The organism is Alloalcanivorax mobilis, from assembly GCF_002864685.1.
Classification (GTDB): domain Bacteria; phylum Pseudomonadota; class Gammaproteobacteria; order Pseudomonadales; family Alcanivoracaceae; genus Alloalcanivorax; species Alloalcanivorax mobilis.
The window spans coordinates 1-57,418 of sequence record NZ_NMQZ01000018.1 but is presented as its reverse complement, the minus strand read 5'-3'; the positions used below and the strand labels follow the sequence as shown (position 1 = coordinate 57,418).

Genomic DNA, 57,418 nt, shown 5'->3' with positions numbered 1-57,418 from the left:
CAGGCTCATGCCCAGCACGGTGTCGCCGGGCTTGAGCACCGCCATGTAGACCGCCGCGTTGGCTTGCGAGCCAGCGTGCGGCTGCACGTTGGCCCAGTCGGCGCCGAACAGTTTGCAGGCGCGGTCAATGGCCAGTTGTTCGACCACATCGACGTTTTCGCAACCGCCGTAGTAGCGCTTGCCCGGGTAGCCCTCGGCGTATTTGTTGGTGAGCACGGAGCCCTGCGCTTCCATCGCCCGGGGCGAGGCGTAGTTCTCGGAGGCGATCAGCTCGATGTGCTGTTCCTGGCGCTCGCGCTCGGCGTCGATGGCGGCCTGGATTTCCGGGTCGAACTCGGCGATGGACATGCTTTTCGGGAACATGGGCTACCTGTGCGTTGGGGATTGAATAAGGCCCGGCCGCCGGCGGCCCGAAGCGGGCGCCACCGGCGGCGTCTGAGGCCGCGTATTCTACCCAAAAGCAGGCGCTTTGGCACATGAAGCCGGTTCATCAATCCGGTGAACGCGGCTCATCGGATGGGCGCGCGGGCCGGGCGTCGTTCAGGCGCTGATCCGGTGATCGGCGAACACCGGCTCTTCCCGGGACGCCACCAGCCGCAACCCTTCGGCCGGCTCGCCGGCCTGTTCGCCGCTGAGCCGGAAGCCGGCCACCAGGGCGCTGAGGCGCTCGGCCTGCAGGCGCATGTCTTCGGCGGCGCGGTTGGTTTGCTCCACCACGGTGGCGTTGTCCTGGGTCATTTGATCGAGCTCCGCGACCGCCGTATTGACCTGGCCGATGCCAGTGCTCTGCTCGCGGGCACCGGCACTGATTTCACCAATCACCTTGGTAACCCGCTCAATGCCGCTGACGATTTCCTCCATGGTGCGGCCGGTGCTGGTGACCAGGGTGGCGCCGGATTCGCTGCTCGCCACCGAGTTGTCGACCAGCTCGCGGATGTCCCGGGAGGCGTCCGCGGAGCGCCCGGCCAGGGTGCGCACTTCCTGGGCCACCACCGCGAAACCCCGGCCATGCTCGCCGGCACGGGCCGCTTCCACCGAGGCGTTCAGCGCCAGAATATTGGTCTGGAAAGCGATGCCATCGATCAGCGTGATGATCTCCTTGATCTGCGCCGAGGAGGCGCTGATGCGCGCCATGGTGCTTTCCACGTCGCGCATGGCGGCGTGGCCACGGCGCGCCACCTCCACGGTGGAAAGCGCCAGCTCGTTGGCTTCGCGGGTGGCGTCGGAGGTGTGGCCCACGGTGGTGGTGATCTGCTCCATGGACGCGGAGGTCTCTTGCAGATTAGCGGCGGTCTGCTCGGTGCGCGAGGCCAGATCCTGGCTGCTGCGGGCAATCTCGCCGGAGGCGGTGCTGACCGTCACGGTGCTGCTCTTGACCTGCTGCAGGGTGTCGTCGATGCGGCTGATAAAGCCGTTGAACTGCCGGGCGAGATCGCCGATTTCGTCGTTGCGCGGGCTGTCGATGCGGGCGGTCAGGTCGCCGTCGCCGTCGGTGATTTCGCGGATACGCCGGGTGATCTGGCGGATCGCCTTGGACATCAGGTGCGGGCCGATCAAGGCAATGGCCACGGCGATCAGGCCAACAATGGCGGCGAACGCGGTCACCGCGATGCGCTGGGCGCGCACCTGGGCGGCGGTGCTGGCCTGCAGCTCATCGGCGGCCACTTCCAGGGCATTGCCGGCCTCCTCGTAGACCTGGCGCAGGGCCAGAAAGGTGTCGTTGGATTCACCACCGATCTGATCCATCGCCTCGGTGACCTGCACCGCGTCGTAGAGGCTGAAGGTGCGCTGCGAGGCTTCCTGCCAGGCGGCGAACAGGGCCGGGAATTCCGCCAGCGGCGCCAGCACGTCGGGGTAGCCTTTCATCAGGTCGGCGAAGCGCTCCAGGCGCTCACGGGCCTGTCCGGCGTTCTCTTTATAGTCCGCCAGGGACGCTTCCGCCTCGGGCATGCCGGGCACGCCTCGCAGGTAGTCGGTTTCCGCCAGGCGCGCCTGATAGAGGTCACGGTCGCCGTTAAGGATCACCCGGGTGGCCTGATTAAAGGTGTCACTGAAGTCGTCCATGCGTTGCTGCACGGTATTGACCAACACCACGTTGGCCACCACCACCAGCCCCAGAGACAACGCCACGCCGATAAAGGCAATCGCGTACTTCACATTGATTCGATTCAGTTTCCGCAACACATTCCGCACTCTCAGCCACTCCCGGTCGACGCATAGGAAGGGGCAAAGACGCCCCTAAAAGGATTCGGCGAGGTTATCGGCCAGGGCCAGGGGATCTTGAGCCTGGCGGGCCCCGTTCAATGGCCCTGGACTTTCATCGCGCCCCGGCTTCGGTTAGTTTAGGAAACCTCGCCCGCCCCGGTTCCCGGGGCCTCCATTGCATTCAGGCAAACGCTTTTTATGTCTCAATACATCTTCACCATGGATAAGGTGGGCAAGGTTGTCCCGCCCAAGAAACAGATTCTCAAGGACATCTCGTTGTCCTTCTTCCCGGGCGCCAAAATCGGCGTGCTGGGCCTCAACGGTTCCGGTAAATCCACCCTGCTGCGCATCATGGCCGGGGTCGATAAGGATTACCTGGGCGAGGCGCGGCCTCAGCCGGGCATCAATATCGGCTACCTGCCCCAGGAACCGGAACTGGACCCGGACAAAAACGTGCGCGAGATCGTCGAAGAGGCACTCGCCGAGATCCGCAACGCCCAGACCCGCCTGGAAGAGGTGTACGCCGCCTACGCCGAGGAAGGCGCCGATTTCGACAAGCTGGCCGAGGAACAGGGCCGGCTGGAAGCGATCATCGAGACCGCCGACGCCCACAACATGGAGCGTAAGCTGGACATCGCCGCCGATGCCCTGCGGCTGCCGCCCTGGGACGCCGCGGTGAAAACCCTGTCCGGCGGTGAACGGCGCCGGGTGGCGCTGTGCCGGCTGGTGATGAGCGCCCCGGACATGCTGCTGCTGGATGAGCCCACCAACCACCTGGACGCGGAATCGGTGGCCTGGCTTGAGCGCTTCCTGCACGAATTCCCCGGCACCGTGGTGGCGGTGACCCACGACCGCTACTTCCTGGACAACTCCTGCGAGTGGATTCTGGAACTGGACCGGGGCGAGGGCATTCCCTGGAAGGGCAATTACTCCTCCTGGCTGGAACAGAAAGAGCAACGCCTGGAGCAGGAAGCCAAATCCGAGAGCGCCCACCGCAAAACCGTGGAAAAAGAACTGGAATGGGTCCGCCAGAACCCCAAGGGCCGGCGCGCCAAGAACAAGGCCCGGGTCAGCGCCTTCGAGGAACTGGCCAGCCAGGAATTCCAGAAGCGCAACGAGACCCAGGAGCTGTACATTCCGCCGGGCGAGCGCCTCGGCGAGAAGGTGTTCGAGATCAACGGCGTCGCCAAGCATTTCGACGACAAGCTGCTCTATGAAGACCTGAGCTTCACGGTGCCACGCGGCGCCATCGTCGGCATCATCGGCCCCAACGGCGCCGGTAAGACTACTCTGTTCCGCATGCTGGCCGGCGAAGAGACCCCGGATTCCGGCAACATCGACACCGGCGACACCGTACAACTCGCCTACGTGGACCAGAGCCGCGAAGACCTGGACGGCAAAAAGACCGTTTGGGAAGAAGTGTCCGACGGCAACGACATTCTCAAGATCGGCAACTACGAAGTGCCCAGCCGCGCTTATTTGGGCCGCTTCAACTTCAAGGGCGGCGACCAGCAGAAGCGGGTCGGCGATCTTTCCGGCGGCGAGCGCAACCGGCTGCACCTGGCCAAGCTGCTCAAGCAGGGCGCCAACGTACTGCTGCTCGATGAGCCCACCAACGACCTGGACGTGGAAACCCTGCGGGCCCTGGAAGAAGCGCTGCTGGCCTTCCCCGGCTGCGCCATCGTGATCTCCCACGACCGCTGGTTCCTGGACCGCGTCGCCACCCACATTCTGGCGTTCGAAGGCGACGCCCAGGTGGAATGGTTCGAGGGCTCCTACACCGAGTTCGAGGAGTACCGTCGCAAACAGCTTGGTGATGACGCCCTGCAGCCCAAGCGCATGAAGTACAAGCGCATCGAGGTCTGAAACCTTCAGCCCGGCCCCCCCCTCTCCCCAACCCCTCTCCCGCGAGGGGAGAGGGGCTTTAAAGCAGGCGTTTCAGACAGGTCCCCTCTCCCCTGGCGGGAGAGGGACAGGGAGAGGGGGCCGCCAACCCGCGAGGGATCATGACCGAGCCGGATCTGGAGAGCAGCGACTTCATCGAGCGCCTGCGCGCGGGCGATCGGGGTGCGTTCGCGCGGCTGGTGCGGGCCCATCACAACCGCCTGCTGGCCGTCGCCCGTACTCTGGTGAATCCGGCGGACGCGGAAGAGGCGGTGCAGGAGGCCTGGATTGCCGCGCACCGTGCCCTGCCCCGATTCGAGGGCCGCAGCGCTCTGCTCACCTGGCTCACCCGCATCGTCATCAACCAGGCTCGCATGCAGTTGCGCCGGTCCGGCCGGGAAGTGCTGTTCGACCCTCAGGAGAGCGAGGGCGACGACGCCCTGGCGCACCGTTTCAACCGCTTCGGCCATTGGCGGCAGCCGCCGCTGAACTGGGAGATGGCCGGCCCGGACGCCCTGCTCACCCGCGACGAACTGCAGCACTGCCTGGAGAAGAACCTGGCGGCGATGCCCGACAACCAGCGCCTGGTGCTGCAGCTGCGCGACATTCAAGGCATGGATTTCGACGCCATCTGTAACAGTCTGGACGTCAGTGCATCCAATGTGCGCGTACTGCTGCACCGGGCCCGTGCGCGCATTTTTCAACTGGTGGACCACTTTCAGGAGACCGGCGAATGCTGAGCTGCAAGCACCTGGTCGACAACGCCGACCGGCTGATCGACGGCGCCGAGCTGCGCCCCGGGCAGCGCTTTGCCTTGCGCGCCCACCTGATGATCTGCCGCCACTGCCGCCGCTACCTGCGCCAGTTGCGCGCACTCACCGCCCACCTGAACCGCCGCGCCCCACCCCCAGCGGACGACGCCCAAACCCACAGCGTTCTACAGCGCCTCGACCCTGACCAGTCGCCCCCCTGAAAACTGAACACTGAAAACTCAATCCTCCCCCAAGACTTTGGTCGCCCCCACCAACCTTGGACCTGATACCACAATCGTCCTATTCTGAAGGCCTGATTGCCCTTTCGCGCCCACCCCTTCGCGAGGTATCGATGATGGCGTCCCCGTCCCGGTTTACCGCCGGGCAGCACGACAGCCAGCAGCCGCAGGCGGACCCGACGCCGTGCTACGACTATCTGGAATACGGCTCCGACCCGGCCCGCGACCCGGTGATCGGCGAACACGCCATGGCCGCCGAGACGGCGGTGGCGATCAGCTATAACGGCCTCAACCACGCGGTGATGATGGCCACCCCCGAGCACCTGGAAGACTTCATTACCGGCTTCACGCTGACCAGCGGGCTGATCGACAATGCCGGCGCGATCCACGACATTGAGCTGGAAATCGGCGAAGAAGCGGTGCGCGCGGAGGTGACCCTGAGCAGCCGTGCGTTCGCCGCGTTCAAACAGCAGCGCCGGGGGCAGGCCGGCAGCGGCGGCTGCGGCCTGTGCGGGGTGGAAGCCCTGGACCAGGCGCTGCCAGCGCTGCCACGGCGCGCGCCGGCGCGGTTGCCGCCCGGCGCCGATCTGGGCGGGCTGCGCGAGCGCTTCGCGGCCACTCAGACCCTGGCCCGCCACAGCGGCGCCATGCACGCCGCCCTCTATGTGGATGGCCGTGGCGAGACCCGCCTGTGCCGCGAGGACATCGGCCGCCATAATGCCCTGGATAAACTGATCGGCGCCTGCCTGCGCGCCGGCCTGGACCCGGCCGACGGCTTTCTGGCGATCACCAGCCGCTGCGGCCTGGAGCTGATCCACAAAACCGTGAGAGCGGGCGCCGGCACCCTGGTCAGCCTGTCGTCGCCGTCGTCGCTGAGCGTGCGCCACGCGCGCCGCTGCGGCCTGAACCTGATTCACCAACCCCGTCATGGCGGGCCGCGGCTGTACAGCCCGGCGCCGTGCCGCGATCACGGAGCATCCTGATGAGCGATCCTCATTCCCCCGCCGACCGTCTGCGCTTCAAGCCTTATAAGGGCCCGGCCGCCGGTTGGGGCGCCCTGCGCGCGGTCACCGACCATTGGTTCGAGAGCAAGCAGCCGTTCAAGAACCTCTACGCGATGGTGAAAACCAACAAGAGCAACGGCTTTGATTGCCCGGGCTGCGCCTGGGGCGAGTCGCCCGAGGGCGGCATCATCAAGTTCTGCGAAAACGGCGCCAAGGCGGTCAACTGGGAAGCCACCAGCCGCCGGGTGGACGCCGCCTTCTTCGACCAATACAGCGTCGCGGACCTGCTCAAGCAGGACGACTACTGGCTGGAATTCCAGGGCCGGCTCACCGAGCCTATGGTCTACGACCGCGCCAGCGACCATTACAAACCGATTGCCTGGGACGACGCCTTCGCGCTGATCGCCCGCCACCTGAACACTCTGGACAGCCCCCACCAGGCCAGCTTCTATACCTCCGGGCGGGCCAGCAATGAAGTAGCCTATCTGTACCAATTGTTCGTGCGCGCCTTCGGCACCAACAATTTTCCGGATTGCTCGAACATGTGCCACGAAGCCTCCGGCGTGGCGCTGGGCGAAAGCATCGGCACCGGCAAGGGCACCGTCACTTTCGCCGATTTCGCCAAGGCCGACGCCCTGTTTCTGTTCGGCCAGAACCCGGGGACCAACCACCCGCGCATGCTGGAGCCGATCCGCGACGCGGTGAAACGCGGCGCCCAGGTGGCGGTGTTCAACCCGCTCAAGGAACGCGGGCTGGAACGCTTTCAAGCGCCGCAGGACCCGCTGGAAATGCTCACCCAAAGCGCCTCGCCGCTGAACACCGCCTACTTCCGGCCGAGTCTGGGCGGCGACATGGCGGCGGTGCGCGGCATGGTGAAATGGCTGCTGCACTGGGACCGCGAAGCGCTGGCCGGCAACGGCGCGCCGGTGTTCGATCACGCCTTTATCGCCGAGCACACCGACGGCATGGACGACTACCTGGCGGAGGTGGACGCCACCGGCTGGGAACAGATCGAGGCGCAATCGGGCATGACCCGCCAGGTGCTGGAACAGGCGGCGCGCATTCACCGCGACAGCAAGCGGGTGATCATCTGCTGGGCCATGGGCATCACCCAGCACAAGCATTCGGTGGCCACCATTCAGGAAATCGCCAATTTACAGTTATTGCGCGGCCAATTCGGCGAGGGCGCCGGCCTGTGCCCGGTGCGCGGCCATTCCAACGTTCAGGGCGACCGCACCGTGGGCATCGCCGACGAGCCGCCAGCGGCGTTGCTCGATGCCCTGGAAAAACGCTTCGGCTTCGCGCCGCCGCGCGCGCCCGGCTACAACGTCATTACCACCCTGCAGGCGATGGTGGCGAAGAAAATCAACGTGTTCATCGCCCTGGGCGGCAACTTCGCCCAGGCCACCCCGGACACGCCGCGCACCCATGAGGCGCTGCGCAGTTGCGAACTGACCGTGCAGATCAGCACCAAGCTCAACCGCAGCCATTTGATAGGCGGTACCGAGGCGCTGATCCTGCCGTGCCTGGGCCGCACCGACATCGACGAGCAGGCCGGCGGCCCGCAAGGGGTAACGGTGGAGGATTCGTTCTCCATGGTGCATTTGTCCCACGGCCAGCTTCGGCCGTTGTCCGCCGAGATGCGTTCGGAGCCGGCGATCATCGCCGGCATCGCCGAGGCCACCCTGGGCAAGACCCCGGTGGACTGGAGCGCTTTGGTGGAAAACTATGACCGCATTCGTGAGCTGATCCAGGACACCATCCCCGGCTTCGAGAATTTCAACGAGCGGCTCAAACACCCGGGCGGTTTTTATCTCGGCAACCCGGCGCGGGAACGGCAATGGCGCACCGCCTCCGGGCGCGCGCGGCTGGCCGCCAACCCGTTGCCGGAAAGTCTGGTGGACGCGCAAACCCTGGCCGGCGGCGCGCAACCGGAGCTGGTGCTGCAAACGCTGCGCTCCCACGACCAGTACAACACCACCATCTATGGCCTGAACGACCGCTACCGGGGCGTGCACAATGGCCGCAAGGTGCTGTTCGCCAACCGCGCCGACATCGACCGGCTGGGCTTCCAGCCCGGCGACAAGATCGACCTGATCTCGCTGTGGCGCGACGGCGTGGAGCGGCGAGTGCGCGACTTCACCCTGCTCGACTACGACGTGCCCGCCGGCCAGGCCGCCGCCTACTATCCAGAGACCAATCCACTGGTGCCGATGGACAGCTACGGCGACGGCAGCTTCACGCCGACCTCCAAATTCATCGCCATCCGTCTGGAGAAAAGCAGCGCGCCGGCACGCATCGCCTGAACCGGCCGCGCGCCATTGACGCGCCGATGTAACAAAGCACGCTACCCTGCATCCATGCACTGGTATCTTGCCACGGGTGGTGTCAGCGCTGGCGCTGTCTCCTACGGAACCTCTGAATAAGGATGGGCGGAATGCAGGCCAGGAAGTTTTTGCTGTTGGCGGTCATCGTTGCACTGATCGCCGCGTTCTTTGTGTTCGATCTGGGCCACTATCTCAGCCTGGATTACCTCAAGGCACAGCGTGGCGCCTTCCAGGCGCTCACCGCCGATCATCCGGCCGCGGTGCTGGGCGGCTTCTTCGCGCTGTACGTGCTGGTGACCGCCTTGAGCCTGCCCGGTGCCGCGATCATGACCCTGGCCGGCGGCGCCTTGTTCGGCTTCTGGGTCGCTCTGCTGCTGATTTCCTTTGCCTCCAGCATTGGCGCCACCCTCGCCTTCCTGGCCTCGCGCTTTGTGTTTCGCGACGCGGTGCAACAGCGCTTCGCCGAGCGGCTGAAGAAAATCAACGCGGGCGTGGAAAAAGACGGCGCTTTTTATCTGTTCAGCCTGCGCCTGATTCCAGTGGTACCGTTTTTTGTCATCAATCTGGTGATGGGGCTCACGCCCCTGAAAACACGCACCTTTTATTGGGTGAGCCAACTCGGCATGCTCGCCGGCACCGCCGTGTACGTGAACGCGGGCACCCAGATCGGGCAGCTGGACAGCCTCTCCGGATTGCTCTCGCCGGGGTTGATCGGCGCCTTCGTGTTGCTGGGCATTTTCCCCTGGGTCGCCAAACTGGTGATGGGCGTGCTGCAGCGGCGCAAGGTCTACAAGGGCCATCAAAAGCCCAAACACTTTGACCGCAATCTGGTGGTGATCGGCGCCGGCTCCGCCGGCTTGGTAAGCGCCTACATCGCCGCCACCGTGAAAGCAAAAGTAACGCTGATCGAAAAGGAAAAGATGGGCGGCGATTGCCTGAACACCGGCTGCGTGCCCTCCAAGGCACTGATCAAAAGCGCCAAGATCGCGCACCTGGAGCACAGCGCCGGCCGCTACGGCTTTGATTCGGTCACACCGACCTTTCGCTTCGCCGAGATCATGGCACGCATTCATAAGGTGATCGAAAAGATCGAGCCCCATGATTCGGTGCAACGTTACACCGAGCTGGGCGTGGATTGCGTCCAGGGCAGCGCGCGCATCACCTCGCCGTGGCAGGTGACGGTGGACACCGCCGAGGGCGAGAAAACCCTCACCACCCGCAATATCGTGATCGCCTCGGGAGCGCGCCCACTGGTTCCGCCGATTCCGGGCATCGAGCAGATCGACATCCTCACCTCGGAGAACCTCTGGCAACTGCAAAGCCAGCCACGGCGGCTGATCGTGCTGGGCGGCGGCCCGATTGGCTGCGAGCTGGCGCAAAGCTTCGCCCGGCTTGGCAGTCAGGTCACCCAGGTTGAAATGCTGCCCCGGCTGATGCCCCGCGAAGATCCGGAGGCGGCGGCGCTGGTGACCGAGGCGCTGGAAAGGGACGGCGTGCGCGTGCTGACCGACCACGAAGCCGCCCGATTCGCCGTGGAAGAAGGCGAAAAGGTGCTGTACGCGCAACACCACGACGAGACCCTGCGGCTGCCCTTCGACGCCGTTCTGGTGGCGGTGGGGCGGCGCGCCAATACCGATGGGCTGGGGTTGGAAGCACTGGGCATCGAGGTGCGGAAAAACGGTACCGTGGCGGTCAATGATCTGCTGCAGACGCGCTTTCCCAACATCTATGCCTGCGGCGATGTGGCCGGCCCCTACCAGTTCACCCATGTGGCGGCGCACCAGGCCTGGTACGCCGCGGTGAACGCCCTGTTCGGGCGCTTAAAGAGCTTCAAGGTGGATTACCGGGTGATTCCCTGGGCCACCTTTACCGATCCTGAAGTGGCGCGGGTCGGCCTCAACGAGGAACAGGCCCGCGAGCAGGGCATTGAGGTCGAAATCACCCGCTACGGCATCGACGACCTGGATCGGGCCATCGCCGACGGCAGCGACCGGGGCTTCGTTAAGGTGCTGACCGCCAAGGGCAAGGATAAGATACTGGGCGTCACTATTGTCGGCGAATCCGCCTCGGATCTGATCGCCGAATTCGTGTTGGCGATGAAGCATGGTCTGGGGTTGAACAAAATTCTCGGCACCATTCATATCTACCCGACCCTGGCGGAGGCCAACAAATACGCCGCCGGGGAATGGAAGAAGGCGCACAAACCGGAAGCGCTGCTGCGCTGGGTGGAGCGTTTCCACGCCTGGCAGCGCTGAAACGGCCAGCATCACCACAAAGGACGGCTATGTTAAAAACACTGACATTCGCGCTATTACTGCTCAGTTCGGTGGCCCAGGCGTTCGACCACGGCGCCTGGAACCAATTGCTTAAAGCCCACGTGCAATGGCAGCGCGGCGGCGTGGCTTCGACGGTGGATTATCCCGGCCTGCGCGCCGACCGCGAAAAACTCGACGGCTACCTGGGGCGCCTCTCGGCGGTGGACCAGGCCCACTTCAATGCCTTCGACGAGGCCGAACAACTGGCGTTCCTGATCAACGCCTACAACGCTTTTACCGTGAAGCTGATTCTCGATCAGGACACCCTGCCCGACTCGATCCGCGACATCGGCTCGGTGTTTTCCGGCCCCTGGAGCCAGCGCTTTTTCACCCTGCTGGGCAAGGAGCGCACGCTGGACGAAGTGGAGCACGACCTGATCCGCGGCAACCCGGCGCTGATGGACCCGCGCATTCACTTCGCGGTCAACTGCGCGTCGCTGGGCTGCCCGGCGCTGCGCCCGGAGGCCTACCAGGGCGAACGGCTGGACAGTCAGCTCACCGACAGCACGCGGCGTTTTCTTTCTGATCGCAGCCGCAATTATTTCGATGCGGAGCAACAGGCCCTGCGGGTGTCACGGATTTTTGAGTGGTACAACGAGGATTTCGTCGACGCCGCCGGCAGCCTGTCGGCGTTTCTGGCCCGCTACGCTGACGCCCTGGCGCTGCCCGAGGCGGCTCGCCGCGCTCTTGACCAGGGCGATCTTAAAATCCGCTTCGAATTGTACGACTGGTCTTTGAATCGCCTTGAGGAGTCTTGATGAACACCGAACAGCGGCTGCGCCAAATCACCCTGTCGATTCGCTCGTTGCCTTTGTGGGCACGGCTGTGGATCGTGCTGGTGGTGGTGCCGGTCAACGCCGCCGGCTTTTTCATGCTGCACACCGTCAGTGGCTGGGTGATCGCCATCGCCGCCCTGTTCGTGCTCACCAGCAACGCCGCCCTGCTCTGGCACCGTGCCGGCATGAGTCGGCTGCTGTCGATCCCGCAGCTGATCGCCTGGGTGCCCCTGCTGATGTTGCTGGTCAGCCGGCTGGTGGGCGGCTGGGGGCCCGACGAAATCGAACCCGGCGAATGGGCGCTGGCGGTACTGGCGGTGATGGTCACCGCCGTGACGTTGTTTTTTGATGTGGTCGAATCCTGGCGCTGGTGGCAGGGCGAGCGGTTCGCCAACCGCTGATCGGTTACCGCCTTCACCGAGCCGACCGTGATCCCGGAGACGCCCCGGGCGCGGGCACGGCCAGCCGGCAATCCCTCGACCTCGCCCGCGCTGAATCCTGAATCCTGTATCCCGAACCGCGCTACCCGATCTGCACCTGATCCTCGCTGTAGCGGACCTTGCCGCGATGCGGGCGGGCCAGAGAAAACGCCAGCGCCAGCGGCCCGATGCGGCCGGCGAACATCAGCACCATCAGCACCGCCTGGCCGGGCATGGACAAGTCGGCGGTGATACCGCGGCTCAACCCCACCGTGCCAAACGCGGAAAACCCCTCGAACAGCAAGTCCATGGGGCGCATCTGCGGCTGCAGGATCACCAGCAGAAAGCAGGCGAGCATCACCAGCAACAGGCTCAACACCACCACCGTGTAGGCCCGGAATACCGCGCCCATGGCCACCGCCCGGCGAAACGCCACCGGCTGCGCGGCGCCTTTGAGAAACGTCCGGGTGGCCAGAATCACCACCATGAAGGTGCTCACCTTGATCCCCGAGGCGGTGGAGTTGCTGCCGCCGCCGATAAACATCAGGAACATCGTCAATAAGGTGGAGGGCGCGCTGAGGCCAGCCACATCAATGGTGTTGAAGCCGGCGGTGCGCGGCGTCACCGCGGCGAACCAGGCCGCCCAGGGGCGGTCGGCCGGCGCCAGCGCCGCCAGGGTGTCGGCGTTATGCCACTCAAACAGCATGATCAGCCCCCAGGCGCCCAACGCCAGGATCACCGTGCCGGACAGAGTCAATTTGCTGTGCAGGCTGAGCCGGGCAAAGCCGCGCCGGCGCCACAGATCCATCAACACGGTGAAGCCCAGCCCGCCAATGATCAGCAACGCGGTGATCACCAGGTTGACCACCGGGCTGCCCGCCCAGCGCGTCAGGCTGTCCGGCAACAGCCCGAAGCCGGCGTTATTGAACGCCGACACCGAGTGAAACAGGCTGAACCACAGCCCTCGCCCCCAGCCCAGTTGCGGCACCCAGACCGTGGCCAGCGCGCACGCGCCCAGTGCTTCCAACACGAACGCCAGCATCGCCACGTGGCGTACCATCACCAGAATGTCTCCCGGGGCGGTTTGGTCGAGCGCTTCGCGCACCAGCTTTTGCCCGCGCAAGCCGAGCTGGCCGCCCAGGGCGATCACTGACAGCCCGGCGAAGGTCATTAGCCCCAACCCGCCGAGCTGGATCAGCCCCATCACCACAGCTTGCCCGAACAGCGTCATGTGGCTGCCCAGATCGACCACCGACAGGCCGGTCACGGTGACCGCCGAGCAGGCCGTGAACAGCGCTTGCCAATAGCTCAAGCCGCGGTGGCTGGCGACCGGCAGCCACAACAGCAGCGAGCCGAGCAGAATCAGCAGCAGAAAGCTCACCGCCAGCACCAGCGGTGGGCTGGCCTGGCGGACCTGGGTGAGGCTCAGGGTATCATCGAGCCGCCGTTTGAGATGGGGGAGCCAGACTCTCATTGGCCTTCACATGACCGGCTCAACCGATCTGTACCTGGTCTTCGGTGTAGCGCACCCGGGCCCGGCGTGGCCGTGCCATCGAGAACGCCAGCGCTAGAGGGCCGATGCGGCCGGCGAACATGGTCGCCATCAGCACCGCCTGACTGGGCATCGACAAATCCATGGTGATGCCGCGGCTAAGGCCGACCGTGCCGAACGCCGAAAAGCCCTCGAAAATCAGGTCCATGGTCTTCATGTCCGGCTCCAGAATCACCAGCAGGAAGTTGGCCAGCATCACCAGCAGCAAACTCAGCACCACCACCGTATAGGCGCGGAACACCGAACTCAGCGCCACCGTGCGGCCGAAGGCGGTGGGCTGCTGCTCGCCTTTCAGGAAGGCGCGGGTGGCCAGGATCACCACCATGAAAGTGCTCACCTTGATGCCCGAGGCGGTGGAGTTGCTGCCGCCACCGACGAACATCAGAAACATGATCAGCAGGGTGCTGGAGGCGTTCAGCGCGTTCACCTCGACAATACCGAAGCCCGAGCTGCGTGGCGTCACCGCCATGAACCAGGCCAGCAACGGCCGCTGGGTCTCTGGCAGCACCGCCAGGGTGTTGGCGTTTTGCCATTCGAACATCATGATCAGCAGCCACGCCGACAACGCCAGCAGCGCGGTGCCCGACAGCGTCAGCTTGCTGTGCAGGCTCAGCCGCGAGAAACGCCGTTTTCGCCACAGGTCGGTGAGCACGGTGAAGCCCAGCCCACCGACGATGAACAGGCCGGTGACCACCAGGTTGACCAGCGGGTGGGCCGCCCACGGCGTAAGCCCCTCGGGCAACAGGCTGACGCCGGCGTTGTTGAACGCCGAGGCGGCATGAAAGAAACTGAACCAGAGCCCTTGCCACCAACCCAGCTCCGGCACCCACACGGTGGCCAGCGCCAGCGTGCCCAGCGCTTCCAGGCTCAGGGCCAGAATCGCCACGTAGCGCACCAGCACCAGCACATCACCGGGGGCGGTCTGGTCCATCGCTTCGCGCACCAGCCTCTGCCCGCCCAGGCCCAGCCGGCCGCCCAGCACCATCACCGTGAGCGCGGCGAAGGTCATCAGCCCCAGCCCACCGAGGTGGAACAGCACCAGAATCACCAGCTGCCCGTAGAGGGTAAGATCGTTCAGGTCGACCACCGCCAGGCCGGTCACGGTCACCGAGGAGCAGGCGGTGAACAGCGCCTGCCAGAGCGTCATGCCCGGCTCACTGGCCGGCCCCAGCCACAACAGCAGCGCGCCGATCAGAATCAGCAAAAAGAAGCTCACCGCCAGCACCAGTGGCGGGCTGTAGCGGCGCACCCGCGACAGCCGCAGGGTCACGTCCAGGCGACCGCGCAGATCGGGCGTCCAGATTCTCACAGGTTATCGGAAAAATGCCGCAGGGCGTCTTCCTCGCCCAGCAACACCAAGTGGTCGTTGCGGCGCAGACGCTGATCCGGCTGCGGATGAAGGGACACGCTCTGGCCATGTTTGATCGCCAGCAGGCGCACGTCCTTGTCGATCTTCAGCTCGGAAAGCGGGCGGTCCTCAAGGACTTCGCCGGGGCGGATTTCGATCACGAAGTAGTTGTCGCCCAGGCTGATGTAATCGAGCATGTTCGGGTGCGCCATGTTCTGCGCCACGCGCAGGCCCATCTCGTACTCGGGGTGGAAAATACGGTGCGCGCCCAGCTTGGCGACAATCTGATGGTCCGCCGGCGTGATCGCCTTGACCCACACTTCCTTCGCTTCCAGCGAGATCACCACCATGGTGCACAGAATGCTGGCCTCGATGTTCTCGCCAATCGCCACCAGCACCGCGTCGAAACGATGCAGATCCAGCTCCTTCAACGCCTCCTCGTCGGTGGCGTCGGTGATCACCGTCTGGGTCAGCTTATCCGCCAGCCGATTGGCCCGGTCTTCGCTGTTGTCCACGCCCAGCACCTCATGGCCCAGCCGCATCAACTCCACCGCCACCGCCTCGCCAAAACCACCCAAGCCGATTACCGCGAACTGTTTTTTCATGAGCACTCCTTTTGGTCGTGGCGCTAGACGCCGGACGCTTGACGCTTGACGCTTTTTAAACATCTTAGCCGAGCCTGTTTGCGGCTCCGCAATCGGTCAGTGCAAATCCGCAACGCTGGCAAACCCGGGTTTTGATTTTAGCGTCCGGCGTCCGGCGTCCAGCGTCCAGCGCTACAACTGCTCCAACGCTTCCGCGAGCGTGCTCACCGCCACCACCTCCACCCCGTCGGGCATTTGCCGGGGCAAATTGGCTTTGGGGATGATGGCGCGGCGGAAGCCGTGTTTGACGGCTTCGTGGAGGCGTTCCTGGCCCTGGGGCACGGGGCGGATTTCGCCGGACAGGCCGATTTCGCCGAACACCACCAGGTCGCGGGCCAGCGGCCGGTCGCGGAAGCTGGAGACAATCGCCTGCACCAGCGCCAGGTCGGCGGCGGTTTCGCTGACCTTGACGCCGCCCACCACGTTGGCGAACACGTCCTGATCACCGACCTGAATGCCGCCGTGGCGGTGCAACACCGCCAGCAGCATGGCCAGGCGGTTGGCTTCCAGCCCCACGCACACCCGGCGCGGGTTGCCGAAGTGGCTGGCGTCGACCAGCGCCTGCAATTCCACCAGCAGCGGCCGGGTGCCCTCCCAGACCACCGTCACCAGCGAGCCGGCGGCGATGTCATCGGCGCGATTGAGGAAGATCGCCGAGGGGTTCTTGACCTCCTTGAGCCCCTCGCCGGTCATCGCGAACACGCCCAGCTCGTTGACCGCGCCGAAGCGGTTCTTGAGCCCGCGCAGGGTACGGAACCGGGCGTCCGAGGAACCCTCCAGCATCAGCGAGCAATCGATCATGTGCTCCAGCACCTTAGGCCCAGCCAGGGTGCCGTCCTTGGTGACGTGCCCGACCAGCAACAACACGGTACCGGTTTGTTTGGCGAAACGCGTCAAGGCGGCGGCGCACTCGCGCACCTGGGCCACCGAGCCGGGCGCCGATTGCAGCCCGGCCAGATACATCACCTGAATGGAATCCACCACCAGCAACCGCGGCCGTTCCTTGTGGGCCAGCTCCAGGATGCGTTCCACGTCGGTTTCCGCCGCCAGGCGCAGTGCCTCCTTGGGCAGTTTGAGGCGGTCCGCGCGCATCGCCACCTGGGACAACGACTCCTCGCCGGTGACGTACAGGCAGCGTTGTTTGTCGGCCAGCCGGCACAGCACCTGCAACAGCAAGGTGGACTTGCCAGCGCCCGGATGACCGCCGATCAGGATCGCCGAGCCGGGCACCAGGCCACCACCAAGCACCCGGTCCAGCTCGCCCATGCCGGCGCTGATGCGCGGCGTTTCCTCCAGCACGATCTCATTGAGGTTGCGCACTTCCGCCCGCTCGCCGCTGAACCCGGTGCGCTCCGCGCCCCGAGTCTTGGGCGTGGCCGGGTCCACCACGAATTCCTGCAGGGTATTCCAAGCGCCACAGGCCGGGCACTGCCCCTGCCATTTGGGAAAGTCCGCACCGCACTCGGTGCAGACGAACGCCGTTTTCTTTTTCGCCACGGAGAGCTCCTCAAGGGCGGGTGCGTTGTGAGTGGTAAGCTACAAGTCGCAAGCTTCAAGCCGCAAGCCCGACCTGCTTGTCGCTTGAAGCTTGCGGCTTGCAGCTATTCCGCGATGACTCTCACCGGCCGCGCGGTGACCTGACAAAACAACTCATAACTGATCGTGCCGCACGCCGCCGCCACTTCGTCCACCGGTATCACGTCGCCCCACAATTCCACTTCGTCGCCAACGCGGGCGTCGATGCCGTTCAGGTCAACGGTGAGCATGTCCATGGAGACCCGCCCCACCAGCCGGGTGCGCTGGCCATTGACCGCCAGCGGTGTGCCACTGGGCGCGTGGCGCGGGTAGCCGTCGCCGTAGCCCACCGCCACCACGCCGATGCGGCCCGGGCCGTCGGCGCGCCAGGTGGCGCCGTAGCCGACGCTGTCGCCGGCCTGGATCGGGTTGATGGCGATCAGGCGGGCGCGGAAGCGTTCCGTGACGCGCAGGTCCAGCTCGGCGGCGCTGCGCCAGGCGAACGGCGAACTGCCATAGAGCATGATGCCCGGGCGCACCCGGTCGGCGCGGGCCTCGGGGTAGCGGATCAGGGCGGCGGAGTTGGCGGCGGTGAGCGCCACCCCCAGCTCCCGGGCCAGGGCGCCAGCCATGGCCAGCTGCGCGTCGCTGTGCGGGTCGTCGTGCAGATCGGCGCAGGAAAAGTGGTTCATCACCCCCAGCAACTTAACGCCGGGCACGCCGCGCAGGCGCGCCGCCTGGGCGCGGGCCAGATCCGGCGCCATGCCGAGCCGGTTCATGCCGGTGTTGACCTTCAGCCAGACGTTCAAGGGCGCCGGGTTGGCCGCCAGCAGGTCCACCTGCCAGGGCGAGTGCACCACCACTTCGGCGTGCAGGCGCGCCGCCAGGCGCAGCTCGTCGGCGTCGAAGAAGCCCTCCGCCACCAGCAACGGGTGGGCCAACCCCAGGTGACGCAGAGCCTGGGCTTCCTCCAGCAGCGCCACGCCCAGGCCATCGACCTGATTGGCCATGGCCCGCGCCGCCAGCCCCAGGCCGTGGCCGTAACCGTTCGCCTTGACCATCGCCAGCACCCGGGCGCCATCGGCCAGGGCGCGGGCGCGGCGGGCGTTGTGGGCGAGCGCGGCGGGGCGCAATTCCAGCACGGTACCGCGCATCAGACGGCACTCCGGGCGGGCGATGAACACAGGGGGAGGGACAAGCGGGTCTCCTTGCCGCGAGTCCGGCGGCTACTCGTCGCCGCCGGAATATTGCTGATAGTACTCCGGCGCCAGGTCGTCGAAGCGGGTGAATTCGCCCCGGAACGCCAGGCGCACGGTGCCGATCGGGCCGTTCCGCTGTTTGCCGATGATGATCTCGGCAATGCCCTTCTCGGTGGATTCCTTGTTGTAGACCTCATCGCGGTACAGAAACACGATCAGGTCGGCGTCCTGCTCGATGGCGCCGGATTCCCGCAGGTCGGACATCACCGGGCGCTTGTTGGGGCGTTGTTCCAGCGACCGGTTAAGCTGTGACAGCGCGATCACCGGGCAATTCAGTTCCTTCGCCAGGCCCTTCAGGGAACGGGAAATCTCCGAGATTTCGTTGACCCGGTTGTCGGAGCCCGGCACCTGCATCAATTGCAGATAATCGACCATGATCGCGCCTAACTCGCCGCCGCATTCGCGCGCCACCCGGCGCGCCCGAGCGCGCATTTCCAACGGGCTGAGCGCCGGCGTGTCGTCGATAAAGAACTTCTGCTCGCTGAGCATCTGAATCGCCGAGGTGATGCGTGGCCAGTCGTCCTGTTCCAGGCGCCCGGAGCGAATCGCGCTTTGATTGATGCGCCCCAGGGAAGAGAGCATCCGCATCACCAGCGAGTCGGCGGGCATTTCCATGGAAAACACCAGCACCGGTTTGTTCGCTTTCAGCGCCACGTTTTCGCACAGGTTCATGGCGAAGGTGGTTTTCCCCATCGACGGCCGCCCGGCCACCACCACCATGTCGGCGGGCTGCAGGCCGGCGGTCATTTTGTCGAATTCCTCGAAGCCGGTGGTCAGGCCGGTCAGGGAATTCTTGTTTTTGTACAGCTCGTCGATGCGGTCCACGGTGCGCTTGAGCACGTCCTTGATGCCCTGGGGCCCGGAGCCCTTGTTCTGCTGCTCGGCGATTTCAAAGATGGCCGCTTCGGCGCTGTCGAGAATCTCCAGGGACGGCTTGCCCTTGGGGTTGAATGACATCGCCGCGACGTCGTGGGACACCTGGATCAACTGCCGCAGAATGCTGCGCTCGCGGACAATGTCCGAGTAGGCGTTGATGTTGGCGGCGCTGGGGGTGTTGCGGGCCAGTTCCGAGAGGTAGCTCATGCCGCCGATCTGGTCGAGCTGGCCAAGGTGGGTGAGCGCCTGGGAGACGGTCACCAGATCGCAGGGCTTCTCTTCTTCCACCAGCTGCCCGATCACGGCGAAGATCTGGCGGTGCTCCTTGCGGTAGAAATCCTTTTCGCCGACTCGCTCGGCGACTTCGTCCCAGGCCTCGTTATTGAGCAGCAGGCCGCCCAGCACCGCCTGCTCCGCTTCCAGCGAATGCGGCGGCACGCGCAGGTTCTCTGGCAGGTGATCGTCCAGTGGCAGGCTCAGGGGTTCGTTCATGATGGGTCCGATGGCTAGGGGGCAGGCCCGGGCGGGCCCGCGAACAAACAAAAAAGGCACCGTCCGCTGCCGGACAGTGCCCTGATTGTGTCACCGCGCCCCCCGGGGGGCAAACGATGACCAGAGCCGTTCGGCTCTGTTTACTCAGCCGGTACCACGGCCAGCTTGATGGTCACGGTCACGTCCGCGTGCAGAGCCAGGTCGAGGTCGTACTCGCCGGTCTGGCGCAGGGCGCCGTGAGGCAGCTTCACTTCCGCCTTGGTCACTTCCACGCCGGTTTGCTCGGAGATCGCTTCGGCGATATCACGGGTGCCGACGGAGCCGAACAGCTTGCCTTCGTCACCGGCCTTGGCGGGCACGGTCACGGTGGCTTCAGCCAGTTTCTCGGCCCGCGCCTCGGCGCCGGAGCGCTGCTCGGAGGCGTGCTTTTCAAGCTCGGCGCGACGGGTTTCCACTTCGGCCAAGTTGCCCTTGGTGGCGGGCAGGGCCTTGCCTTGCGGAATCAGAAAGTTGCGGCCGTAACCGGGGCGAACGTCCACCACGGAGCCCAGGTCACCCAGGTTCTTGATGGTTTCCAGCAGGATCACTTGCATGACGGTCCCCTCGGCTTAGTTGTCGTGGCTGTCGGAGTACGGCAGCAGCGCCAGGAAGCGGGCCTGCTTGACAGCACTGGCCAGCTGACGCTGATAGCGCGCCCGGGTGCCGGTAATACGGCTGGGCACGATCTTGCCAGTTTCGGTGATATAGGCTTTCAGGGTGTCGAGATCCTTGAAATCGATGTACTCAACACCTTCCGCGGTGAAGCGGCAGAATTTGCGGCGGCGATAAAAACGGGCCATGTCATTTCCTCTCGATGTCAGTCCAGGAGAACCAGTGTTTCCGCGATCATCTGCAAACGGTCCCGGGCGTCGCCTTTGTAGCCGGCGCGGCTGAGAAATCCCGTCACCCTGACCCGCTGTCCTTCGCGTGCCGTGTTCAGCGTTCCGGTTTTGCTGCCCACCAGAACCACGGCGATCCGCAGTTGAACATCGCGGGGGTGACCGTCTTCCTCTTGCCGGGAGCGGTGCTCGAGCCAGATTCGCTGGCGGGGCACCCCGGCCGGAGAGCGCGCCACCTTTTCAAGGGTGACGATAACGCCGGTCAGTTCGCAGAGATTGTGCTCGGAAATCAGCTGGCGACCTCCTCCTTCTCGGTGGATTTCGCCAGATGCGACGGCTCGGTGATGGCCTTATCACGGCGAATCACGAGGTGACGGATTACGGCATCGTTGAACCGGAAGGTGTTTTCCAGCTCGGCGAGGGTTTCGCCGTCACATTCGATGTTCAGCAGCACGTAGTGTGCTTTGTGGATCTTGTTGATCGGGAAAGCCAACTGACGGCGGCCCCAGTCTTCAAGGCGGTGAATCGTGCCTTTGCCATCGGTAACGATCGCGCTGTAACGCTCGATCATGGCGGGCACTTGTTCGCTCTGATCCGGATGGACCAGGAACACAACTTCGTAATGACGCATTGTGGCTCCTTACGGATTGGCAGCCTCCCGCACGATGCGGTGAGGCAAGGAGTTCCGCGACCCGGAGGCAGCGGAAGGGCGGGGATTCTAGCTTAGAGCGGCCCCAGGCTCAAGGGCCGCGCCCGCGGCCCTTGAGCCTGGGGCCGCTCGCTGGACGCTGGACGCCAGACGCTGGACGCTTAACCCCCAATCGGAGCGGTGAGCCGTGTTTACTGAAAGCATCGCAGGAAACACACGAAGAGGCTCTGTTCCGGGTTGAGCGTCCGGCGTCCGGCGTCCGGCGTCTAGCGCGCTAGCGCGCTGCGCACATGAAAAAGCACCACCCCGGTCGCCACCGACACATTCAAACTCTGCACATCCCCGGCCATCGGAATCGAAAGCAGCGTGTCGCAGCGTTCCAGGGTGAGGCGGCGCAGGCCTTCGCCTTCGGCGCCCATCACCAGGGCCAGGGCGGCGGGGGGCGTGTAGTCGAACAGCGACACGCTGCCCGGCGCCAGGGCGGTGCCGGCCACGGTGATGCCGCGCTGTTGCAGCCGTTCGATCAACTGGGCCAGATTGCCGACCTCGAAATACGGCAGGGATTCGGCGGCGCCGGCGGCGCTGCGGCAGGCCACCGGGGTCAGCCCGGCGGCGTGGTGGCGCGGCACGATCACCGCGTCCACGCCGGCGGCGTCGGCGCTGCGCAGGCAGGCTCCCAGGTTGTGCGGGTCGGTGACGCCTTCGAGAATCAGCAGCAGCGGTTCCGGGCGGCGCTCAAGCAGTGCTTCCAGAGCGGCGTCGGAGCCCGGCTCACGGGCCCGGGCGCGGGCCACCACGCCCTGGTTCTGCGGGCCGGCCAGCTTTTCCAGGGCGTCCCGGTGGGCGAACTGCACCGCGATGCCCTGATCCCGGGCCGCCACGATCAGCGTCTCCAGCCGGGCGTCGCCGCGCTTGGCGCGGGCGTCCAGCACAAACAGCTCCAACACCCCTTCCGGGCGATGGCGCAGCAGCGATTCCACCGCGTGGATGCCCGAATACATCAAGGGTTTGGCGAGGCTGCCCTTGGCGCGCTTAGCGCCGCGCGGTGGGGCACCGGAGCGCCCTGAAGGTTTGCCTGCGTTCATCGACGGCGGCGCCCTTTGCGCTCACCGCCACCGCTGGCCTTGCTGCGCCCCTTGCGCGCCGAAGGCACCTCGCCACGGGCCAGCTTATCGCGCTCGGAAGCGCCGTCGGCGGCCTTGGCGGCGGGCTTTTTGTCGGCTTTTTTGTCGCCTTTTTTATCGCCGCCGCCCTTGCCACCACCGCGACCGCCGCGTTTGGCGGCGGGCTTGCCGGCGCGGCGCGGTTTGGAGGGGGTGCTGCTGATCAGCTCAAGATCGATCTTGCGCTCTTCGGTGTGCACCCCGGCGACCTTCACCACCACCGCGTCGCCCAGGCTGAACTGCCGCCCGGAGGATTCGCCCACCAGGGCCATATTAATGTCGTCGAAGTGGTAATAGTCGCTGTCCAGGTTGGCGACATGGGCAAGGCCATCGATGTGCAGATCGTTGATCTGCACGAACAGACCGAACGCTGCCACGCCGCTGATCACCCCTTCGAACTCTTCGCCGAGATGATCTTCCATGTACTGGCACTTGAGCCACTGGACCACGTCGCGGGTGGCGTCGTCGGCGCGCCGCTCGGTCATCGAGCAGTGCTCGCCCATGGCCACCATATCCTGCTCGGAGTACGGCAGAATTTTCGCCTTGGGAATCTTCGGCAGCTCACCCGGATTGTCCACATGGGGGTTCTCGCCACCCTCGCGGATCAGATAACGGATCGCGCGGTGCACCAGCAAATCCGGATAACGGCGAATCGGTGAGGTGAAGTGGGTGTAGGCGTTGTAGGCCAGGCCGAAGTGACCCTTGTTGACCGCCTCGTAGCGGGCCTGGCTCATGGTGCGCAGCATCATCGTCTGGATCAGCGAGCGGTCGGCGCGCTCGGCGATCTGCTGGCCCAGCGCCTGGAACACCTGCGGCCCGATCGCCCCTTCCGACCAGGGGATGCTCAACCCCAGACCGCCGAGGAACTGCTGCAGATTGCTGAGCCGCTCTTCCTTGGGTGCCTCGTGGTTGCGATACAACGCCGGCAGGCCGGATTTTTCCAGCAGGTGCGCGGAGCAGATGTTGGCGGCCAGCATCGCCTCTTCGATCATCACGTGGGCGACGTTGCGCACCACCGGCACGATGTCGCGGATCTTCTGGTTTTCGTCGTAGAGAATGCGGCTTTCATCGCTCTCGAAATCGATCGCGCCACGCAGCTCCCGGCGTGCGCGCAGCGCCAGGTACATCTCGTGGAACGCCCACAAGGTGTCGATGCTGTCGTCGTCCAGGCTGGCTACGGTCTGCTGCGCCAGCTCGGATTCCGGTTCCTCGATCATCGCGCCCACCTTGTTGTAGGTGAGGCGGTGACGGGAGCGCATCACCCCTTCGCGGAACACGAACCGGGAAATGCGACCGTTGGCGGACACCAGCATGTCGCAATACAAGCACAGCCGGTCCACGTGGGGGTTGAGCGAACACAGCCCGTTGGAGAGCTCTTCGGGCAGCATCGGCACCACCCGATTGGGGAAGTACACCGAATTGCCCCGGCGGTGGCCTTCGTTGTCCAGCGCCGAGCCCGGGTGCACGTAATGGCTGACGTCGGCGATCGCCACGATCAGCCGCCAGCCGCCACGGCGGCGGCGCGACACATACACCGCGTCATCGAAGTCGCGGGCGTCCTCGCCGTCAATGGTCACCAGCGGCAAATCGCGCAGGTCGACACGGTGGGCCTTGGCCTCGTGGGGCACCTCGGCGCCAAAACGCCGCGCTTCCTCTTCCACGCCCTGGGGCCACTGGTGGGGAATCTCGAAACGGCGCAACGCCACTTCCACTTCCATGCCCGGCTGATCCGGCGCGGCGATGATCTCCACCAGACGCACCAGCACGCGATGATCGCGGGACGGGTACTGGGTGATCTCGGCGCGCACATGGTCGCCCGGATTGGGGTTCAGGCCGTTGTGGTCCTCGACCACCACTTCCTTGCTGGCGCGGCGGTTTTCCGGCTCGATAAAGCTGACGCCACCTTCGCGGTCATAGCGGCCGACCACCTCGGTGGTACCGCGCTCGACGATCTCGACGATGCGCGCCTCTTCCTTGCCAAAGCGATTGACGCCCTCGACGCTCACCAGCACCCGGTCGCCGTCCATCACCTTTTGCATCTGGCGCGGCGCCAGGAACAGATCCTTGCGCTCGCGATCCTCGGGGATCAGAAAGCCAAAGCCATCACGGTGGCCCTGCACCTTGCCGGGGATCAGATCCATGCGCGACACCAGGCCGAGCTGGCCTTTGCGGTTTTCCACCAACTGACCATCGCGAAGCATCGCCTTAAGACGGCGCTCCAGGCCGACCGCGCCTTCCTCGCCCACGTCCAGAAACCCCGCCAGCTCATGCTGGTCCAGCGGCCGGCCCTGGTCGTCGAGGACTTGCAGGATCAGCTCACGGCTGGGGACCGGATTTTCATAGTTGGCCGCTTCCCGTTCCGCGTGGGGATCCTTGTAGCGTTTCCTGGATGACATTCATTAACCTCTGAAAAATAATATGTATAGGCCGCCGCCCGCTTCCCGGCGGGCGCCACCTTACCGTACCCGCGACGCCGACGAAATCATCAAGCCGGCGGAGTGCGGGCAACGTCATAGGGAGCTGGAGGTGCCGTGGGCGGCCCGGCGGGACATCGTCCCCGGCCAGGCAAGGAACGCGCGCGGCCCGACAAAAAACAGGCTCTGGCACCCCGGCGCCGGCGAAAACCGACCTCGAATCAAGAGTGCCTCCGGCGGCCTTTTCCAAATAAACCGTTTGACATCGGGGCATCATATACTAGAATGCACGCGCTTTCGCGATGAACGGCCCATTTTCCGTGGCCCTTCTTCAGCAAGCCGAGGTGGTGAAATTGGTAGACACGCTAGCTTCAGGTGCTAGTGGGGGCAACCCCGTGGAGGTTCAAGTCCTCTCCTCGGCACCAATTAAGGATAGGCTCCCAATGGGAGCCTTTTCTGTTTGTGGCCGCCCTCCCTGGCGGCCATCCTCCCGGACCGTCGCGTTGCGACGTCAAAAATCGCTCCCGGCGATTTTTTCTCGGAAGGACTCCCGGCCCACATCGTTCATTTCGCGAGAAAGCCCATGAACCTGACGAAACCCCTCCGTGCCCTGCTCGCCGGCCTGGTTCTGACCGGCTCGCTGCTGTGCGCCACCCCGACCCTGGCCGATCAGGCCGTCAACCCGGAAGTGCAAAAGGCGGACGCCCAACGCGAGCAGATCGCCCACCGCGAACGCATGCTGCTGCTGTTTCCCGCCGCCGCCCTGGGCATCACCATCGCGCTGATTTTCTTTACCCGCCGCAAGTAAATCGCCCCCCTCTTCTCTATCGATAGGGCAGCCGCCAGGCTTCGGCCAGACCACCGACCCCGATCGCACCGGCGAGGCGCCGGGCCGGGCCGCCCAGGACCGTGTTTGGCCAGGGAAGGCCAAACGCGAGCCTACAGGGACGCACTCGTGGCGTGTCCTGGGCGGCCCGGCCCGGTGACTCGCGACCCGCCTGGAGGGTAAAGCGCGAATTTTTGGGAAGCCGTGAATTGTTAAACATCCAGGCTGAAAGCAATACGGCACCGCAGTTAAAACGGAACGCCGCCCAACCGTTTCCAATAATGACGGAAAGCCTCTTTTACCGGTAAGGCACCGGCGCTTTGACCCCGGTCCGCTGCCCCTCGGGCACCTCCTGATAAATGTTCTCGCGGGGCGCCAGCACCGCGTCGCGGCCCTTGATGTAACTCTGCTCCTCGACAATCGCCCGGTAGGCCTTGTTCAGATCCAGGGCTCGCCGTTCGGAAGGCAGGATCAGCGCAGCGATGTCCTGTTGCAGGGCGGCGAGTTGGTCCGGTTTCAGGTTACCTTCGGCATCGAAGAAGCGGGCGCGCACTTCGCTGTTGGCGCGGTACTCGTCGGCGTTGCCCACCTGCTTGAGATAAAACGCGTATTCGCCGCTGCCGTCTTCACGCTTGGGTTCCGGCGTGCCCGCCAGGCTCTTCTGGTCCCAGTGGTACCAGCCACGCTGGAAGCTGTCGGCGGCGTTCAGCTTGCGGGCCATGGCGAAGGTGCCGTCGGTGGTGGCGCCGATGGCGCCGTGGCAGCCGGCGCAGGTGGCCAGCTCCTCGAACGATTGCGGCCTCAAATCCCCTTTTTTGTCTTCGATAAAGCCGCTGTAGCGCCAGCCACGCCGGTTGCTGACACCCACTTCGATGTCACCAATCACCGGCTCCAGCCGGTCGGGGAAGTCATGGGCGTCTTTCAGCTCCTCGAACACCAGCTCATTATGCTGGTAGTAGCTGGTCCAACTGGTTTTGCGCGCGTAGCGCAGCTCTTTCATGCGCGGCGCCATGGCCACCTGGCCCTGGTCGTCGATGTCCAGATAGCGCACCGTGTGCAGAAACTCGGTGCCGAGCGGGTAAAGGCCGGCGGACAACCGCGCCTCGCCGCTCTCCTGAGCCAGCCGGGCTTGGCCCACGTAATGCATGAAGCGTTTTTCCAGGGGTGCCCAGTCATAGGTGATAACGGTGGCGGTTTCCAGCCTGCCATTTTTGTCCAGATCCACGTTCAGCGACGCTTCGTCCACCGGGTCGATGGCCACGTCCTGGCGTTTGATCAACGCCTCGACGATGGCCAGGTTGACCCGGTACACGGTCAGGTCGGGTCCCCCGGCTTCGTTAATGCGGTAGCGTTCCGGCAGGCGAATCAGCACGTCGTCGGTGGCGCCGTTGGTGGGGAAGAAGGTGCCCGGGAAAGGTGTGTAGGCGAGCGCGCGCCAACCGGTCAATGACCCGCTGGCATCGTGGTCGAAGCCCTGGCGGTCGAAGTGAAAGCCCACGTCCGGCACGTAGCCGTCCCAGCGGCCGTTGCGGTTGCCGTCCCAGTGATCCGGCAGGCGCTCGGTGAGGGTGGTGGCCAATGGCACGGTGCCGGTCGAGTCTTGGTAGTTGTTTTCACGCACGTAGTCGAGAATCGCCTGGTCGTCCATGGCGGCCAGATAGGCACTGCGATCCTTGAACTGGTTCTCCCATCGGTTGATGCGCGCCGGGGCGGCGAAGTCGTAGGCAAGTTGCAGGTCGAGATCGTTGGTGTAATTCGGTTTCTGGCTTTCCGTGTGGCAGGCGTAGCAGGGGTTGCTGGCCTCGCCACCGGGGTTCTCCGTTTTGGTATAGCACTGAGGCGGGGTGATCGCCGCCGGGTTGGAGAGATACAGCCGCCCCAGGTTTTGTTGTTCCGCGGCGGCGCTGTCGTCGCACCCGCTCAGGGGCCATACCAAAACGGCCAGGCTGCCGGCTAAAAGAAAGTTCTTCATTGGTTACTCAACATGGTTCGCCCGACATGAAAAAGCCGGGGCGAAGGCCCCGGCCGTGGTGTCGCAATAACGCTTACTGATCCATTGCCGGGAACGGCCCGACGTAGCCGGTGTAGGCGCGGTGATCCAGGGAGCCGTCCGGTATTTTGCCCTCATCCGACTCACCGTACGGATGTTGAATCACGCTCATCAGGTAGCCGAAGCCGTTGATGTTCGGGTACCAGTACAGCGAGGTGGATTCGGAACCGTAGGGGGTGGTCTGCACCCGGGTCAGGCCGGCGGTCTGATCCTCGGCGGAGACCTGGGCCAGATCCAGCGCCCAGACCACGTCGTTCTGGTGGCCGGAACCGGTGTCCTCACCGATCATCAGGGTGTTGTAGCCGGTGATGAAGGTGATGTTGTCCGGGCTGGCGAGGCCGTCCTTGTCGCAGGTGTAGCTGGCGTAGGGGCTGTCTTCGCCATACTGATCGGTGGGCACACCGGCGATCAGACCGCGCATGGTGGTGGCGACAAAATCGGAACCGATCTCCCCGTCACTGCCCATTTCCAGTTGGTAGACACCGCCGCAGCTGTTGGCCTCTTCGAGACGGATGTGATTGGCACTGGCCAGATCGCTGCCGCCGTTGTTAAGCATGCCACTGCTTACATCGCTCATCGCCACGTAGAGGTGGTTGCCCTTGGGGTCGAAGGTGATGCCCTCTTCCTTGCGGAACTCGGTGGTGGCGCCGTGCATGGCGGCGTAACGGCGGGCTTCCATGCGCGAGGCGGCCAGCTCCATGCCGTCGTTGATCTTCAGGCACTCCACGTCGCTGCCGTTGGCCATGACCGCGGTGAAACCGTCGTCGCAGGCGTCGCCGGTGGCGGTGCCGGTGGTGAAGATGTCCTCGAAGGTCAGCGCGCCGGCGCCTTCCAGATAGGGCTCGATGTCGTCGTCGCTGGCATGACCCAGGCTGATCCATTCCAGATCGGCGCTGCCCAGACCTTCACCGGAGGTCTGGTTCCACTTGGCCGCGTACAGGGTGCCGGCGCTCAGGTCGCCGGCGGTGTCGGCGACGAACATGTAGAAGCCCACGTTGGTGCCGTCGTCGCTCATGTAGACGGTTTTTTCATCGGGCATCACGTAAGAGAGCTCGAAGGCCAACCGGCCCATGGCGTAGTGCTTAGTGAGGTCGGTGGTGGGCTCCGCGTCGCCTTCCGCGTTGACCTTCACTTCGATGTTCCAGCCCCACCAGTAGGGGTTGATCACCGAGGTGTCGCCGCCGAAGTAGGCGGCCATGCTGTTGGCACTGCCGGGGGAGGCCGCGTCCGGCTCGTACTCTTCGCTGGCCAGGTGCGTGTTCCAGGGGGTCACCGACGCCGCGCAGTGGGTCCAGCCGCCGTTCACGCCCGACTGATCAACTTGCCACAATTGCTTCGGCGTCAGCAGACCGTTCTCCGGATTCTGATCCAGCTCGATCAGGAACATCGCGCCCGGCTTGGTCTCCATCTGCGAAACCGAGAACAGGCGATCACCGATCGGCAACAGAGACGTGTGTTCGTTGGAGTCGGTCACCGCGGGATAGGGCTCATCGAAATACAGGGGCTGACCGAGTTGATCCACCAGTTGGCCGAACACCACGTCCGGACCGATGGAGTCGCCGGAGCGCAGCAGGGTGTGGTAGCCGATGTCGTAATCCTGGCCGTTAACGGTGGCGACGGGTGCCGCCAGCACCTGACGCTTCTCCGAATCCGAGGCCGGCGCCTCCACCCCTTGGAAAGAAAGCGTGCGCGCGCTGGCGCCGCCGTCGTTGTCGTGGTCTGAATCACTGCCGCAGGCGCTCAGCAAAGCAATGCCCACCATGACGGTGCCGATCTTCACCGCCAGGGGGGTTTTGGCAAACGGAATCATTGAAAGTCTCCCAGAAAGATTTGTTATCTGCGGGAGTAGTGAAGCGGACAACTGTGACAGTAGAGTCACAGAAATAAGAAAGGTTATGTGACAGGCGAAGCGGGGAGGATCGCCCTGACCACCGCTGCCGCGCGCGGGCGCCGCGCGGCAGCGGTGGCGGTCGATCGGTTCAGGCGAACGGGCTGCGCTTGATGATGGTCTCGACCCGGTCCGGGCCGGTGGAGATGATGTCGATGGGCGCGCCGGTGACTTCCTCGATGCGCTTGAGGTAGGCCAGCGCATTGGCGGGCAGGTCTTCCAGGCGTTTGGCGCCGAGCGTGGATTCCTTCCAGCCGGGCACCGATTCGTACACCGGGGTCACTTCCGAGTAGCTGTCCGCGTCCCAGGCGCATTCCAGTTTTTCGCCGGCGGCGTTTTCGTAGCCCACGCAGATGCGCACTTCTTCCAGGCCGTCGAGCACGTCCAGCTTGGTCAGGCACAGGCCGCTGATCGAGTTGATCTGGATGGCGCGGCGCAGGGCCACCGCGTCGAACCAGCCGCAACGGCGGGCGCGGCCGGTGGTGGCGCCGAACTCGTGGCCCTTCTCGGCCAGGTAACGGCCGGTTTCGTCGAACAGCTCGGTGGGGAACGGGCCGCCGCCGACGCGGGTGGTGTAGGCCTTGGTGATGCCCAGCACGTAATCCAGATACAGCGGTCCGAAACCGGTGCCGGTGGCGGCGCCGCCGGCGGTGGTGTTGGAGCTGGTCACGTAGGGATAGGTGCCGTGGTCGATGTCCAGCAGGGTGCCCTGGGCGCCCTCGAACATGATGTTCTCGCCGGCTTCGCGCGCCTGGTGCAGGCGGGCGGTGACGTCGCACACCATGGGCCGCATTTCTTCGGCCATTTCCAGCATTTCGTCCAGGGTCTTCTGGAAGTCCACCGGTTCGGCGTTGTAGAAGCTGCGCAGGATGAAGTTGTGATAATCCATCACTTCGCCGAGTTTGGCGGCGAAGCGTTCGCGGTGGAACAGGTCGCCCAGGCGCACGCCACGGCGGGCCACCTTGTCTTCATAGGCGGGGCCGATGCCGCGCCCGGTGGTGCCGATCTTCTGGGCGCCCCGGGCCACTTCCCGGGCCTGATCCAGCGCCGCGTGCACCGGCAGGATCAACGGGCAGGCGGCGGAGATGCGCAGGCGCTCGCGCACCGGCACGCCCTTGTCCTCGAGACCACGCATTTCACTGATCAGCGCTTCCGGCGAGAGCACCACGCCGTTGCCGATCAGGCATTGAACGTTTTCACGCAGAATGCCCGAAGGAATCAGGTGCAGGACCGTTTTCTTGCCATCAATGACCAGCGTGTGGCCGGCGTTATGGCCGCCCTGGAAACGGGCCACGCAGGACACCTGATCGGTGAGCAGATCGACGATCTTGCCCTTGCCTTCATCACCCCATTGGGTGCCGAGAATAACGACGTTCTTACCCATGGCTGTACGCTGCTTCGTCTATCAGGAGGAAATGGATTGCAGAGCCCAGCCGCCGTCGGCGGCCAGCAGTTGTCGGTCGCAGCCGAGCTCCACCGGATCGTTGTCGGCGCCACTGAGCGCCAGTACCACGCGTTCACCGCCGGCGCGCAGGCGCGCCACTTCAGCGGCGAACGCCGGGTCGCTCAGGTCGCCGCGGGCGAGGATGCCGCCGCCCAGGGATACCGGGGCAAGCGAGGCGAGTTTTTTCAGATCGGCGCTGAAGCCGGTGGCCGGGCGGGCACGACCAAACACTTCACCGATGTGGTCATAGCGGCCGCCCTTGGCCAGCGGTTCGCTGTCGCCGGCGCGGTAGGCGGCGAACACGCAGCCGGTGTGGTAGTGATAGCCACGCAGTTCGCCCAGGTCCAGGTGCACGCGGGCGCCGCTGCCCTGCAGGGCCGCCACCAGCCATTCCAGCTCGGCCAGCGCGGTGAGCGCCGGCGGGCAGTCCTGGAGCAGCGCGTGGGCGTCGGCGAACACGCCGGCGTCACCGTCCAGAAACGGCAGCGCCGCCAGGGCGCGCGCGGCGCCGGCGGGCAGCTCGTGCTCACCCAGAAAGGCATCCAGCTCCGCGCGCGCCTTGCGCAGGTAGATGTCTTCCAGGCGTGCCTGGTCGCCCTGATCCAGGCCACAGGCGTCCACCAGCGCGCGAAAAATGCCGACGTGGCCGAGGTCCAGCACCAGCGGCTGATCGATGCCCGGCAACGCCAGGGTTTCCAGCATCAGCAGAATCACTTCCAGATCGCTGTCGCCACCGGCCGGGCCGAACAACTCGACACCCAGCTGATAGGGCAGCCGGGAGCCGCCGGCCTGGGCCGGCCGCGCGCGCAGCGCGGTGGAACAATAACAGAGCCGGGCCGGGCCTTTGCGGTGCAGGCTGTGGGCGTCGATGCGCGCCACCTGCGGAGTGATGTCCGCGCGCACACCCATCAGGCGGCCGCTGAGCTGATCGGTGATTTTGAAGGTCTCTCGCTCGAGATCACGGCCGGCGCCGTTGAGCAGGGATTCCAGGAATTCGATCAGCGGCGGGAATACCAGTTCGTAACCCCAGGACGCATACAGGTCCAGAGCACGACGGCGCAGTTGTTCGATGGCCCGGGCGCGTTCGGGGAGCACCTCCTCGACACCGTCGGGCAACAACCACTGTTCTTCCTGATTCATCATGGATAACCGTTAGCGCATCAGTAGCAGTGTGCCGAAAAAGCCTTCGCCGGCCCTTCCAAGCCACCGTCACAGGCCGTTGTTCAACGGCCCGCCAGCAACAGGCCGGCACCCAGCATCCTGAGTACCAGACCGATGATTCGCAGTGTGCGGCCGGTCAGCGAGGGGCCGTGGCCGACCCGCCCGGAGGCCACCAAAGGCCACCCGATAGCCACAAAAAAACCGGGTATCTCGACCCGGTTGATGCATTCTACCACGTCCACCGGGGAGCAGATACCATCGCGGACGCCACGCCGGCCCCCACCCACCGACACCACAAAGCCCGCCGGAGCGGGCTTTGTGGGTCATGCCAACGCGTTTAACGGTTGCCGTTGGCGTCTTTCAGATAGCGGAAGAACTCGCTGTCTGGCGACAACACCATCAAGTCGTTGTCGGAGTCGAACGTCTCCCGGTAAGCCTGCAGGCTGCGGTAGAAGCGGAAGAACTCCTGGTCCCGTGAGTAGGCGCGGGCAAAGATGCTGGCGGCTCGGGCATCACCCTCACCGCGCACTTTCTGCGCTTTCTCGTAGGCCTGGGCCACGGTCTCGATCTCTTCGCGGTCGGCGGCGGCGCGAATCCGCTCCGCTTCCTCACGGCCCCGGGCACGGTGCTCGGCGGCGTCGCGGGCGCGCTCCGCGCGCATCCGGTCAAACACCCGGCCACGCACCTCCTCTGGCCAATCCACCTGCTTGACCCGCACGTCCACCACTTCGATGCCCAGATCTTCCAGGGTGGCGGCGTTGACCTCGTTGGCCACCGAGTTCATCAGCTTCTCGCGCTGGTCGTTCTTGTCGTCCAGCAGAGCCTGGGTGGCGCCCTTCTTGGCCACCTCGCGCTGAAACTGCTCGTCCTCTTCACGGGCAATCGGGTCGATGGCGGCGTCGCCACCGGCTTTTTGCACTGCGGTCGGGTCGAGCGCTTCGTCGGGCAGTTCCCCGCCGCGGCCAGCTACCACTTCCTGAACCGTGCGCGAGGCGAACTGGTTACGCAGCGCTTCGTTGATGCGCGGGTCGAGCATCTCCCGGGCGCGGCGCTCCATGGCAGCGCCGTTGGTGGCACCGGCTCCGACACTGACGATAAAGCGCTGCACGTCGGCGATTCGCCAGGTGACGAAAGCGTCCACGGAGAGGCGCTTCTTCTCGCTGGTCAGGAACGACTGCGAGGGCACGTTATGGGTGAGCAGACGCCCGTCCACGCGCACCACGTCATCGATCATCGGCACCTTGAAGTAGATGCCCGGCTCGATGTCGGTTTTCTCGACCCGGCTGAAGCGCTTGAGTACCGCTTTGTCGGTTTCGTTGACGATGTAAAAAGAATCCAGTGCCAGCAGCAACAGCACGCCTATTGCCACCAGCATCAACCAGCTACGTGTGCCCATCAGCGAATCTCCGTGCTGTTGCTGTTGTAGAGGCTGCGCGGGGCGCTGCGACGACTGCCACCACCATCATCGGCGCCAGCGTCGGAGGTGGTGCGGCGCTTGGCGCTGCCGCTGTCTCCGGAGCTGTCCTGGGTGCCGGACGTGGAACGGTTTTTCATCAGCTGGTCCAGCGGCAGGTACATGACGTTGTCGCCGTCTTTCACGTCCACCAGGATTTTACTGGAATCACTGAGCACCGCCGTGAGGGTATCCAGATAGAGCCGGTCACGGGTGACCTTGGGCGCCTTCTGGTACTCGGCCACCAGATCCAGGAAGCGGCTGGCGTCACCCTGGGCCTCGGCGACCACCCGGGTTTTGTAGGCTTCCGCCTCTTCGGTCACCCGTGCGGCCTTACCACGCGCCTCGGGAATCACCGAGTTGTAGTACGCCTCGGCCTCTTTCTTGAAGCGGTCTTCGTCTTCACGGGCCTTGGCTACGTCGTCGAAGGCGTCGCTGACCGGGTCCGGCGCGGCGGTGCGATCCAGCACCACCTGGTTGATTTCCAGGCCGGTGTTGTAGCGGTCCAGATATTCCTGCAGGCGCTTGCGCACCTCCATGCGAATCTCTTCGCGGCGGTCCTTGAGCACACCGTCCATGGTCGAGGAGCCCACCACATGGCGCAGCGCCGAGCTGGTGGCGTGCTCAAGAATGGTCTCCGGCGCCGCCACCCGCAGCAGGAACGCCTTCGGATCGACCACCCGGTACTGCACGCCGAGGGTCACGGCGACGATGTTGGTGTCGCGGGTGAGCATCTCTTCGCTGAGTTCATAGGTGCGGTTCTGGCTGACATCCACCTTCATGCTTTCTTCGATGATCGGTGCGCGCCAGTTCAGGCCCGGGTCCACCATGCGATCAAACTTGCCGAAACGCAGCACCACCGCGCGCTCGCTCTGATCGACCTGATAGAACCCCATCAGCGCATAACCGACCGCGACCACCACCAGCGCGGCGATCAGCACGCCCACCGGCAAGCCGCCGCCGGTGCTTTTGCCGCCACCGCCACCGTTGCCGTTACCGCTTTTGCCGCCAAAAAGATTGTTGATCCGGTCTTTAAGATTCTTCAGCGCTTCATCGAGATCGGGCGGCCGCTGATCGCCGCCACCACCGCCCCCGCCCCAGGGGTCCCTGGGCTTATTTCCGCCGGGTTCATTCCAGGCCATTGAGTTCTCCGTTATCCCGCCCTGTGCGAGCGTTCAGGATTGTAGGAAGGGGTATCCGTATCTGCAACCGAAGGGTCAGGTACCCGGACCTGATCTTCACGCAGGCCGGCTTCGCGCAACAGGCGCTCGAAATGGACCCGGTTAAGGTGCACACGTAACAACATGCCGCCATCGGTGGCGGCTTCCTCGGCCAGCACTTCGCCGGCCTCATGCAAGCGCGAACGCAGGCGGCCCGCCTCTGGCGGCAGCCGCAGCCAGCGATCCACCCAGCGATCCGCGAGCCGTTCGGCAATGGCTTCGAACAACAATTCAAAACCTTCGCCGGTTTGCGCGGAAATCCATACCCGCCAGGGCAGCCCCTCTTCATTGCGTTCAATGTGCGGGACCATGCCCAGCCGGTCCACTTTATTGTAGACATGCAAAACCGGCACCTGTTCGGCGCCGATCTCGGTGAGCACCTCTTCCACCGCCGCCACATTATCGGAACGCTCGTCCACACTACTGTCGGTAACGTGAAGCAGCAAGGACGCATTCACCGTCTCTTCCAAGGTGGCGCGAAACGCCTGCACCAAACGGTGCGGCAAATGGCGGATAAAACCCACCGTATCGGCGAGAATGGCCGGGCCGACACCGGGCACGCGCACCTTGCGCAGGGTCGGGTCGAGGGTGGCGAACAATTGATCCGCCACGTACACGTCGCCGGTGGTGAGCGCATTGAACAGGGTTGATTTGCCGGCGTTGGTGTAACCCACCAGCGAAATCAGCGGCGTCTCCGAGCGGTCCCGGGCGCGGCGGCCCTGGGCGCGCTGCTTGCGCACCTTTTCCAGGCGCGCCTCAATGGCACGGATGCGATCACGCAGCAAGCGGCGGTCGGTTTCCAACTGGGTTTCGCCCGGACCGCGCAGGCCGATGCCGCCTTTCTGGCGCTCCAGGTGAGTCCAGCCGCGCACCAGCCGGGTGGACAGGTGGCGCAATTGCGCCAGCTCCACCTGCAGACGCCCTTCGTGGGTGGCCGCCCGCTGCGCGAAAATGTCCAGAATCAAACCGGTGCGATCGAGCACGCGGCATTTCACCGCACGCTCCAGATTGCGCTCCTGGGCGGGACTGAGAGAATGATTGAACAGCACCACGTCCGCTTCGCTTTCGCGCACCAGCGCCGCCAGCTCCTCGCTCTTGCCGGAACCGATGAACAGCGCCGGGTCGGGCCGGTCGCGCTTGCCCAACAACTGCGCCTCGGGGATCACCCCGGCGGAGGTCACCAGATGATGGAATTCATCCAGGTCTTCGCGGCCCACGGCATCGGGCAGGTCGATGTGCACCAGCACGGCGCGCTCGCCAACACCGGTACGTGCCTGTTCGGTACGATCAAATAGATCCATAAACCTCAGTCTAACAGGCGCCTGGAAGCAGCCTGTAGTGCAAATTCAGTGGATGTGCGGCGGCCCTGTTCAACCGCGCCGGCCACGGAGCAAAGCGACGGGATCGCCCCGCCGACGGCGCCGGCCCGGGACAAGACAAAGCCACGCCCGATCAGGCGTGGCTTTGGGGGAGGAAGATGACGGAACGGACGTTTACTGATTGCCGAAGTCGTCACCGGGTCCGCCCGTGGGTGCACCGTTGGTGCCGTGCATCGCCGGGTTGCCGCCCGCGGTACCGGATGCCCGCGGATTGCGAGAAGGCACCACGGTGGAGATGGCGTGTTTGTATACCATCTGGCTGACCGCGTTTTTCAACAGCACCACGTACTGGTCGAAGGACTCAATTTGACCTTGCAATTTGATGCCGTTCACAAGAAAAATGGAAACTGGTATACGTTCCTTTCTCAGCGCATTGAGAAAAGGGTCTTGTAGCGAGTGCCCCTTTGACATGGCAATTCTCCTTAACTGTATAAAAAGTGAGCGCCCAACCGTTCGGGCAATGTTCATCAGCGCTTTGGAAACCTGGATCCATTGATACCCATCGGTGTGGCCAATCCGTCGACACACCCGCCAGCGGCACGCTTCCCACAACGTGGAGACCGTCGGCTAACCGTTATGAATGGATCCAGAGGTTCCAAGCCCTCCTTGGCGACCGAGTCCGGGTCAGCGAAATCTTCTGGCAATGCTCCCGAGAAAAAGTTTCTGCCCCGAGCCTTCGTGAGCCCCAATACCTGGCTTCGGCTGTTATATGGGTCGCCCCCAGCGTAAAACAAGTAGCCAGACAGACTAACTAAACACGGTTTTACAAACCCCTGCAAGCCGCTTGAGACAGGCTTCGCGCTGCTCCGGCAAGGTGCTGTCGAAGGTCTCGGGGCCGGGCCATTTGCGCAACCAGGTGATTTGCCGTTTGGCCAGTTGACGCGTGGCGATGATACCCCTTTCCACCATGCTGGCGTAATCCCATTCGCCCTCCAGATAGCGCCAGACCTGCCGGTACCCCACCGCTTTCATGGCTGGCAGATCGGCGTGCAGATCGGCGCGCGCGCGCAGCGCCCGCACCTCTTCCACCAGCCCCTGTTCAAGCATGGCGTGAAAGCGCGCTTCGATGCGCCGGTGCAGTTCCGCGCGGGGCGGTGACACCACCAGGCTGAGCACTGGATGGGGCAAGCCGGGAAAACGATAAAAGCCGTTTTCGGCCGCGCGCGCGCCAGTGTCGTGCTGATCATGGAATTCAGACAGCGCCCGCCCGGTGAGGCGATGCACTTCCAGCGCCCGTTGCAGACGTTGCTTGTCGGTGGGCTTGAGACGCGCGGCACTGGCCGGGTCTACCTTCGCCAATTCGCGGTGCACCGCTGGCCAGCCCTCGGCGGCAGCCAGCGCGGCGATTTCCCCGCGCACCACCGGGTCGGCCTCCGGCAACGGTGCCAGCCCTTCCACCAAAGCCTTGAAATACAGCATGGTGCCGCCCACCAGCAGCGGCAGCCGGCCATCCGCGTGAATGGCCTGGATTTCGCGCAGGGCGTCGTGGCGGAAGTCAGCGGCGGAATAGGGCTCGGCGGGGTCGCGGAAACCGAGCAGACGATGCGGCGCCCGGGCCAGCTCCGCGTCGGAAGGCCGCGCCGCGCCAATGCTCAAGCCCCGGTACACCAGCGCCGAATCCACATTGATCAACGAAATCGGCAAGGTCTCGGCGGCGCGGATCGCCAACTCGGTCTTGCCCGCCGCCGTTGGGCCCATAAGCAAAATAACCGGGTCGGACGTCGGACGTCGGACGTCAGGAGCGACGGGGTTGACGTCCGACGTCCGACGTCCGACTTCAGACATTCATTGCCCCCGCATAAACAGGCGGTCCAGTTCCTTGACGCTCATCTGCGTCCAGGTGGGGCGGCCGTGGTTGCATTGGCCGGAGCGTTCGGTGGCTTCCATGTCGCGCAGCAGGGCGTTCATTTCCGGGACGGTGAGGCGGCGGTTTGCGCGCACGCTGCCGTGGCAGGCCATGGAGGAAAGCAGCGCGTCCAGGTGGCGCTCGATGCGCTCGCTGCTGCCCTGGGCGAGCAGATCGGAGAGCACATCGCGCACCAGGGTTTCGCTGTCCGCGTTGCGCAACAGCGCCGGCACTTCGCGCACCACCAGGGTCTCCGGCCCGGCGCGCTCGACCGCGAAACCAAGCCGCCCGAACACCTCGGGTTGCTGCTCGGCGAAATCCGCCTCGCGGGACGACACCGCCATCGACACCGGCACCAGCAACGGCTGGCTGCGGACTTTCTGTTCCGCCCAATCGCGTTTCAGGCGCTCGTAGGTAATGCGCTCATGGGCGGCGTGCATGTCCACCAGCACCATGCCCTGTTCGTTCTCGGCGACGATAAAAATGCCGTGCAGCTGCGCCACCGCGTAGCCCAGGGGCGGGGTCTGCCCGGGTTGCGGTGCGGCGGCGTCGCCAGCGCCGCCGGCCACCAGCGCGCCATAGGCGCCGGCCTGGCCGGCGCCATCGGCAAGCCGGCGCGGGCCACCGCCCGGGGTGCTCTGATAGCCGGCGCCGTAGCCACCGCCATAACCGCCGCCGACCCCACCGAACCCGGCAGGCGCGTCGCCGGCGGCCGGCGGCGCGCTGGTCAACGGCATGCTGCCCTGGCTGGGCGCCATCCCGGCGCTGTCCGCCAGGCTGGCCACGGCGCGCGGCTCACTGCTGGGGCGCACATCAGCGATCGCCCGGTGCAAAGAACGGAACAGGAAATCGTGCACCATGCGCTGCTCACGGAAGCGCACTTCGTGCTTGGTGGGGTGCACGTTGACGTCCACCAGCGCCGGATCGACCTCGAAGAACAGCACATAGGCCGGATGCCGGCCATGGTAGAGCACGTCCGCATAGGCCTGACGCACCGCGTGGCTGACCACCTTGTCGCGGATCACCCGGCCGTTAACGTAGAAATACTGCAGGTCCGCCTGCGAGCGCGAAAAGGTCGGCAGGCCCATCCAGCCGTGCAGACGCAGCCCCCCCAGCTCCACGTCCACGCTCAGCGATTGCTCGATGAAGGTGCGTCCGCACAGCCGGCCAACCCGGGCGGCGCGCAGCGCCGGGTCATCGCCGGGGGGCATCTGGTGAATCACTTTCTGGTTGTGGCTGAGCCGGAAGCCGGTCTGGAATTCGCTGAGCGCGATGCGCCGGAACACCTCTTCCAGGTGATTGAATTCGGTTTTCTCGGTGCGCAGGAAGCGGCGCCGCGCCGGCGTGTTGAAAAACAGATCGCGCATCGTCACCGTGGTGCCGCGCGGGTGCGCCGCCGGCGCCACCGAGGGCGCCATGTCGCGGCCCTCCACGGTCACTTCCCAGCCTTCCGCCTGCTCACCGGTGTTGCTGGCCAGCGTCAACCGCGACACCGAGCTGATCGCCGCCAGCGCTTCACCGCGAAAGCCCAGGGTGCCGATCGCTTCCAGGTCATCGAGGCCACGAATCTTGCTGGTGGCGTGGCGCGACATGGCCAGCGGCAGATCGTCGTGGTCGATGCCGCCGCCGTCGTCGCGCACCCGGATCAGTTTGCTGCCGCCCTGCTCCACGTCCACGCTGATCTGCCGGGCGCCGGCGTCGAGGGCGTTTTCCAGCAGCTCCTTAAGCACCGACGCGGGGCGTTCCACCACCTCGCCGGCGGCGATCTGGTTGGCGAGCCGGGAATCGAGGAGCTGAATCTTGGCCAAAATCGCAAAACCTCCGTTAGGCGGGTTGGGGTGCCGGCATGGCCTCAGGAACGCGGAATCGTCAGCGTCTGCCCGACCATGATCTGATCGCCGTTGATGTTATTGGCGCTGCGCAGGGATTGCTCGCTGACCTGATACTGCCGGGCGATGCCGGACAGCGTGTCACCGGGCTGGATACGGTACTGATCGCCGTTGCCGCTGCGCTGGGCGGCGAACCAGCTGCCCGGCGCCGGGTGGGTCTGGAAGTAGCGCTGCGTGCCATTGAGAATGGAGCGGGCGATTTTCTCCTGGTGGCTGGCGGAGCGCAAATTCTGCTCTTCCTGGCGGTTGGAGATAAACCCGGTCTCCACCAGCACCGACACCATCTCGGGCTCCTTGAGCACCGCGAAGGCGGCCTGCTCCACGGTCTTGCGGCCGCCGTGCAGGCGCGCCACGCCATCCAGCTCATCGAGAATCTGCCGGCCCAGGTACAGGCTGTGCGCCATCGAACCGCTCATGCGCATGTCCGCCAGCACACTGAGCAGGTTGGAGTCGTCTTTTTCTTCCTCGTAGACCCCTGCGACCTTGTCCGATTCGTTGGCGATTTTCGCCAGATAGCGGGCGCGGGCGCTGGTGGCGCCGCGATTGGACAAGGCGAACACGCTGGCACCGTGGGCGCTGGCGTCAGTGAAGGCGTCGGCGTGGATGGAAATAAACACGTCGGCGTGGTTTTCCTGCCGGGCAATGCGCCGGCGTTCCGCCAGCGGCACGTAGTAATCGCCGTCGCGCACCATCACTGGCTGAACACCCGGAGTCTTTTCCATCAGCGCTTTCAAGCGCTTGGCGATCTGCAGCACCACGTCTTTTTCGCGGGTGCCGCGCGGGCCATGGGCGCCCGGATCTTCGCCGCCGTGACCGGCGTCGATGGCAACGATCATGTCTCGGGGTTTGCCGCTGGCGGCGGGAGGCTGGCTGACCTGCTTGGTGGATTTAGGGTCCTTGTCGAACAGGTCCAACACCAGTCGCCAACCGTGCGGGTCCACCGGTTTGAGCAGGTTGGTGCGCGGCCGCACCGCCTCTTTGAGATCGAACACCACCCGGGTCAGGCCCTGGTGCTTGCCGACACGAATGTTTTCGATCGGGCTGTCCTTGTAATCCAGGCCGGTGACGTCGAAATTCAATTCGGCGTCGAGCAGATCCACCACCACCCGGTCCGGGTTGGCGAGCTTATCGAGCTTATGCTCCACCGGCGCCGGCAGGTCGAACACGATGCGGGTGGAATCCGGAGAGCGATGCAGGCGCACCGAATCGACCACCACGGCGGCGCGCGCGGCACCGCCCAGCAGCGCGCACACCGCCATCAGCAGGCCCAACCAGAGCCACTGGCGGGAGGCCGGATAACGCTTCAACGACATTTCAACGGCCATCGGCCCATTCCAGATTCGCATGTCTTCCCTGTCCCTCCACGGCCAGGGTCACAGTGAGGTCGGCGGCGGGGATCATGCCCTGCCCGCGCTGCGGCCACTCCAGCACGCACAGGGCGTGGCCGTCAAAATAATCGCGCACGCCAATGAACTCCAATTCCCGCGGATCGCCCAGCCGGTATAGATCGAAATGATAGATATGGACGCCGCCGGCCTCGTAGGGTTCCACCAGCGTGTAGGTGGGGCTCTTGACCGCGCCCTGATGCCCCAGGTGTCGCAGCAAACCGCGCACCAGGGTGGTCTTGCCGGCACCCAGTTCGCCCAGCAGATACACACACTGGCCGGCGCGCAGCGCCTCGGCCAGCTCCGCGCCCAGCGCCAGGGTGGCCGCTTCGTCGGCCAGCCAGCGGCGCTCAGTCCGTTTCTTTTCCATTCAACTCCCGGCGCAAAGGCGACAGTAAATCGGTGGCCAACAGGCCGCGCTCGCCCTCTTCGTGGGCGGCCCGGTCGGCGGCGCGGGCGTGCACCATGGCGCCCAGCGCGGCGGCCTGGAACGGCGCCAGCCCCTGAGCATACAACGCGGCGATCACACCGGTGAGCACGTCGCCCATGCCACCGCTGGCCATGCCCGGGTTGCCGTCGCTGATCAGGGCCGTGCCGGCCTCGCCGCGCACCAGGGTGCCCTGCCCCTTAAGCAGCACGGTGCCACCGTAGCGGGCGGCCAGCGCTTCCACGGCGGCGAAGCGATCCTGTTTGGCGAGCGCGCCGTGCTCACCGAGCAAACGTGCCGCCTCGCCGGGGTGCGGGGTGAGAATCCAGTCGTCACGGGCGTCCACCTTCCAGCTCGCCAGCAGGTTCAGGCCGTCCGCGTCGATCACCAGCGGCAGGCCGCTTTCCAGCACGCATTCCAGCAGAGCGCGCCCCCAATCGCCAGCGCCCAGCCCCGGCCCCACCGCCACCACCGTGGCCTTTTCCAGCAACGGCTTGAGCGCGTCGGCGCTGTCGACGGCGCGCGCCATTAATTCCGGCTGCCGCGCCAACATCGCCGGCAGGTGCTCCGCCCGGGTGGCCAGGCTGACCAGGCCAGCACCACAATGCCCAGCGGCCTGGGCGCTCATCAAGGGAGCACCGGCAAAACCGTGATCGCCCCCCACCACCAGCACATGGCCGAAATGGCCCTTGTGGGCGTCGCGGCGCCGCGCCGGCAGCCAATGGCGACGGTCCGCCGGCGTCGGCCGCCACACTGGCGCATCGATGTGCCGGTGCAGCCGCGCCGGCACGCCCAGATCGTCGAACCACAGTTCGCCGGTGCACGCCGGGCCGTCGCCGGTGAGCAGGCCGCGATTCACACCGATAAAGGTCAGCGTGCAGTCGGCGCGCAGCAGCGCCCCGCTGCTGGCGCCACTGTCGGCGCACAACCCGGACGGCACATCCACCGCCAGCACCGGTTTGCCCAAGCCATTCAGTGCCTCGATCAGGGCCCGTTCAGTATCGCGCAACGCACCGTTAAGACCGGTGCCGAGCAAAGCGTCCACCAGCAGCGGCGCCTGTTCGGGAAGTTGTCGCGGGGTCAGTGTGCGCATCGGTACGCCGGCATCACGGGCCCGTCGCGCCATGTGGGCGGCGTCGCCTTTCATTTGCGACGGCTCTTTGCGTTGCCAGATCACCGGTTCCAGCCCGGCCTGCCAGGCCAGCCGCGCCAGCACATAGCCGTCGCCGCCATTATTGCCGCCGCCGCACAGCACCGCCGGATTGCGCACCCCCGGCCAGCGCTGCAGCATCAGATCGAACGCCGCCTGGCCGGCCCGCTCCATCAGTTGCTCACCACTCAATCCCGCCTCACCGGCGAGGCGATCCAGTTCGCGGGTCTGCTCGGCGCTGTACAGTCGATCGGGCAAAACTCGGGTCGGCATCGGCGGACATCCTTTAACGACGGTGGCGATGAGAACCGTTAACACGGCTAAGCGGTTTCACACCAAAGTATCCATTTCATTTTTCATCGATTGATCTGCTGACACGCAACAGACTGCCTACGACATCGATGGTTGCATCAACTTACGACGATGGCGGCGGCCACTGCCTTGCTGTGTGAACAACGTTCAGAATGCGGATCTGATTTCCGACAATGTCGTAAACCATCATGTAATTTTCGTGTACCACGGTTTCCTGAGTACCAGGAACTCGGCCGACCCGCCCGCTCAGGGGATACTCAACCAAACGAGCGGATTGCTCCGAAAAAAGATCATCGAGGGCCATCGCCGCAAGCGGGTTCCTTTCCTCAATGTAATCGTAAAGATTCCACCGGTCTTCAATCGCTTCTTTTGTCCAAAAAATCTCCATCCTGTCCCCTTGTCAGATTTGCCCGGGTCGCAGCACGGCGAGCCGCGAAGCGGGCCTCCACATCCGCAACAGGCACCAGGTTTCCAGCGTCCGCCGATGCTCTCGACTGCTCCACTTTCGTGGTTAGCCAAGCGTCGTAATCCTCTGCTTGTTTTTTCTGGCGTATATAGGTCCGCATGAAATCGCGCAGGAGCTGAGCTCCGTTGCGATCATCAGCTCTAGCCAGCCTTGAAAACTCATGCTTCAGGTCTTCTTCGACCCGGAAAGTCATGGTGCTCATGGGCAGTCCTCGATGATTTATATCTTTTTAAATGTCTACCTAAGTTACTGATTTATAAATAAAAACCAATAGTGTTACCTAGGATGTGCATTGTAACACATCGCTTTTGAATGCGTCCAAGCCAGGAGTAACGGGCGCGCTCGCGCCTCTGGACAACACACCCACTTCTGTAAACAATATTGATTCTTATTCTTAAAGTCCGACCAAGCCAGCCGCCGCCAGCCTCCGTCCGGTTTTTTTGCTTGCCGCCTGGAGACCCTGGCATGAACGCATTGTTTTTACCCCGACGCGCCCCGGCGCGCGGTCACTCTCTGCTGTCTGGCGCCCTCGCCGGCGCCTTGCTTTGCCCGGCACTGGCCGCCGCCGAACAGCCTTACACGCTGGACAGCGTGGAGGTGTCCGCCAAACCCACCAGCAACACCACCGAAGACAGCGACACCTACATCATCGGCGTCATCGACAGCGCCAGCGGCCTGCAAGGCACGCCCCGGGAAACGCCGCGCTCGGTGTCGGTGATCACCCGCCAGCAGCTTGATGATTTCAATGCCACCGACACCCGGCAAGCGCTGAGCACCGCCACCGGCGTTACCGTGGAGGCCGCGGAAACCGACCGCATCTATTACACCTCGCGGGGTTTCGACATCAAAAGCTTCCAGATCGACGGCGTTAACCAGCCGCTGCTGGACGCTTCCGCCGCCGGCTCCTACATGAATTACGACACCGCCATTTACGACCACGTGGAAGTGCTGCGCGGCGCCAACGGGGTGATGGGCGGCACCGGCACGCCCTCGGCGACCATCAACTTCGTGCGCAAGAAGCCCACCTCGGAGTTTCAGGCCAGCCTCGGCGCCGGCTACGGCAGCTGGGACAAATACCGTCTGCAAGCGGATGTGTCGGGGGCGCTTAATAAGAACAAGACCGTGCGCGGCCGCTTCGTTACCGCCTATCAGGATGGCAACTCCTATCTGGACCGCTACAGCCAGGACCGCACCGTGGTCTACGGCGTGGTGGACATCGACCTCAGCGACCGCGACACCCTGACCCTGGGGCACAGTTATCAGGAGCAGCACGCCAACGCCCCAATGTGGGGCGCCTTGCCGATGCTCGACGCCAACGGCAATCAGCTTCGTTATCCTCGCCACGCCAGCACCTCGGCGGGCTGGACCTATTACGATGTCACCCTGAACAACAGCTTCGCGGAACTCACCCATTTCTTCGACAGCGGCTGGCAGGCGGTCGCGTCGCTGTCCTACACCGAAAACGAGGACGACAACGCCCTGCTGTATTTCGCCGGCGCGCCGGACCCGACCACTCCCGGCAGTGACCTTTACTACTACGCAGGCAGCTACCCGGACCGCACCACCTCCTGGCAGGGCGATGTGCGCGCCCGCGGGCCCTTTCGTCTGTTCGGCCGTGAACACCAGTTGCTGATGGGCGTCAACAGCTGGTACGAGAAAGACCGCCAGCTCAGCTACGACGCCGTCGATGCGGGCAGCGAACTGGGCGACCCCGACCAGTTGCTCAACGGCGATTTCCCGAAACCGCAATTCGAGCGTACCCCCGGGGCGGACATCTACGACAAGGCGAAAACCGCCTACCTGTCCACCCGCCTGAGCCTCACCGACCCGCTCAGCGTGACCCTCGGCGCACGCTATCTGGACTACCAAAGCGGCGGCCTGAGCTACGGTTCGGAAACCGCCACCCATGAAATCGATACCGCCCTGTTCGCCGGCCTGGTTTACGATCTCAGCCGCCATTATTCGGTGTACGCCAGCACCGGCCGCATCTTCCAGCCCCAGGCGGAAGTGGACGCGCAACGCCAGCGGCTGCCCTCGGCGGAAGGAGTCAGCAACGAACTGGGCCTCAAAGGTGTCTGGTTCGAGCAGCGGCTCAACGCCTCCCTGTCGGTGTTCGATACCCGGCAGAAGGACCTCGCCCTCGCCGACGGCACCATCCCCGGCAGCGCCGACACCGCCTACGCGCCCACCGACGTCACCAGCCGCGGCTACGAACTGGACGTGGCCGGCGAACTCACCGAGCAACTGGATATTTCCGCCGGCCTCTCCCAGGTGCGCGTGGAAAATGACCAGGGCGTGCGCGAGCGCCGTTACGTGCCCAAGCACCGTGCCCACCTGCTGCTGGCCTACGACGTCCCGCAATGGCAGGGCGTGCGGCTCGGCACCCGGCTGCGCTGGCAAAGCAAGGTGTCCTACACCAGCGCCCCGGGCATGACCTTCTCACAGGACGACTACACCCTGGTGGATCTGATGCTGCACTACGACATCAGCAAACACTGGAGCACCACGCTCAACATCAACAACCTCACCGACAGAAAACATCTGACCAGCCTGCTTTATGATCAGTCCTACTACGGCGAGCCACGCAACGTGAACCTGGCGGTGAACTGGAAGCTGTAACCGCTGCGCCGGCCCTGGCTTCGGCCCGGGCCGGTTGTCCCTCGCGGCAGCCGCCGCGCGAAATGCTACACTGCCGCCTCGCCGCCGGGCGCCACCGCCCGCCTCTCCGTTGTGACCGACTCAGACCGGAAATTTATGACTCACCGCGCCGCCCGCCACGACCTCCATGGCATTCATCTGGCCGCGCTGATGCTCGCCGGCACCGCGCTGTTCGCCAAACTGATTCCCCTGCCGGCGCTGGACATCACCGCGCTGCGCGGCGGCATCGCCGCCCTTGTCCTGCTGCTGGTGCTGCTGATCAGCCGTTCCCGCATTGCCCTGCCAAGCGCTCGCCACTATCTGGCGATGGCGGTGGGCGGCGTCATGTTCGCGATTCACTGGATGACCTATTTCAAGTCAATGCAGGTGTCCACGGTGGCGGTGGGCGTGGTGGCACTGCTCACCTTTCCGGTCATCACCACGGTGCTGGAACCCCTGTTCGAACGCCGCCTGCCCACCCGCGCGCGGATCGCCGCCGGCCTGGTGGTGCTGGCCGGCGTGGCACTGATCGGCCAGGACAGCGGCCTGGGCGGCAATGTGCCCCTGGGGCTCGGGCTGGGGGTGTTCTCCGCCACCATCTATTCGCTGCGCAACCTGCTGCAACGCCATTTCCTGCAAGGCGTTTCCGGCGCCCAGGTGATGCTCTACCAGAGCGCCATCACCGCCATGGTGTTCGCGCCGTTCGTCGGCGCCTCCACCTTGCAGGCGCCCCTGCCGGTGTGGGCCTTGCTGCTGTTGCTGGGCACCGTGTTCACGGCCGTGCCGCACACGCTGATTACCCATGGCCTGCGGCGTCTGAACGCCACCACCGTGTCGTTTGTGCTCGCCTTGCAAATCCCCTACGCCACCGTCATGGCCGCCGTGCTGCTGGCGGAAGTCCCTGGCCCGCTGGCCCTGGCCGGCGGCGCCCTGGTGGTGGCCGGCTCGGTGTACGCCACCGCCTCCGGCCAGCGCGCCCCGGCGCCGGTCGCCGCGGACCAACGCGAGCCCTGAGCCGGGCTGCTATGCTAGCGACCGCGACAGCCAACGCTCAGGACCCGTCCATGGACCTTGCCGACCTTAAACAGCGCATCGCCGATCAGGCCCTAACGCTGGGTTTCCAGCAAATGGGCGTGGCCGACATCGATCTGAGCCAGGCCGAGCAACGTTTGCAACAATGGCTGGCGGCGGGCTATCAGGGCGAGATGCACTGGATGGCCGCCCATGACGGCAAACGGTCACGCCCGGCGCAACTGGAGCCGGGCACCCTGCGGGTGCTCTCGTTCCGCATGGATTATCTGCCACCGGACACCCAACCGGTGAAGGTGCTGCGGCAAAAAGAAAAAGCCTACCTGTCGCGCTACGCGCTGGGCCGCGATTACCACAAGCTGATTCGCAAGCGGCTGGCGCGGCTGGCCGGCTGGATTCGCGAACAAGCGCAACAGAGCGGGCTGGCGCGCGCCTTCGTGGACAGCGCCCCGGTGATGGAAAAGCCCCTCGCCGCCAAGGCCGGTCTGGGCTGGCAGGGCAAACACACCCTGCTGCTTAACCGCGAAGCCGGCAGCTGGTTTTTTCTCGGTGAGATCTACACCGACCTGCCCCTGCCCATCGACGCCCCCGGCGAAGACCACTGTGGCAAATGCTCCGCGTGCATGACCGTGTGCCCCACCGATGCCATCGTCGCCCCCTACCAACTGGACGCCCGCCGCTGCATCTCCTACCTGACCATCGAACACCCCGGGCCGATCCCCGAGCCGTTACGGCCGGGCATCGGCAACCGCGTGTTTGGCTGCGACGATTGCCAGCTGATGTGCCCCTGGAACCGATTCGCCTCGCACACCGGCGAGCACGCCTTCCACCCCCGCCACGGCCTCGACGACCAGGAACTGGTGAGCCTGTTTCTGTGGGACGAAGCCACCTTCCTGGCGCGCACCGAAGGCTCCGCGATCCGCCGCGCCGGCTTTGAGCGCTGGCTGCGCAACCTGGCGGTGGCGCTCGGCAACGGCCCCGCCAGCGCGCGTGCCCTGGCCGCCCTGCGGCAACGCCGCGACCACCCTTCCGCGCTGGTGCGCGAACACGTGGAATGGGCACTGGCGCGGCTGGAACCGGCGTTCCCGTTGTAGGAGCAGGCCCAGCCAGCGACGGGTTTGATTTTGGCGTCTGGCGTCCGGCGTCTGGCGTCTGGCGTCTGGCGTCTGGCGTCTGGCCTCTCCTACGCGGCTCCGTAGCGGGCATGGCTTCGGGCACTCCGACTTCCGGATTTCCCACAAACCGTGTATGACTGTTTCATAAAACCCGTGTATGACTATTCCAGCGGCGCCAACAAGAAAGCCCGGCGCCGCCTGCACTGAAAACTGAAAACTGAAAACCGAACACTCAGGAAAAAAAGGCCCGCCCATGAAACTACGCGCTCTGTTTATTCTGCCCCTTGCCGTTGTTCTGCTTTCCGCCTGTTCGCAAGGCCGCAACGAAGCGGCTTCCTACCGCCATGCCATCTTCCATGTGATCGCCTGGCACTTCGGCACCCTGGGCGCCATGGCCAAGGGGGAGCAACCGTTCGACCAGGCCACCTTCGAGAAAAAAGCCAACATCCTCGCCGAGCTGTCCACCCTGCCCTGGGAAGGCTTCCAGCCGGATTCCGCCGAAGGCAGCGACGCCAAGCCGGCGATCTGGGAAAATCGCGCCGACTTCGACAGCAAAGCGGAAACCTTCCAGAACGAAGCGCGCACCCTGGCGCGGCTGGCCGGCGAAGGCGACCAGCAAGCGATGTTTTCGCAGGTCGGCGAAGTCGGCAAAGCCTGCAAGGCCTGCCACCAGGAATATCGTAAAGACTGACGCTGGCACGCTTGCACGCTTGCACGCTACGACAGTGCGACCTGCATCGCTTGCGGGTTCGCAGAACCGTTTTTGCGCACCCGCAGGCGCCGCAGAATCGGGTTTTGACTTAGCGTGCAAGCGTGCTGCGTGTTGCGTGCAAGCGCTCAACTCACCAGCAGCCAGACCGCCGCGCCGGCGGCCAGGGCCAGCAACAGCGCCCGCCAGAGTGGCGCGAACGGCTCGTCGGTGTCGCCGGCGGCGGCGCGTTTGCGGCCGGTGATCATCGCCAGGGTCAACGGTTCGCCCAACACCCGGTGCGCCAGCACCGCGGCAATGTGCACCCCGGCGAGAATCAGCAACAGATCAAAGTTGAGGTGGTGGACGCTGGTCAGCCAGCCGGCGGTGGACGAGGACACCGTGTTATTGAGGGGGCCATCGATGCTGATGTCGTCGCTGCTGAACAGGCCGGTGACGGTCTGCGTTAACAGTGACGCCAGCAGCACCAGCACCATCCAGCCACCCAGAGGGTTATGCCCGGACGCCGGTGTGACCCGGCGTGCCAGCACAGCCCGGGCATAGCCCCAGACCCGGCGCGGTGGCGCCACGAACGAGACAAAACGGCTGTGCCGCGAGCCCCACAGCCCCCACAGCACCCGGAAAATCAGCAGCGCCAGCAGGGTGTAGCCGGCGCGCATGTGCCAATGCATCAGCTCGTCGCTGGCGCCGCCGGAATACCACATGAACGCGAACAGCCCGACCAACAGCCAGTGAAACAATCGGGTGGGCAGATCCCACACCCGGACCTTTTCGCTCCTGCTCCCGCTTCCGCTCCCGGCAGACGCCATGCTTTTTCTCCCTGACGATTATTCTTGAATCAGATGCTCACGGTAATAACCGAGTTCCATGATTGATTCGCGAATGTCATCCAGCGCCAGGTGTTTGTTTTCTTTTTTCAAGCCCGCCAGGATCTCCGGCTTCCAACGCCGCGCCAGCTCCTTGAGGGTGGACACGTCCAGATTGCGGTAATGGAAGAAGGCTTCCAATTCCGGCATGTAGTTGGCCAGGAAACGGCGATCCTGGCAGATGCTGTTGCCGCACATCGGCGACATGCCCGCCTCCACATGGTCGGCCAGAAACGCCAGCGTGCGCGCCTGCGCCTCGGCTTCATCGACGCCGCTGGCGCGCACCCGATCGACCAGCCCGGAGCCGGTGTGGTGCTCGGTGTTCCATTGATCCATGGCCGCCAGGCGTTGATCGCTCTGATGCACCGCCAGCACCGGCCCTTCGGCGAGCACATTCAGGTGGGCGTCGGTGACGATGGTGGCGATCTCGATGATGCGGTCCTGGCTCGGGTCCAGGCCGGTCATCTCCAGGTCAATCCAGATCAGGTTGTCGCGCGAGGGCGTGCTGTGGGCATCGGTCATGGGCGTCTCGGTTAGGAAAAAAACGATACAGGATGCAGGATACAGGATTCAGCGCGGGGGAGGACCGGGTGGCGATCCCAGCCATGCCCGCGCACGCAGGTTAATAAAACATTCCTGCTTCCACGGCGCTGGTGCGCGGAGCAAGATGCCCGACCGTCCCGGCGGCCTGGTTCGCGCTATATCCTGCATCCTGTATCGCCTTTGCCCTGTATCCTGCATCCTGTATCGTTCTTTCCCCTTTCATCGGCGGCAATGCCTCTGTGAGCCCATGGCAAAACGTAAACTGAATCGCCAACAACGCTGGCGGATCGAGAAGATCCAGGAAGAGCGGCGCCAACGGGCCCAGCGCAAGGTGGAGCGGGACCATCCCGTGGCCAGCGCCCTGGGCGATGAGCAGACCGGCGTGGTGGTGGCGCATTTTGGCCAACAGGTGCTGGTCGAAGCGGACGCCGGCGAGCGCCGCCGTTGCCATTTCCGCGCCACCCTGGAGCAACTGGTGGTCGGCGACCGGGTGATCTGGCAGGCGCCGCGCAGCGAGGGCGATGGCGTGGTCACCGCGCTGTCACCCCGGGTGACCGTGCTCAAGCGTCCCGATAACTACGGCAATCTCAAGCCGGTGGCCGCCAACGTGGCGCGCCTGCTGGTGGTGTTCGCGCCTCGGCCGACCCCCTCCACGGCGCTGCTGGATCGCTACCTGGTGGCCGCCGAGTTGTCTGGCATCGAAGCGCTGTTGGTGCTCAACAAAGCCGACCTGATGGACGACGACAACCGCGACCTGCTGGCGCGCATCGACACCCTGTACCGCGATCTGGGCTATCCGGTGATCCACGCTTCGGCCCGCGACGGCCAGGGCCTGGATCAGTTGAACCAGGCCCTGGCCGGTCACACCTGCGTGTTCGTGGGTCAGTCCGGGGTGGGCAAATCCTCACTGATCAACGCGGTGCTGCCGGAGGCGGAGTTGGACGTGGGCGCCCTGTCGGAAGTGTCGGGGCTGGGCCAGCACACCACCACCACCGCGCGCCTGTTCCACCTGCCCGGCGGCGGCGATCTGATCGATTCCCCCGGGATTCGCGAATTCGGCCTGTGGCACATCAGCGAAGAAGAGCTGCTGCACGGCTACCGGGAACTCTCCGAGCTGGCCGGCCATTGCCGCTTCCGCAATTGCACCCACCGCCACGAGCCCGGCTGCGCCCTGCGCGAGGCCGCCGAGAGCGGCCAGGTGAGCGCCGAGCGGCTGGCCAACTTCTTCCAGATCGCCGACACCCTGGATGAAGAGGGCCGCGCCCGCTATCAGAGCTGACCCCACGCCGGCGGCCCGCCTTTACCTGCCGGCTTGCTCGACTACAATGGGCCGACCCGCAGCGACGATGATTCCGCCATGACCGCACCCCTGCCGCTTCTGCTTGAACCCGAGGAACTGGCCCGGCACCTGGACGATGCCAATCTGCTGATCGTTGATCTGAGCAAGGGTCAGGTGCACGACCAGGCCCACGTGCCCGGTGCCATTCATCTGGATTTCAAGCGGCTGCTGGCCGGCAATCAGCCGGCCCCCGGGCTGTTGCCCGACGACGCCCGGCTGTCCAGCCTGTTCTCGGAGCTGGGGCTGACCCCGGATACCCAGGTGGTCGCCTACGACGATGAGGGCGGCGGCTGGGCCGCGCGCCTGCTGTGGACCCTGGATGTGATCGGCCACAAAAAGTACGCCTATTTGAATGGCGGCATCCACGGCTGGCTGGCCGCCGAGCTGCCCACCGACAGCGAGCGGCACCAGCCCGAAGCCAGCGACTACACCGTCGGTGAACACGACCCCGTCCCTTCGGTGGACCTGGACCACGTCTGGCGGCACTACCGCGACCCGGACACGGTGATCTGGGACGCCCGCTCGGAAGAGGAATACGCCGGCGTGCGCGCGTTCGCCCAGAAAGGCGGCCATATTCCCGGCGCCCGCCTCTACGAGTGGACCAATGCCATGGACAAACACAGCAACCTGCGCGTGCGCGACCGCGAAGAAATCCGCCGCGAACTGGCCGCTCTCGGTATTGAGCAGGACAAACAAATCATCACCCACTGCCAGACGCACCACCGCTCCAGCTTCACCTGGCTGATCGGCAGGATTCTCGGCTTCGACAACATCCGCGGCTACCCCGGCTCCTGGTCGGAATGGGGCAACCACCCGGACACGCCGTTTGAGAAATCTGACTAGGTCTGACGTCTGACGTCTGACGTCAAAAATTTACCCCGTCTTTTTTTTAGCGTCCGACGTCAGACATCCGACGTCAGACGCTTCACCCACCCGAGGCTTTCCCTTGACCACCCTAAAACAAAAACTGTTCATCGCCGTGCAATATCTGGTTCCCCAGCACCTGCTGTCCCGTTTGGTGGGGTGGGTGGCGCGCAGTGAGATTCCGTGGCTCAAGACCACCTTTATTAATACCTTTATCCGCCGCTTCGGGGTCGATTTGAGCGAAGCGGAGATCGAGGACCCGGATCGCTTTGACCACTTCAATGCTTTCTTTACTCGGGCGCTCAAGCCCGGCGCGCGGCCCATCGCCGAGGCGGCGGACGCCATCGCCTGCCCGGCGGACGGCACCGTCAGCCAGCTCGGCGCCCTGCGCGGCGGCGATCTGTTGCAGGCCAAGGGGCGTTACTATTCGCTGTTCGAGCTGCTTGGCGGCGACGGCCAACTGGCCGCGGAGTTCGCCAACGGCCATTTCGCCACCGTCTATCTGTCGCCGAAGGATTACCACCGGGTGCACATGCCCTTTACCGGCACCCTGCGCGAAACCCGCTACGTGCCGGGCGCGCTGTTTTCAGTGAACCAGACCACCGCCGAAAACGTGCCGCGCCTGTTCGCCCGTAACGAACGGCTGGTCTGCGTGTTCGATACCGAAGTGGGGCCAATGGCGGTGGTACTGGTGGGGGCGATGATCGTGGCCGGCATCGAGACCGTGTTCGCCGGCCAGGTAACCCCGCAACCCCACGCCATCACCCACACCGACTACCGCAACCCGAAGCCCATCACCTTGCAAAAAGGCGACGAACTGGGCCGCTTTATGCTCGGCTCCACCGCCATCGTGATCTTCGCCGAAGGCGCCGCCCGCTTCGATCCCGCTCTGAACGCCACCTGCCCGGTGCGCATGGGGCAGCAGATGGGGACAGTGGGGTGATAGGCATCGCGCTGGACGCTAGACGCTAGACGCCGGACGCTCAACCCCGGCTCTGAAAGCTTTAGCGTGTTTCCTGCAATGCCCTTGCAGAAAAGAACCAAACATCTCAGCGGCGGGTTAAAGCGTCCCGCGTCCGGCGTCCGGCGCCCCCAATAATTCCTCTTGCCGGCCGCCACGAATCGTCCTATAAATCGCCATCCCCGCCGCTGGTTTTTGACGCCTTGAAACTGGTTACCTTCGATCCCTTCCGCACGCTCGGCTTGCCCGGTGTCCGTTACATCAAGCCCGAGCACATGGCGACTCAGCGCGACGAATTGGCCGACGCCGATTGGCTGTTGTTTCCCGCCTATTGGCAACTGCACAGCTTGCACTACGTGCTGCGCCGCCCGATTTTTCCGAGCCTGGCCAGCTATCACCTGGGACACGACAAGGTCGAGATGACCCGTGCCCTGCGCCTGGCCTGCCCGGAACACGTGCCGGACACCGAGATTCTGGGCGCCAATCATCAGGGCATCAGCCAGTTGCTGGACACCTGGCGTTTCCCGTATGTGGCCAAGCGGGTGCGCTCCAGCCAGGGCGAGGGCGTGTTTCTGATCGAGAACCGCCAGCAGTTGCTCGATTACGCCGCCCACACCGAGGTGCTCTACATTCAGAAGTTGCTGCCGATCGTGCGCGATCTGCGCGTGGTGGTGGTCGGCCGGGAAATCGTCGCCGCCTATTGGCGCGAGGGCGAGAGCTTCCACAATAACGTGGCGCGCGGCGCCCGCGTGCGCACCGATCTGCCGGTGCCGGAGGCGGCGGTGGAGATGGTGCGCGCCCTGGCGGCGCGGCTGGGCATCGACCACGCCGGCTTCGACGTGGCCTGGGTGGACAACTACCCGTATCTACTGGAATTCAACCGGCTGTTCGGCAACCGTGGCATTCCTGATCTGCCGCAGCGCATCGGCCACGCCATGCGCGCCTACCTGCTCGGCGAGGACGTTCCCTCCTCACCGTTGTCGCCGTCACCGTTGTCGCCCTCGCCGGTTTCCCCTTCACCGCTGTCGCCGGCGCCCATCACCCGCTCCGCCTGAGTGCGCAGCAGCGTTTGGTAGCGGTGCGCCAGCTGCTCCACTGGCTGCAGGCGCACCTGGCGCTCGCCGGACGCCACCACCAGGGCCCGCTCGCTCTGGTAGAGCGCTTTCACATCGAGCTCGGCGCGGGTCAGTTCGGTGTCCGGCACGTGCAGCCGGCCGGGCACCCCGGCCACGCACAAGGCCCAGCTTTCGGTGTCGTCGAACTGGCTACTGATCAACGCTTTGAATTCCAGCGCCGGCGCCCGGTTGGACTTGCGCCTCGGGCCCTGTAAACGGGCCACCCTGAGGAACAGAAGCCCGGCACACAGCGCCGAAAAGGCGCTTGCCGACAACGGCTCGGCGCTGAAACGAACGCGCGCGCGGCCGCCCACCTGGGCCACCACTTCACCGCCGTACAAGGTCGCCACCTGGCTCAGCAGATCGCGGTAATCGGCGAGCAGCGCCTGCAGCGCGCCGCGCGTATAACGTTGCTCGAAATGGTCGAAGTTGACCACGCTGAGGCGCAATTCGGTGACCGGTGCCGGCGGCGCCACCGGCGCCTCCGCGACACGACGGAACGCCGGGGCCGCGGCCTCCTCGCCGGCCGGCACCGCCGGCGCTGGCGGCGCGCGTTGCAAACGGCGCCGGATCAACTCGGCGGCCACCCGCAGCAGCAACAGCCCGACCACCACCAGCAAAAACCCGGCTTCCAGATGTTGGCGGGGCTTCAGTGGCGCCGGCGCCGCCAGCACCACCGAGCCGGCCAGCTCGCCGTCGGGCAGGGCCACCGGCACTTCCACGCTCACCAGCCCGGGCTCCGGCTCACTGCCGGTCACCGTCTCGCGGGCGGTATTGAGAAAACGCACCGAGGCCACCGGCGCCATCGCCTGAGTCTCGCGGGCGATCACGTTCAACCCGATGAGATCGTCGCTGGCCAGCGATTCGGTGGCGCGCAGCGCGGTCTGATGGGCCAGCGCCTGCAACTGCTCGCGCTGCTGTGCCTCAAGACGGCTGGAAAAGTGCTCGAGAAAATAGACACCCACCACCAACGCCATCAGCAACATCAGCGCCAACTCGATCAGCAGACGCTTTTCCCGCCGACACCGTTCGCCGCTAAAATAACCCAGCCATTGTTGCCAGACAGACATGCCGGAAAATCCTTGTTCCACGAAGTGGCGGCAGTATAACCCGCGCCGCGCCGGGCGTACCGGCGATTGCGCACGGGAGTATCGATTGCCGGTTTTCTGCTACTCTATGGCCCGCGCAGCCCGCCGCAGCAACAGACTTTCAGGAGCTCCACCCGTGCGAGAGATCACTCTGATCCAGGTATCCGGTAGCGACCGGCCCGGCCTGACCGCGGCCTTTACGCGGATTCTTGCCCGCTACCATTTGAACATTCTCGATATCGGTCAGGCGGTGATCCACGACACGCTGTCGCTGGGCATTCTGGTGGAGGTGCCGCCGGCGGCGCAGGCCTCGTCGCTGCTCAAGGACCTGCTGTTCGAAGCCCACAAACGCAACATTTCGGTGCGCTTCCGGCCGATCGACGAGGACCGTTACGAAGAGTGGGTGTCCGGCCAGGGCAAGGACCGCCACATTATTACCCTGCTGTCACGCAAGATCACCGCGGAGCAACTCTCCGACGTCACCACCGTGGTCGCCGAAAACAACCTTAACATCGATTCCATCACGCGCCTCTCCGGCCGCGTGCACCTGGAAGGCGAGAGCGACGGCAATACCGACACCCGTGCCTGCGTGGAAATCTCGGTGCGCGGCGCGCCCAAGGATTCCGCCGCCATGCGCGCCGCGTTTCTGGGCATCGCCAACGAACGCAATCTGGACATCGCCTTCCAGCGCGACAGCGCCTTTCGCCGCAATCGGCGGCTGGTGGTGTTCGATATGGACTCCACCCTGATCCGTTCGGAGGTGATCGACGAGCTGGCCACCGAAGCCGGCGTCGGCGAAGAGGTAATCAAAATCACCGAGCGGGCGATGCGCGGCGAGCTCGATTTCAACGAGAGCTTTCGCGCCCGCGTGGCGCTGCTCAAGGGCCTCGACGAAGGCGCTCTGGAACGGGTGCGTCAGCGCATTGAACTGACCGAGGGCGCCGAGCGCCTGATCACCACCCTGAAAGCCCTGGGCTACCGCACCGCCATTCTCTCCGGCGGCTTCACCTGGTTCGGCCACTGGCTGCAATCGCTGCTGAGCATTGATTATGTGTTCGCCAACGAGCTGGAGATCCGCGACGGCAAGGTCACCGGCGAGGTCGCCGGCACCATCGTCAACGGCGAGCGCAAAGCGGAATTGATGCGCGAGATCGCGCACCGCGAGGGCATCAATCTGGAGCAAGTGATCGCCGTCGGCGACGGCGCCAACGACCTGCCCATGCTCGGCGCCGCCGGCCTCGGCATCGCTTTCCGCGCCAAACCCCTGGTCAAGGAAAACGCCGAACACTCGATCTCCACCCTGGGCCTGGACGGCATTCTTTATCTGGTCGGCGTACGCGACAAGGATCAGGCGGAATTGCTTAAATAAAGCGGCGCCACCACAACGCGGCATGATGAACACAAGGCTGCCGCGCTGTCGGCTGAACGGCAGTTAAAAGTTAAAAGTTAAAACGCGGACCAGGGCCAACTTGGCGGCGAATCCGTGCCCGCGTTTCAGGGAAGGTCACCGCCACATCCTTGCCCCGTGTATCCCGCCCCCCCCCC

Annotated in this window: 51 protein-coding genes and 1 tRNA gene (1 of these 52 cut by a window edge); 19 read left to right on the top strand and 33 right to left on the bottom strand. The window is 64.9% G+C overall.

Annotated features, from left to right (window positions below; genetic code table 11):
* Positions 1–363, bottom strand: partial view of a serine hydroxymethyltransferase gene (glyA, locus tag CGS25_RS10610; protein WP_101675429.1) — the 5' portion only. The gene continues 894 nt to the left of window position 1, outside the view; 363 of the gene's 1,257 nt are visible here — the first part of the coding sequence; the start codon lies at positions 361–363; its stop codon lies off the left edge, out of view.
* Positions 364–540: 177 nt separating this feature from the next.
* Complete coding sequence (locus CGS25_RS10605; RefSeq protein WP_232802359.1) at positions 541–2,157, bottom strand: methyl-accepting chemotaxis protein; 1,617 nt, start codon at positions 2,155–2,157, stop codon at positions 541–543.
* 246 nt (positions 2,158–2,403) lie between these two features.
* Here CGS25_RS10605 and ettA point away from each other — a divergent pair, with 246 nt between their 5' ends.
* From ettA to CGS25_RS10565, 8 genes are all read left to right on the top strand, one after another.
* Positions 2,404–4,071, top strand: coding sequence for an energy-dependent translational throttle protein EttA (ettA, locus tag CGS25_RS10600; RefSeq protein WP_089033468.1), 1,668 nt, complete (start codon positions 2,404–2,406; stop codon positions 4,069–4,071).
* A gap of 140 nt (positions 4,072–4,211) precedes the next feature.
* Positions 4,212–4,829: an RNA polymerase sigma factor gene (locus CGS25_RS10595; protein ID WP_101675428.1), complete on the top strand. Its 618-nt coding sequence runs from the start codon at positions 4,212–4,214 to the stop codon at positions 4,827–4,829.
* Complete coding sequence (locus CGS25_RS10590; RefSeq protein WP_089033470.1) at positions 4,823–5,062, top strand: cupin domain-containing protein; 240 nt, start codon at positions 4,823–4,825, stop codon at positions 5,060–5,062. Before CGS25_RS10595 ends, CGS25_RS10590 begins: the two co-directional genes overlap by 7 nt.
* Before the next feature lie 131 nt (positions 5,063–5,193).
* A complete protein-coding gene (gene fdhD / locus CGS25_RS10585) occupies positions 5,194–6,063 on the top strand; it encodes a formate dehydrogenase accessory sulfurtransferase FdhD (protein WP_232802358.1) in 870 nt (289 codons plus the stop codon).
* Positions 6,063–8,390 carry an FdhF/YdeP family oxidoreductase gene (locus CGS25_RS10580; RefSeq protein WP_101675427.1) on the top strand — a complete coding sequence of 776 codons (2,328 nt, stop codon included), beginning with the start codon at positions 6,063–6,065 and terminating at the stop codon, positions 8,388–8,390. The genes fdhD and CGS25_RS10580 overlap by 1 nt, the downstream gene beginning before the upstream one ends.
* Before the next feature lie 131 nt (positions 8,391–8,521).
* On the top strand, positions 8,522–10,666 hold the full coding sequence (gene lpdA / locus CGS25_RS10575) for a dihydrolipoyl dehydrogenase (protein ID WP_101675426.1): 2,145 nt from the start codon (positions 8,522–8,524) through the stop codon (positions 10,664–10,666).
* A 29-nt stretch (positions 10,667–10,695) separates the two neighbouring features.
* On the top strand, positions 10,696–11,484 hold the full coding sequence (locus tag CGS25_RS10570) for a DUF547 domain-containing protein (RefSeq protein ID WP_101675425.1): 789 nt from the start codon (positions 10,696–10,698) through the stop codon (positions 11,482–11,484).
* Positions 11,484–11,903 (top strand): hypothetical protein, encoded by a 420-nt coding sequence (locus CGS25_RS10565; protein ID WP_089033474.1) that lies wholly within the window; start codon positions 11,484–11,486, stop codon positions 11,901–11,903. Before CGS25_RS10570 ends, CGS25_RS10565 begins: the two co-directional genes overlap by 1 nt.
* A gap of 121 nt (positions 11,904–12,024) precedes the next feature.
* Here CGS25_RS10565 and CGS25_RS10560 read toward each other — a convergent pair whose 3' ends face one another.
* From CGS25_RS10560 to rnr, 12 genes are all read right to left on the bottom strand, one after another.
* Positions 12,025–13,395, bottom strand: a complete 1,371-nt coding sequence (locus tag CGS25_RS10560; RefSeq protein WP_101675424.1) for a TrkH family potassium uptake protein — start codon at positions 13,393–13,395, stop codon at positions 12,025–12,027.
* Positions 13,396–13,414: 19 nt separating this feature from the next.
* A complete protein-coding gene (locus CGS25_RS10555) occupies positions 13,415–14,782 on the bottom strand; it encodes a TrkH family potassium uptake protein (protein ID WP_101675423.1) in 1,368 nt (455 codons plus the stop codon).
* Positions 14,779–15,426: a potassium channel family protein gene (locus CGS25_RS10550; RefSeq protein WP_101675422.1), complete on the bottom strand. Its 648-nt coding sequence runs from the start codon at positions 15,424–15,426 to the stop codon at positions 14,779–14,781. The genes CGS25_RS10555 and CGS25_RS10550 overlap by 4 nt, the downstream gene beginning before the upstream one ends.
* 171 nt (positions 15,427–15,597) lie before the next feature.
* On the bottom strand, positions 15,598–16,962 hold the full coding sequence (gene radA, locus CGS25_RS10545; protein WP_101675421.1) for a DNA repair protein RadA: 1,365 nt from the start codon (positions 16,960–16,962) through the stop codon (positions 15,598–15,600).
* A gap of 104 nt (positions 16,963–17,066) precedes the next feature.
* The gene (gene alr, locus CGS25_RS10540) at positions 17,067–18,134 is read right to left on the bottom strand and encodes an alanine racemase (protein WP_089034602.1); all 1,068 of its coding nucleotides are present in this window, start codon (positions 18,132–18,134) and stop codon (positions 17,067–17,069) included.
* A 72-nt stretch (positions 18,135–18,206) separates the two neighbouring features.
* Positions 18,207–19,607 (bottom strand): replicative DNA helicase, encoded by a 1,401-nt coding sequence (gene dnaB / locus CGS25_RS10535; protein ID WP_089033479.1) that lies wholly within the window; start codon positions 19,605–19,607, stop codon positions 18,207–18,209.
* A gap of 140 nt (positions 19,608–19,747) precedes the next feature.
* Positions 19,748–20,200, bottom strand: a complete 453-nt coding sequence (gene rplI / locus CGS25_RS10530; RefSeq protein WP_089033480.1) for a 50S ribosomal protein L9 — start codon at positions 20,198–20,200, stop codon at positions 19,748–19,750.
* A 15-nt stretch (positions 20,201–20,215) separates the two neighbouring features.
* On the bottom strand, positions 20,216–20,446 hold the full coding sequence (gene rpsR, locus CGS25_RS10525) for a 30S ribosomal protein S18 (RefSeq protein WP_089033481.1): 231 nt from the start codon (positions 20,444–20,446) through the stop codon (positions 20,216–20,218).
* A 17-nt stretch (positions 20,447–20,463) separates the two neighbouring features.
* Complete coding sequence (gene priB / locus CGS25_RS10520) at positions 20,464–20,751, bottom strand: primosomal replication protein N (RefSeq protein ID WP_269800690.1); 288 nt, start codon at positions 20,749–20,751, stop codon at positions 20,464–20,466.
* A 23-nt stretch (positions 20,752–20,774) separates the two neighbouring features.
* Positions 20,775–21,116, bottom strand: coding sequence for a 30S ribosomal protein S6 (gene rpsF, locus CGS25_RS10515; RefSeq protein ID WP_089033483.1), 342 nt, complete (start codon positions 21,114–21,116; stop codon positions 20,775–20,777).
* 284 nt (positions 21,117–21,400) lie between these two features.
* Positions 21,401–22,135, bottom strand: coding sequence for a 23S rRNA (guanosine(2251)-2'-O)-methyltransferase RlmB (gene rlmB / locus CGS25_RS10510; RefSeq protein WP_089034603.1), 735 nt, complete (start codon positions 22,133–22,135; stop codon positions 21,401–21,403).
* An 80-nt stretch (positions 22,136–22,215) separates the two neighbouring features.
* A complete protein-coding gene (gene rnr / locus CGS25_RS10505) occupies positions 22,216–24,693 on the bottom strand; it encodes a ribonuclease R (protein ID WP_101675420.1) in 2,478 nt (825 codons plus the stop codon).
* Between the two features lie 356 nt (positions 24,694–25,049).
* On the opposite strand from rnr, the gene CGS25_RS10500 reads away from it, so the two are divergent.
* Both CGS25_RS10500 and CGS25_RS10495 read left to right on the top strand, forming a co-directional pair.
* A tRNA-Leu gene (locus CGS25_RS10500) sits at positions 25,050–25,136 on the top strand.
* A 158-nt stretch (positions 25,137–25,294) separates the two neighbouring features.
* Positions 25,295–25,519 (top strand): hypothetical protein, encoded by a 225-nt coding sequence (locus CGS25_RS10495; protein ID WP_089033485.1) that lies wholly within the window; start codon positions 25,295–25,297, stop codon positions 25,517–25,519.
* Positions 25,520–25,835: 316 nt separating this feature from the next.
* Here CGS25_RS10495 and CGS25_RS10490 read toward each other — a convergent pair whose 3' ends face one another.
* From CGS25_RS10490 to CGS25_RS10415, 16 genes are all read right to left on the bottom strand, one after another.
* A complete protein-coding gene (locus CGS25_RS10490; RefSeq protein ID WP_101675419.1) occupies positions 25,836–27,509 on the bottom strand; it encodes a hypothetical protein in 1,674 nt (557 codons plus the stop codon).
* A gap of 73 nt (positions 27,510–27,582) precedes the next feature.
* Positions 27,583–29,397 (bottom strand): PhoX family protein, encoded by a 1,815-nt coding sequence (locus CGS25_RS10485; protein ID WP_101675418.1) that lies wholly within the window; start codon positions 29,395–29,397, stop codon positions 27,583–27,585.
* A gap of 169 nt (positions 29,398–29,566) precedes the next feature.
* A complete protein-coding gene (locus CGS25_RS10480) occupies positions 29,567–30,859 on the bottom strand; it encodes an adenylosuccinate synthase (RefSeq protein WP_089033490.1) in 1,293 nt (430 codons plus the stop codon).
* A 21-nt stretch (positions 30,860–30,880) separates the two neighbouring features.
* Positions 30,881–32,062, bottom strand: coding sequence for an ATP phosphoribosyltransferase regulatory subunit (locus CGS25_RS10475; RefSeq protein ID WP_101675417.1), 1,182 nt, complete (start codon positions 32,060–32,062; stop codon positions 30,881–30,883).
* An 80-nt stretch (positions 32,063–32,142) separates the two neighbouring features.
* Positions 32,143–32,274 (bottom strand): hypothetical protein, encoded by a 132-nt coding sequence (locus CGS25_RS19295; RefSeq protein ID WP_269800689.1) that lies wholly within the window; start codon positions 32,272–32,274, stop codon positions 32,143–32,145.
* Between the two features lie 143 nt (positions 32,275–32,417).
* Positions 32,418–33,476, bottom strand: a complete 1,059-nt coding sequence (gene hflC / locus CGS25_RS10465; protein ID WP_101675416.1) for a protease modulator HflC — start codon at positions 33,474–33,476, stop codon at positions 32,418–32,420.
* Positions 33,476–34,675, bottom strand: coding sequence for an FtsH protease activity modulator HflK (gene hflK / locus CGS25_RS10460; protein ID WP_089033494.1), 1,200 nt, complete (start codon positions 34,673–34,675; stop codon positions 33,476–33,478). Before hflK ends, hflC begins: the two co-directional genes overlap by 1 nt.
* An 11-nt stretch (positions 34,676–34,686) precedes the next feature.
* Positions 34,687–36,054 carry a ribosome rescue GTPase HflX gene (gene hflX / locus CGS25_RS10455; RefSeq protein ID WP_089033495.1) on the bottom strand — a complete coding sequence of 456 codons (1,368 nt, stop codon included), beginning with the start codon at positions 36,052–36,054 and terminating at the stop codon, positions 34,687–34,689.
* A gap of 192 nt (positions 36,055–36,246) precedes the next feature.
* Positions 36,247–36,543 carry an RNA chaperone Hfq gene (gene hfq / locus CGS25_RS10450; RefSeq protein WP_089033496.1) on the bottom strand — a complete coding sequence of 99 codons (297 nt, stop codon included), beginning with the start codon at positions 36,541–36,543 and terminating at the stop codon, positions 36,247–36,249.
* A gap of 336 nt (positions 36,544–36,879) precedes the next feature.
* Complete coding sequence (miaA, locus tag CGS25_RS10445) at positions 36,880–37,830, bottom strand: tRNA (adenosine(37)-N6)-dimethylallyltransferase MiaA (RefSeq protein WP_232802356.1); 951 nt, start codon at positions 37,828–37,830, stop codon at positions 36,880–36,882.
* 87 nt (positions 37,831–37,917) lie between these two features.
* Positions 37,918–39,786: a DNA mismatch repair endonuclease MutL gene (gene mutL, locus CGS25_RS10440; protein ID WP_101675414.1), complete on the bottom strand. Its 1,869-nt coding sequence runs from the start codon at positions 39,784–39,786 to the stop codon at positions 37,918–37,920.
* 44 nt (positions 39,787–39,830) lie between these two features.
* A complete protein-coding gene (locus CGS25_RS10435) occupies positions 39,831–41,213 on the bottom strand; it encodes an N-acetylmuramoyl-L-alanine amidase (protein WP_332872156.1) in 1,383 nt (460 codons plus the stop codon).
* The gene (gene tsaE, locus CGS25_RS10430; RefSeq protein WP_089033499.1) at positions 41,182–41,622 is read right to left on the bottom strand and encodes a tRNA (adenosine(37)-N6)-threonylcarbamoyltransferase complex ATPase subunit type 1 TsaE; all 441 of its coding nucleotides are present in this window, start codon (positions 41,620–41,622) and stop codon (positions 41,182–41,184) included. Before tsaE ends, CGS25_RS10435 begins: the two co-directional genes overlap by 32 nt.
* The gene (locus CGS25_RS10425; protein ID WP_089033500.1) at positions 41,603–43,102 is read right to left on the bottom strand and encodes an NAD(P)H-hydrate dehydratase; all 1,500 of its coding nucleotides are present in this window, start codon (positions 43,100–43,102) and stop codon (positions 41,603–41,605) included. The genes tsaE and CGS25_RS10425 overlap by 20 nt, the downstream gene beginning before the upstream one ends.
* Before the next feature lie 142 nt (positions 43,103–43,244).
* On the bottom strand, positions 43,245–43,529 hold the full coding sequence (locus tag CGS25_RS10420) for a type II toxin-antitoxin system RelE/ParE family toxin (protein WP_101675413.1): 285 nt from the start codon (positions 43,527–43,529) through the stop codon (positions 43,245–43,247).
* On the bottom strand, positions 43,498–43,809 hold the full coding sequence (locus CGS25_RS10415; protein ID WP_232802354.1) for a CopG family ribbon-helix-helix protein: 312 nt from the start codon (positions 43,807–43,809) through the stop codon (positions 43,498–43,500). Before CGS25_RS10415 ends, CGS25_RS10420 begins: the two co-directional genes overlap by 32 nt.
* A gap of 263 nt (positions 43,810–44,072) precedes the next feature.
* Here CGS25_RS10415 and CGS25_RS10410 point away from each other — a divergent pair, with 263 nt between their 5' ends.
* From CGS25_RS10410 to CGS25_RS10395, 4 genes are all read left to right on the top strand, one after another.
* On the top strand, positions 44,073–46,226 hold the full coding sequence (locus tag CGS25_RS10410) for a TonB-dependent siderophore receptor (RefSeq protein ID WP_089033503.1): 2,154 nt from the start codon (positions 44,073–44,075) through the stop codon (positions 46,224–46,226).
* A gap of 135 nt (positions 46,227–46,361) precedes the next feature.
* On the top strand, positions 46,362–47,258 hold the full coding sequence (locus tag CGS25_RS10405) for a DMT family transporter (protein WP_101675411.1): 897 nt from the start codon (positions 46,362–46,364) through the stop codon (positions 47,256–47,258).
* A 50-nt stretch (positions 47,259–47,308) separates the two neighbouring features.
* Entirely contained in the window at positions 47,309–48,367 is a 1,059-nt protein-coding gene (gene queG, locus CGS25_RS10400; RefSeq protein WP_101675410.1) for a tRNA epoxyqueuosine(34) reductase QueG, read from the top strand.
* A 274-nt stretch (positions 48,368–48,641) separates the two neighbouring features.
* Complete coding sequence (locus tag CGS25_RS10395; protein ID WP_101675409.1) at positions 48,642–49,079, top strand: c-type cytochrome; 438 nt, start codon at positions 48,642–48,644, stop codon at positions 49,077–49,079.
* Between the two features lie 146 nt (positions 49,080–49,225).
* Here the strand turns inward: CGS25_RS10395 and CGS25_RS10390 are convergent, their stop codons facing one another.
* Together CGS25_RS10390 and orn are read right to left on the bottom strand one after the other, a co-directional pair.
* Positions 49,226–49,858: a cytochrome b/b6 domain-containing protein gene (locus tag CGS25_RS10390; RefSeq protein WP_198588755.1), complete on the bottom strand. Its 633-nt coding sequence runs from the start codon at positions 49,856–49,858 to the stop codon at positions 49,226–49,228.
* Between the two features lie 66 nt (positions 49,859–49,924).
* Positions 49,925–50,485, bottom strand: coding sequence for an oligoribonuclease (gene orn / locus CGS25_RS10385; protein ID WP_101675407.1), 561 nt, complete (start codon positions 50,483–50,485; stop codon positions 49,925–49,927).
* A gap of 268 nt (positions 50,486–50,753) precedes the next feature.
* On the opposite strand from orn, the gene rsgA reads away from it, so the two are divergent.
* From rsgA to CGS25_RS10365, 4 genes are all read left to right on the top strand, one after another.
* Positions 50,754–51,785: a small ribosomal subunit biogenesis GTPase RsgA gene (rsgA, locus tag CGS25_RS10380; RefSeq protein WP_089033509.1), complete on the top strand. Its 1,032-nt coding sequence runs from the start codon at positions 50,754–50,756 to the stop codon at positions 51,783–51,785.
* Between the two features lie 78 nt (positions 51,786–51,863).
* Positions 51,864–52,688, top strand: coding sequence for a sulfurtransferase (locus CGS25_RS10375; RefSeq protein WP_101675472.1), 825 nt, complete (start codon positions 51,864–51,866; stop codon positions 52,686–52,688).
* A gap of 103 nt (positions 52,689–52,791) precedes the next feature.
* Complete coding sequence (gene asd, locus CGS25_RS10370; RefSeq protein WP_101675406.1) at positions 52,792–53,652, top strand: archaetidylserine decarboxylase; 861 nt, start codon at positions 52,792–52,794, stop codon at positions 53,650–53,652.
* Positions 53,653–53,873: 221 nt separating this feature from the next.
* On the top strand, positions 53,874–54,725 hold the full coding sequence (locus CGS25_RS10365) for an ATP-grasp domain-containing protein (RefSeq protein WP_198588754.1): 852 nt from the start codon (positions 53,874–53,876) through the stop codon (positions 54,723–54,725).
* On the opposite strand, the gene CGS25_RS10360 is transcribed toward CGS25_RS10365, so the two are convergent.
* Positions 54,614–55,855, bottom strand: coding sequence for a hypothetical protein (locus CGS25_RS10360; protein ID WP_198588753.1), 1,242 nt, complete (start codon positions 55,853–55,855; stop codon positions 54,614–54,616). The two genes, CGS25_RS10365 and CGS25_RS10360, sit on opposite strands and share 112 nt — an antisense overlap.
* A 154-nt stretch (positions 55,856–56,009) precedes the next feature.
* Between CGS25_RS10360 and serB the strand changes: the two genes are divergently transcribed.
* Positions 56,010–57,242: a phosphoserine phosphatase SerB gene (gene serB, locus CGS25_RS10355; protein WP_101675405.1), complete on the top strand. Its 1,233-nt coding sequence runs from the start codon at positions 56,010–56,012 to the stop codon at positions 57,240–57,242.
* The last annotated feature ends 176 nt before the right edge of the window (positions 57,243–57,418 follow it).

What these genes read in the sequence shown, in the direction of transcription:
- CGS25_RS10565 (WP_089033474.1), top strand. Translation starts at nt 11,484, where the DNA reads ATGAACACCGAACAGCGGCTGCGCCAAATCACCCTGTCGATTCGCTCG.
- hflK (WP_089033494.1), bottom strand. Translation starts at nt 34,675, where the DNA reads ATGGCCTGGAATGAACCCGGCGGAAATAAGCCCAGGGACCCCTGGGGC.
- CGS25_RS10435 (WP_332872156.1), bottom strand. Translation starts at nt 41,213, where the DNA reads ATGCGAATCTGGAATGGGCCGATGGCCGTTGAAATGTCGTTGAAGCGT.
- fdhD (WP_232802358.1), top strand. Translation starts at nt 5,194, where the DNA reads ATGATGGCGTCCCCGTCCCGGTTTACCGCCGGGCAGCACGACAGCCAG.
- dnaB (WP_089033479.1), bottom strand. Translation starts at nt 19,607, where the DNA reads ATGAACGAACCCCTGAGCCTGCCACTGGACGATCACCTGCCAGAGAAC.
- CGS25_RS10580 (WP_101675427.1), top strand. Translation starts at nt 6,063, where the DNA reads ATGAGCGATCCTCATTCCCCCGCCGACCGTCTGCGCTTCAAGCCTTAT.
- CGS25_RS10595 (WP_101675428.1), top strand. Translation starts at nt 4,212, where the DNA reads ATGACCGAGCCGGATCTGGAGAGCAGCGACTTCATCGAGCGCCTGCGC.
- CGS25_RS10550 (WP_101675422.1), bottom strand. Translation starts at nt 15,426, where the DNA reads ATGAAAAAACAGTTCGCGGTAATCGGCTTGGGTGGTTTTGGCGAGGCG.
- orn (WP_101675407.1), bottom strand. Translation starts at nt 50,485, where the DNA reads ATGACCGATGCCCACAGCACGCCCTCGCGCGACAACCTGATCTGGATT.
- rpsR (WP_089033481.1), bottom strand. Translation starts at nt 20,446, where the DNA reads ATGGCCCGTTTTTATCGCCGCCGCAAATTCTGCCGCTTCACCGCGGAA.
- CGS25_RS10375 (WP_101675472.1), top strand. Translation starts at nt 51,864, where the DNA reads ATGACCGCACCCCTGCCGCTTCTGCTTGAACCCGAGGAACTGGCCCGG.
- queG (WP_101675410.1), top strand. Translation starts at nt 47,309, where the DNA reads ATGGACCTTGCCGACCTTAAACAGCGCATCGCCGATCAGGCCCTAACG.
- CGS25_RS10360 (WP_198588753.1), bottom strand. Translation starts at nt 55,855, where the DNA reads ATGTCTGTCTGGCAACAATGGCTGGGTTATTTTAGCGGCGAACGGTGT.
- CGS25_RS10415 (WP_232802354.1), bottom strand. Translation starts at nt 43,809, where the DNA reads ATGAGCACCATGACTTTCCGGGTCGAAGAAGACCTGAAGCATGAGTTT.
- hflC (WP_101675416.1), bottom strand. Translation starts at nt 33,476, where the DNA reads ATGGGCACACGTAGCTGGTTGATGCTGGTGGCAATAGGCGTGCTGTTG.
- CGS25_RS10410 (WP_089033503.1), top strand. Translation starts at nt 44,073, where the DNA reads ATGAACGCATTGTTTTTACCCCGACGCGCCCCGGCGCGCGGTCACTCT.
- CGS25_RS10485 (WP_101675418.1), bottom strand. Translation starts at nt 29,397, where the DNA reads ATGATTCCGTTTGCCAAAACCCCCCTGGCGGTGAAGATCGGCACCGTC.
- hflX (WP_089033495.1), bottom strand. Translation starts at nt 36,054, where the DNA reads ATGGATCTATTTGATCGTACCGAACAGGCACGTACCGGTGTTGGCGAG.
- CGS25_RS10560 (WP_101675424.1), bottom strand. Translation starts at nt 13,395, where the DNA reads ATGAGAGTCTGGCTCCCCCATCTCAAACGGCGGCTCGATGATACCCTG.
- tsaE (WP_089033499.1), bottom strand. Translation starts at nt 41,622, where the DNA reads ATGGAAAAGAAACGGACTGAGCGCCGCTGGCTGGCCGACGAAGCGGCC.
- CGS25_RS10480 (WP_089033490.1), bottom strand. Translation starts at nt 30,859, where the DNA reads ATGGGTAAGAACGTCGTTATTCTCGGCACCCAATGGGGTGATGAAGGC.
- rsgA (WP_089033509.1), top strand. Translation starts at nt 50,754, where the DNA reads ATGGCAAAACGTAAACTGAATCGCCAACAACGCTGGCGGATCGAGAAG.
- CGS25_RS10495 (WP_089033485.1), top strand. Translation starts at nt 25,295, where the DNA reads ATGAACCTGACGAAACCCCTCCGTGCCCTGCTCGCCGGCCTGGTTCTG.
- rplI (WP_089033480.1), bottom strand. Translation starts at nt 20,200, where the DNA reads ATGCAAGTGATCCTGCTGGAAACCATCAAGAACCTGGGTGACCTGGGC.
- CGS25_RS10570 (WP_101675425.1), top strand. Translation starts at nt 10,696, where the DNA reads ATGTTAAAAACACTGACATTCGCGCTATTACTGCTCAGTTCGGTGGCC.
- CGS25_RS10475 (WP_101675417.1), bottom strand. Translation starts at nt 32,062, where the DNA reads ATGATGAATCAGGAAGAACAGTGGTTGTTGCCCGACGGTGTCGAGGAG.
- CGS25_RS10405 (WP_101675411.1), top strand. Translation starts at nt 46,362, where the DNA reads ATGACTCACCGCGCCGCCCGCCACGACCTCCATGGCATTCATCTGGCC.
- CGS25_RS10420 (WP_101675413.1), bottom strand. Translation starts at nt 43,529, where the DNA reads ATGGAGATTTTTTGGACAAAAGAAGCGATTGAAGACCGGTGGAATCTT.
- ettA (WP_089033468.1), top strand. Translation starts at nt 2,404, where the DNA reads ATGTCTCAATACATCTTCACCATGGATAAGGTGGGCAAGGTTGTCCCG.
- miaA (WP_232802356.1), bottom strand. Translation starts at nt 37,830, where the DNA reads ATGGGCCCAACGGCGGCGGGCAAGACCGAGTTGGCGATCCGCGCCGCC.
- rpsF (WP_089033483.1), bottom strand. Translation starts at nt 21,116, where the DNA reads ATGCGTCATTACGAAGTTGTGTTCCTGGTCCATCCGGATCAGAGCGAA.
- CGS25_RS10590 (WP_089033470.1), top strand. Translation starts at nt 4,823, where the DNA reads ATGCTGAGCTGCAAGCACCTGGTCGACAACGCCGACCGGCTGATCGAC.
- alr (WP_089034602.1), bottom strand. Translation starts at nt 18,134, where the DNA reads ATGCGCGGTACCGTGCTGGAATTGCGCCCCGCCGCGCTCGCCCACAAC.
- CGS25_RS10395 (WP_101675409.1), top strand. Translation starts at nt 48,642, where the DNA reads ATGAAACTACGCGCTCTGTTTATTCTGCCCCTTGCCGTTGTTCTGCTT.
- CGS25_RS10425 (WP_089033500.1), bottom strand. Translation starts at nt 43,102, where the DNA reads ATGCCGACCCGAGTTTTGCCCGATCGACTGTACAGCGCCGAGCAGACC.
- hfq (WP_089033496.1), bottom strand. Translation starts at nt 36,543, where the DNA reads ATGTCAAAGGGGCACTCGCTACAAGACCCTTTTCTCAATGCGCTGAGA.
- CGS25_RS10490 (WP_101675419.1), bottom strand. Translation starts at nt 27,509, where the DNA reads ATGAAGAACTTTCTTTTAGCCGGCAGCCTGGCCGTTTTGGTATGGCCC.
- lpdA (WP_101675426.1), top strand. Translation starts at nt 8,522, where the DNA reads ATGCAGGCCAGGAAGTTTTTGCTGTTGGCGGTCATCGTTGCACTGATC.
- rnr (WP_101675420.1), bottom strand. Translation starts at nt 24,693, where the DNA reads ATGTCATCCAGGAAACGCTACAAGGATCCCCACGCGGAACGGGAAGCG.
- rlmB (WP_089034603.1), bottom strand. Translation starts at nt 22,135, where the DNA reads ATGTATTCGGGCATCCACGCGGTGGAATCGCTGCTGCGCCATCGCCCG.